Source organism: Anaeromyxobacter sp. K, from assembly GCF_000020805.1.
Lineage (GTDB): Bacteria > Myxococcota > Myxococcia > Myxococcales > Anaeromyxobacteraceae > Anaeromyxobacter > Anaeromyxobacter dehalogenans.
The window spans coordinates 4,416,467-4,474,137 of record NC_011145.1 but is presented as its reverse complement, the minus strand read 5'-3'; the positions used below and the strand labels follow the sequence as shown (position 1 = coordinate 4,474,137).

46 protein-coding genes, 3 tRNA genes and 1 pseudogene (2 of these 50 running past the window's edge) are annotated in these 57,671 nt (G+C 68.2%); 32 read left to right on the top strand and 18 right to left on the bottom strand.

All coding sequences use genetic code 11. The features are described from left to right. Positions 1-382, bottom strand: the 5' portion of a protein-coding gene (locus ANAEK_RS19940) for a hypothetical protein (RefSeq protein ID WP_012527927.1). It extends 35 nt beyond the left edge of the window; 382 of the gene's 417 nt are visible here — the first part of the coding sequence; it begins with the start codon at positions 380-382; its stop codon lies beyond the left edge, outside the window. Between the two features lie 165 nt (positions 383-547). Between ANAEK_RS19940 and ANAEK_RS19935 the strand changes: the two genes are divergently transcribed. From ANAEK_RS19935 to ANAEK_RS19925, 3 genes are read left to right on the top strand one after another with little or no spacing between them, the layout of a single operon-like run. Next, positions 548-922 carry a hypothetical protein gene (locus ANAEK_RS19935; RefSeq protein ID WP_012527323.1) on the top strand — a complete coding sequence of 125 codons (375 nt, stop codon included), beginning with the start codon at positions 548-550 and terminating at the stop codon, positions 920-922. A 2-nt stretch (positions 923-924) separates the two neighbouring features. Further along, positions 925-1,326, top strand: coding sequence for an IS66 family insertion sequence element accessory protein TnpB (gene tnpB / locus ANAEK_RS19930; protein WP_012527322.1), 402 nt, complete (start codon positions 925-927; stop codon positions 1,324-1,326). A 15-nt stretch (positions 1,327-1,341) separates the two neighbouring features. After that, a complete protein-coding gene (locus ANAEK_RS19925) occupies positions 1,342-2,886 on the top strand; it encodes an IS66-like element ISAnsp3 family transposase (RefSeq protein ID WP_012527321.1) in 1,545 nt (514 codons plus the stop codon). Between the two features lie 70 nt (positions 2,887-2,956). Here the strand turns inward: ANAEK_RS19925 and ANAEK_RS19920 are convergent, their stop codons facing one another. Next, on the bottom strand, positions 2,957-3,220 hold the full coding sequence (locus ANAEK_RS19920; protein ID WP_012527926.1) for a hypothetical protein: 264 nt from the start codon (positions 3,218-3,220) through the stop codon (positions 2,957-2,959). Positions 3,221-3,679: 459 nt separating this feature from the next. Between ANAEK_RS19920 and ANAEK_RS23705 the strand changes: the two genes are divergently transcribed. Beyond that, positions 3,680-4,111, top strand: a complete 432-nt coding sequence (locus tag ANAEK_RS23705; protein WP_083779856.1) for a methionine adenosyltransferase domain-containing protein — start codon at positions 3,680-3,682, stop codon at positions 4,109-4,111. A gap of 203 nt (positions 4,112-4,314) precedes the next feature. Here ANAEK_RS23705 and ANAEK_RS19915 read toward each other — a convergent pair whose 3' ends face one another. The 4 genes from ANAEK_RS19915 to ANAEK_RS19900 form a co-directional block, all read right to left on the bottom strand. Next, complete coding sequence (locus ANAEK_RS19915) at positions 4,315-4,908, bottom strand: cyclin-dependent kinase inhibitor 3 family protein (RefSeq protein WP_012527922.1); 594 nt, start codon at positions 4,906-4,908, stop codon at positions 4,315-4,317. Positions 4,909-5,030: 122 nt separating this feature from the next. Beyond that, on the bottom strand, positions 5,031-5,687 hold the full coding sequence (locus tag ANAEK_RS19910) for a hypothetical protein (protein ID WP_012527921.1): 657 nt from the start codon (positions 5,685-5,687) through the stop codon (positions 5,031-5,033). A 5-nt stretch (positions 5,688-5,692) separates the two neighbouring features. Next, positions 5,693-5,941 (bottom strand): hypothetical protein, encoded by a 249-nt coding sequence (locus tag ANAEK_RS19905; protein ID WP_157376723.1) that lies wholly within the window; start codon positions 5,939-5,941, stop codon positions 5,693-5,695. 308 nt (positions 5,942-6,249) lie between these two features. Then, complete coding sequence (locus ANAEK_RS19900) at positions 6,250-7,077, bottom strand: hypothetical protein (RefSeq protein ID WP_012527918.1); 828 nt, start codon at positions 7,075-7,077, stop codon at positions 6,250-6,252. Positions 7,078-7,365: 288 nt separating this feature from the next. Here ANAEK_RS19900 and ANAEK_RS19895 point away from each other — a divergent pair, with 288 nt between their 5' ends. From ANAEK_RS19895 to ANAEK_RS19885, 3 genes are all read left to right on the top strand, one after another. Then, entirely contained in the window at positions 7,366-7,929 is a 564-nt protein-coding gene (locus ANAEK_RS19895) for an RNA polymerase sigma factor (RefSeq protein ID WP_157376722.1), read from the top strand. 144 nt (positions 7,930-8,073) lie between these two features. After that, positions 8,074-8,703: a hypothetical protein gene (locus ANAEK_RS19890; RefSeq protein WP_012527916.1), complete on the top strand. Its 630-nt coding sequence runs from the start codon at positions 8,074-8,076 to the stop codon at positions 8,701-8,703. A 291-nt stretch (positions 8,704-8,994) separates the two neighbouring features. Next, the gene (locus tag ANAEK_RS19885; RefSeq protein WP_012527915.1) at positions 8,995-9,735 is read left to right on the top strand and encodes a hypothetical protein; all 741 of its coding nucleotides are present in this window, start codon (positions 8,995-8,997) and stop codon (positions 9,733-9,735) included. Between the two features lie 682 nt (positions 9,736-10,417). Here ANAEK_RS19885 and ANAEK_RS19880 read toward each other — a convergent pair. The 4 genes from ANAEK_RS19880 to ANAEK_RS19865 form a co-directional block, all read right to left on the bottom strand. Further along, positions 10,418-11,944, bottom strand: coding sequence for a DNA cytosine methyltransferase (locus ANAEK_RS19880; protein ID WP_012527914.1), 1,527 nt, complete (start codon positions 11,942-11,944; stop codon positions 10,418-10,420). Positions 11,945-11,950: 6 nt separating this feature from the next. Beyond that, on the bottom strand, positions 11,951-13,990 hold the full coding sequence (locus ANAEK_RS19875) for an ATP-binding protein (RefSeq protein ID WP_012527913.1): 2,040 nt from the start codon (positions 13,988-13,990) through the stop codon (positions 11,951-11,953). Further along, complete coding sequence (gene dcm / locus ANAEK_RS19870; RefSeq protein WP_012527912.1) at positions 13,987-15,960, bottom strand: DNA (cytosine-5-)-methyltransferase; 1,974 nt, start codon at positions 15,958-15,960, stop codon at positions 13,987-13,989. The genes ANAEK_RS19875 and dcm overlap by 4 nt, the downstream gene beginning before the upstream one ends. A 146-nt stretch (positions 15,961-16,106) precedes the next feature. Beyond that, the gene (locus tag ANAEK_RS19865) at positions 16,107-16,364 is read right to left on the bottom strand and encodes a DNA-binding transcriptional regulator (protein WP_012527911.1); all 258 of its coding nucleotides are present in this window, start codon (positions 16,362-16,364) and stop codon (positions 16,107-16,109) included. Positions 16,365-16,636: 272 nt separating this feature from the next. Between ANAEK_RS19865 and ANAEK_RS19860 the strand changes: the two genes are divergently transcribed. The 18 genes and pseudogenes from ANAEK_RS19860 (at position 16,637) to ANAEK_RS23700 (ending at position 41,703) form a co-directional block, all read left to right on the top strand. Beyond that, positions 16,637-17,764, top strand: a complete 1,128-nt coding sequence (locus ANAEK_RS19860; RefSeq protein WP_049778420.1) for a sigma 54-interacting transcriptional regulator — start codon at positions 16,637-16,639, stop codon at positions 17,762-17,764. Between the two features lie 95 nt (positions 17,765-17,859). Continuing rightward, positions 17,860-18,327, top strand: coding sequence for a phospholipase D family protein (locus ANAEK_RS19855; protein WP_198137449.1), 468 nt, complete (start codon positions 17,860-17,862; stop codon positions 18,325-18,327). Between the two features lie 17 nt (positions 18,328-18,344). After that, entirely contained in the window at positions 18,345-19,502 is a 1,158-nt protein-coding gene (locus ANAEK_RS19850; RefSeq protein ID WP_157376720.1) for a hypothetical protein, read from the top strand. Positions 19,503-19,512: 10 nt separating this feature from the next. Then, complete coding sequence (locus ANAEK_RS19845; RefSeq protein ID WP_012527907.1) at positions 19,513-20,913, top strand: ATP-binding protein; 1,401 nt, start codon at positions 19,513-19,515, stop codon at positions 20,911-20,913. Next, positions 20,910-22,292, top strand: a complete 1,383-nt coding sequence (locus ANAEK_RS19840) for a hypothetical protein (RefSeq protein WP_012527906.1) — start codon at positions 20,910-20,912, stop codon at positions 22,290-22,292. The genes ANAEK_RS19845 and ANAEK_RS19840 overlap by 4 nt, the downstream gene beginning before the upstream one ends. Next, positions 22,289-23,113, top strand: coding sequence for a hypothetical protein (locus ANAEK_RS19835; protein WP_012527905.1), 825 nt, complete (start codon positions 22,289-22,291; stop codon positions 23,111-23,113). Before ANAEK_RS19840 ends, ANAEK_RS19835 begins: the two co-directional genes overlap by 4 nt. Before the next feature lie 12 nt (positions 23,114-23,125). Continuing rightward, positions 23,126-24,367: a BREX system ATP-binding domain-containing protein gene (locus ANAEK_RS19830; RefSeq protein ID WP_012527904.1), complete on the top strand. Its 1,242-nt coding sequence runs from the start codon at positions 23,126-23,128 to the stop codon at positions 24,365-24,367. 16 nt (positions 24,368-24,383) lie between these two features. Next, the gene (locus ANAEK_RS19825) at positions 24,384-25,730 is read left to right on the top strand and encodes a BREX system ATP-binding domain-containing protein (protein WP_012527903.1); all 1,347 of its coding nucleotides are present in this window, start codon (positions 24,384-24,386) and stop codon (positions 25,728-25,730) included. Between the two features lie 147 nt (positions 25,731-25,877). Then, positions 25,878-26,252: a hypothetical protein gene (locus ANAEK_RS19820; protein ID WP_012527902.1), complete on the top strand. Its 375-nt coding sequence runs from the start codon at positions 25,878-25,880 to the stop codon at positions 26,250-26,252. 124 nt (positions 26,253-26,376) lie between these two features. Further along, the gene (locus ANAEK_RS19815; RefSeq protein ID WP_041454125.1) at positions 26,377-28,263 is read left to right on the top strand and encodes a hypothetical protein; all 1,887 of its coding nucleotides are present in this window, start codon (positions 26,377-26,379) and stop codon (positions 28,261-28,263) included. Beyond that, positions 28,260-29,015 (top strand): hypothetical protein, encoded by a 756-nt coding sequence (locus ANAEK_RS19810; protein ID WP_012527900.1) that lies wholly within the window; start codon positions 28,260-28,262, stop codon positions 29,013-29,015. The genes ANAEK_RS19815 and ANAEK_RS19810 overlap by 4 nt, the downstream gene beginning before the upstream one ends. After that, positions 29,012-29,761 carry a hypothetical protein gene (locus ANAEK_RS19805; RefSeq protein WP_012527899.1) on the top strand — a complete coding sequence of 250 codons (750 nt, stop codon included), beginning with the start codon at positions 29,012-29,014 and terminating at the stop codon, positions 29,759-29,761. The genes ANAEK_RS19810 and ANAEK_RS19805 overlap by 4 nt, the downstream gene beginning before the upstream one ends. Positions 29,762-29,784: 23 nt before the next feature. Next, positions 29,785-30,069: a hypothetical protein gene (locus ANAEK_RS19800; protein ID WP_012527898.1), complete on the top strand. Its 285-nt coding sequence runs from the start codon at positions 29,785-29,787 to the stop codon at positions 30,067-30,069. 109 nt (positions 30,070-30,178) lie between these two features. Continuing rightward, positions 30,179-31,105 (top strand): hypothetical protein, encoded by a 927-nt coding sequence (locus ANAEK_RS19795; protein WP_041454124.1) that lies wholly within the window; start codon positions 30,179-30,181, stop codon positions 31,103-31,105. Positions 31,106-31,737: 632 nt separating this feature from the next. Then, positions 31,738-33,936 (top strand): Z1 domain-containing protein, encoded by a 2,199-nt coding sequence (locus ANAEK_RS19790; protein WP_012527896.1) that lies wholly within the window; start codon positions 31,738-31,740, stop codon positions 33,934-33,936. Between the two features lie 5 nt (positions 33,937-33,941). After that, positions 33,942-34,913: a PD-(D/E)XK motif protein gene (locus tag ANAEK_RS19785; RefSeq protein ID WP_012527895.1), complete on the top strand. Its 972-nt coding sequence runs from the start codon at positions 33,942-33,944 to the stop codon at positions 34,911-34,913. A gap of 463 nt (positions 34,914-35,376) precedes the next feature. Beyond that, positions 35,377-35,565 (top strand): annotated as a pseudogene (locus ANAEK_RS23475) (cold-shock protein); the annotation flags it as partial. Positions 35,566-35,754: 189 nt separating this feature from the next. Beyond that, positions 35,755-41,703: a protein kinase gene (locus ANAEK_RS23700; RefSeq protein WP_369736035.1), complete on the top strand. Its 5,949-nt coding sequence runs from the start codon at positions 35,755-35,757 to the stop codon at positions 41,701-41,703. Positions 41,704-42,092: 389 nt separating this feature from the next. Here the strand turns inward: ANAEK_RS23700 and ANAEK_RS19775 are convergent, their stop codons facing one another. The 3 genes from ANAEK_RS19775 to ANAEK_RS19765 are packed head-to-tail and all read right to left on the bottom strand — an operon-like array spanning position 42,093 to position 44,431. Then, positions 42,093-43,637 (bottom strand): IS66-like element ISAnsp3 family transposase, encoded by a 1,545-nt coding sequence (locus ANAEK_RS19775; RefSeq protein ID WP_012527321.1) that lies wholly within the window; start codon positions 43,635-43,637, stop codon positions 42,093-42,095. 15 nt (positions 43,638-43,652) lie between these two features. Further along, positions 43,653-44,054 carry an IS66 family insertion sequence element accessory protein TnpB gene (gene tnpB / locus ANAEK_RS19770; protein WP_012527322.1) on the bottom strand — a complete coding sequence of 134 codons (402 nt, stop codon included), beginning with the start codon at positions 44,052-44,054 and terminating at the stop codon, positions 43,653-43,655. A gap of 2 nt (positions 44,055-44,056) precedes the next feature. Further along, positions 44,057-44,431, bottom strand: a complete 375-nt coding sequence (locus ANAEK_RS19765) for a hypothetical protein (RefSeq protein ID WP_012527323.1) — start codon at positions 44,429-44,431, stop codon at positions 44,057-44,059. A gap of 189 nt (positions 44,432-44,620) precedes the next feature. Here ANAEK_RS19765 and ANAEK_RS19760 point away from each other — a divergent pair, with 189 nt between their 5' ends. Then, positions 44,621-45,832 (top strand): tyrosine-type recombinase/integrase, encoded by a 1,212-nt coding sequence (locus ANAEK_RS19760; protein ID WP_012527892.1) that lies wholly within the window; start codon positions 44,621-44,623, stop codon positions 45,830-45,832. 231 nt (positions 45,833-46,063) lie between these two features. On the opposite strand, the gene ANAEK_RS19755 is transcribed toward ANAEK_RS19760, so the two are convergent. The 3 genes from ANAEK_RS19755 to ANAEK_RS19745 all read right to left on the bottom strand — a co-directional run bounded on the left by ANAEK_RS19755 (position 46,064) and on the right by ANAEK_RS19745 (position 46,419). Beyond that, positions 46,064-46,140: transfer RNA gene (locus ANAEK_RS19755), tRNA-Arg, on the bottom strand. A gap of 72 nt (positions 46,141-46,212) precedes the next feature. Next, positions 46,213-46,304 (bottom strand) — tRNA-Ser (locus ANAEK_RS19750). Positions 46,305-46,329: 25 nt separating this feature from the next. Further along, positions 46,330-46,419 (bottom strand) — tRNA-Ser (locus ANAEK_RS19745). 768 nt (positions 46,420-47,187) lie between these two features. Between ANAEK_RS19745 and ANAEK_RS19740 the strand changes: the two genes are divergently transcribed. From ANAEK_RS19740 to ANAEK_RS19720, 5 genes are read left to right on the top strand one after another with little or no spacing between them, the layout of a single operon-like run. Continuing rightward, on the top strand, positions 47,188-48,855 hold the full coding sequence (locus ANAEK_RS19740) for a TolC family protein (RefSeq protein WP_012527891.1): 1,668 nt from the start codon (positions 47,188-47,190) through the stop codon (positions 48,853-48,855). Next, a complete protein-coding gene (locus ANAEK_RS19735; RefSeq protein WP_012527890.1) occupies positions 48,852-50,000 on the top strand; it encodes an efflux RND transporter periplasmic adaptor subunit in 1,149 nt (382 codons plus the stop codon). The genes ANAEK_RS19740 and ANAEK_RS19735 overlap by 4 nt, the downstream gene beginning before the upstream one ends. Continuing rightward, positions 49,997-53,140 (top strand): efflux RND transporter permease subunit, encoded by a 3,144-nt coding sequence (locus ANAEK_RS19730; RefSeq protein WP_012527889.1) that lies wholly within the window; start codon positions 49,997-49,999, stop codon positions 53,138-53,140. Before ANAEK_RS19735 ends, ANAEK_RS19730 begins: the two co-directional genes overlap by 4 nt. Next, positions 53,115-53,798, top strand: a complete 684-nt coding sequence (locus tag ANAEK_RS19725) for a response regulator transcription factor (protein WP_012527888.1) — start codon at positions 53,115-53,117, stop codon at positions 53,796-53,798. Before ANAEK_RS19730 ends, ANAEK_RS19725 begins: the two co-directional genes overlap by 26 nt. Beyond that, complete coding sequence (locus ANAEK_RS19720) at positions 53,795-55,177, top strand: HAMP domain-containing sensor histidine kinase (RefSeq protein ID WP_012527887.1); 1,383 nt, start codon at positions 53,795-53,797, stop codon at positions 55,175-55,177. The genes ANAEK_RS19725 and ANAEK_RS19720 overlap by 4 nt, the downstream gene beginning before the upstream one ends. Before the next feature lie 3 nt (positions 55,178-55,180). On the opposite strand, the gene ANAEK_RS19715 is transcribed toward ANAEK_RS19720, so the two are convergent. Continuing rightward, complete coding sequence (locus ANAEK_RS19715; protein ID WP_012527886.1) at positions 55,181-55,744, bottom strand: PH domain-containing protein; 564 nt, start codon at positions 55,742-55,744, stop codon at positions 55,181-55,183. Between the two features lie 46 nt (positions 55,745-55,790). Continuing rightward, positions 55,791-57,098 carry a serine--tRNA ligase gene (gene serS / locus ANAEK_RS19710; RefSeq protein ID WP_012527885.1) on the bottom strand — a complete coding sequence of 436 codons (1,308 nt, stop codon included), beginning with the start codon at positions 57,096-57,098 and terminating at the stop codon, positions 55,791-55,793. A 100-nt stretch (positions 57,099-57,198) separates the two neighbouring features. Here serS and ANAEK_RS19705 point away from each other — a divergent pair, with 100 nt between their 5' ends. Next, a protein-coding gene (locus ANAEK_RS19705; RefSeq protein ID WP_012527884.1) for an RNA polymerase sigma factor crosses the window boundary here: on the top strand, positions 57,199-57,671 show its 5' portion. The gene runs 199 nt beyond the window's last position; 473 of the gene's 672 nt are visible here — the first part of the coding sequence; it begins with the start codon at positions 57,199-57,201; its stop codon lies beyond the right edge, outside the window.

Below are 57,671 nucleotides of genomic sequence, written 5' to 3'. Positions count from 1 at the left end.
CGCGCAGCTCTTCCCCGTGCTCGTGCTCCATCGCCAGGAGCGCCGCGCAGCAGCCGGTGAAGTGCTCGACGCAGAACGGGTCCGCCAGGAAGTGCGCCATGGCGAACACGTTCGTTCCTGAGATCACCAGCCGCGCGAGGAACCACTGCGTGTTGATCTCGTTGAGGCGCCGCAGGAGCGCCTCGGTGACCTCCACGTCCTCCGCGATGAGGAAGTGCAGGTTCACGAGGAGCGGCTTCTCGATGAAGCGTGCCCAGCCCGGCGAGGTACCGAAGCGCATCGGGATGTCGCCGTCGTCGTCATACTCGAGCGCGCTGTTCGCCGAGAACACGCGGACCGCGTCGAGCAGCTTCTTCTTCGCCTCACGAGCCTTCGGAGGCACCTTCCCCGCCTTGGGAGCGGGCTTCGGCGCTTCCGTCCGCGTCGCGGAGGCCGCCGGCGACTTGCGCTTCCTTCGCGCCGGCCGGGGGGTAACCGCCCGCCGAAGCCCGGCTGGCAGCCATAGCTCGAGGGCGAGATCCTCCGCGTTCTTTCGCCGGAGGAGCCGATGGCCGACCAGGACCGGGAGCGCTGGACAAAGCTCGTCGCGGACTTCGAGACAAGCGACCTGACGCAGCGCGAGTTCGCTTCAGAGCGCGGGATCTCGTTCAGCAACCTGCGCAACTGGATCTACCGGCTGCGCAAGGAGTCGCGCCCGCTCGTCGAGGCGGCGCCGGCGTCATCGGGTCAAGTCCCAGGGCGGGCTCCGGCCAAGGAGCGCTCGCGTCTCGTGCCGGTCCGCGTGGTAGCGTCCGCGCCGAAGGCGCGGTTGGTCGAGCCGAGCTCGTCGCTGCTCGAGCTGGCGCTCCCGACCGGCGTCGTCGTGCGATTTCCGCCCGGCACCGAGCCTGCGTACCTCCGCGCCCTCGTCACGGCGCTGTAGCCGTGATCACGATTCCGCGGTCGGTCCGCATCTTCATCGGCTCGACCCCGATCGACATGCGGAAGTCGATCGATGGGCTGATGGCGATCGTGCAGGGCGAACTCCGCCAGGACGCGTACTCCGGTCACCTCTTCGTCTTCGTGTCGCGTCGCTGCGACCGGGTGAAGATCCTCACCTGGGACAAGGGCGGGTTCGTCCTCGTGTACAAGCGGCTGGAGCGCGGCCAGTTCAAGCTGCCTCACATGGACTCGTCCACGATGGCCGTCGAGATCGACGCGACGCAGCTCGCGATGCTGCTCGACGGGATCGACTTCGGCCGCGTTCGGCGGCCCGAGCACTGGCAGCCCCCGTCCCACTCGGATCGTCCCGGTGGTCGTCCCATGGACAAGCCCGCTCCGGCGTGATCTTTACGCTTGTGAATGGGCGGCGAGCATCGCTGCGAGTGGCGTGACGAGGCCGAGAGCCTCTCGTCTCAGCTCGCGGCCGCGCACGACACGATCTCCGCTCAGGCCCAAACCATCCGGCAGCAGAGCGAGTCGATCGCGAAGCTGAGCGACCAGCTCACCTCCGTGCAGGCGACCGTCGAGAAGCTGCAGCGCCATGTCTTCGGCGCCCGGTCCGAGAAGATGCCCTCGGTCGCGAAGGAGATTCGCGATCCAGCTCGCGCCGAGGCGGACCGGATCGCCGCGCTCCGAACCCGCCGCGAGAACGCCGAGAAGAAGCGCCAGCTCGTGACGCGGAAGATCGAGCACACGGTCCGCGAGGATCAGAAGGTCTGCCCGAAATGCGGCGGTCACGACTTCAGCCGACTCGGCGGCGGCGAGACGACCGAGATGTACGAGCTCGTCCCGTCGCGCGTCGAACGCCAGATCCATGTCCAGGAGAAGCTCCGCTGCCGCTGCGGCGAAGCGATCATCACGGCCAACCCGCCGGCGAAAGTGTACGACAAAGCTCGCTTCGGCCCGGCCTTCATGGCGCAGGTCGTCGTCTCGAAGTGCGCCGACTCGTTGCCGCTGTACCGCCAGGCGAAGGCGTACCGCCGCGCGGGCGTGCAGGTCGACGACTCGACATTGGGCGAGCTCTTCCACCGAGTCGCGGTCGCCACGAAGCCGCTGTCGCAGCGCCTGCTTCAGCTCGTCGCCAAGAAGGAGATCGTGCTCGCGGACGAGACCACGCAGCGCGTGCAGGCCAAGGGCAAGACGCGCACCGCCTGGCTGTGGAGCTTCATCGCGCGCGACGAAGCCGACAAGGAGATGATCTCGTACGTCTACTCGCGGAGCCGCTCGGGCGAGACGCCGCTCCGCGTGCTCGGCGACACACTCGGCAAGCTCGTGGCAGACGCGTACTCCGGCTACAACAAGGTGACGCTGCCCGGCGGCCGCGAGCGCGCCGGCTGTCTCGCGCACCTTCGCCGCAAGTTCTTCGAGGCGCTGTCGACCGCGCCGGACGCCGCGAAGCTGGCGATGGACTTCATCCTCGAGGTCTACAAGGTGGAGCGCGCCGCGCTCGACGCGGACCTGCTCGGCACCGACGAGCACTTCGAGATGCGGCAGACCGCGAGCCGAGCCCTGATGAACGACTTCCGGGCGTGGCTGGACGCCGAGCAGTCGCGTCATCCGCCGAAGAGCCCGATTGGCGAGGCGATCGGCTACGCGCTCGGCCAGTGGAACGCGCTCACGCTCTTCCTCACCGACCCGCGCCTGCCGATCGACAACAACGCCTCCGAGCGCGCGCTGCGCGTGGCAGCGCTGGGGCGCAAGAACTTCCTCTTCGTCGGGCACGACGAAGCCGGCGACAACCTCGCCGGCCTCTACTCGCTCATCGCGACGTGCGAGGCGAGCCAGGTGAACCCGGTCGACTATCTCGCCGACGTCCTGCTGCGCGTCCAGAGCCACCCGGCTTCGCGCATCGACGAGCTGCTGCCACACAACTGGACGCCGCCCAGAGCCGAGCCGTCGACCTGACGGCGGTCGGCGGCGAACACGAACACGGACCAGGAGGTGAACGAGGCCGCGGAGCGGTGGCGCGCGACAGCTACGTCAAGACGCGGTTGCCCGGGCGGTTACGCCGGGGGTGCGACGCGAGCCGCAGCGCCGGCAGCGACAGCGGCCGATCCTCGGCGTCCCAGGCCGTGTACTCGAGCGCGCCCGCGTCGGCCACGCCGATGGTCTGCAGCGTCTTCACGGCCAGGTGCGCGATCCCCTCCCAGCCCGCCACCGGCGCCTCCCAGTCGCGGTAGTAGTTCGGCGACCCGTGCTCCCGGTGCTCCTCCTCCGGCGCGTGCGTCGGCGCCTTCACACCCCAGCTCGAGCAGCGCCGCCACCTGCGCGTCGGTGTACCCGTCCGCTGCCAGCAGGTACGCCGCTGACCGCCTCCGCGCGCAGGCCCTCCTCCGGCTTCGCCGCGAACTGGACGAAGCGCGGGTGCGGGTTGCCTTACCTCGTCGAGAGGATGAGGAACCCGTCTCCGAGCGCCGGCAACGTTGCCGCCAGTCCCCGCTCCAGGTCCGTCCAGGTCGGCACCGTGCGCGCCCGTGCCCGCTTCCTGCTCGACGTCTCGCCCGTGGTCGCCATCGCTCACCTCCAGGACCACGGTAGCCGGCGGGCGGACATGGGCTGACGTACCACGAGTGCGGATCTCGTATCTTGTCCGTACGTCTGCTATACAGGATCCAACCATCCAGACGGGCGGTAGGCACGCAGGCCTGTGACCCCCGGCCAACTCCGGCGACAGCCGGCTCGTGGCAATGCTGCGTCGATGGAGGTCCCGTGGCCGCACCGCCCCGCTCCGCCGCCTCGCGTCCCGCGCGGCCGCGCCGCAGCACCCCTTCCGCCCCGTTCGGCCCGCCGGAGGAGGGCGCCGGGAAGGCCTCCCGGCTGGCCGCGCTCGGCGTCCACGGGTTCGCCGACTCGCGCTGGCGCGCGCGCTGGGAGGAGGCGGAGACCGATGGTGAACCCCAACGGACGGCTCCTGAACGGCGGGAACGACGGCGACAACGGCCAGACCGGCCGGAAGCTCGTGATGGACTACTACGGCCCCCACGTGACCATCGGCGGCGGGGCCCTCTGCGGCAAGCACCTCACCCACATCGACCGGTCGGCGCCTGCGCCGCGCGTGAGTCGGCCGTGCGGGCCGTCCAGAACGGCGCCACCGAGTGCCTCGTCGGCCTCGCGTACACGCCCAACGTGAGCATGCCGTGAGGGCACGTCTTCGACGGGCGGCTGTCGTGGAATCGAGGCGGGCGAGCCTGATGGCCGCCTCCGCTCTTGAGGATCAGTCGAGCAGCCCGAAGAGCTTCATGACGGCGATGCCGAGGAGGAAGCAGGCGATGCACGCGCCCACTGCGGCCAGGTAGATGAAGAGAACCAAGGATTCCTCCCGACACGAGGGCCTCAGCGCCCCGCCAAAGCTCCGCGCCTCCGCTCTTCGCCCGCCTCGACCCACGCCGCCTGGAAGTGCGGCACGAACGCAACCTGAGACGCTGTTTCCAGTGCTCCCGGTCGCGCCGCCCTCACCATCTCGACCGCGCGCTCCGGCGCCATTCCGCGTGCTGCGAGCACGCAGGCTGCGATCGTCCCCGACCTGCCCAGCCCGCCCATGCAGTGGACCACGACCGTGTCGCCGCTCGTGAGGTGCTCGAGGATCTCGCCGACGACCGGGACCGCGTCCTCCGGATCGTGCGGTACCGAGACATCCGCGATCGGAAACCACACCGACTTCATCCCCGCCCTGCGCGTCGCCGCACGCAGCCCCGAGATGCTCGCGCGCTTCATCTCGAACTCCTCGAGGAGCGTGACGAGCACCTTCGTGCCGTACGCGTCCCGAAGTCGCGCCAGGTCCTTGCGCAGGTTCCGGTCCCAGTTCGCGTAGGCGCCGCGCCCGCTCTTCCCCGGCGCGAACGTGAGCCCGAGGCGGCCGGGTAGGCCGTGTGCGGCGGAATCGACGAAGTCGACGCGGATGGGGTCCGTTTCGGAAGTGTGGAGCATGGCGCGTATCGTATCGTGGGAACGGACATGCCGCGGATCCACGGGCGTGGGCTCGGCACCAGCCGCCGACTTCAGTCGTGCCCGGCGGACTCCGTGCGTAGCCACGGGCGCGCGTCGCGTGTCTAAACCGGGGCGACGACACGGGAGCCCGCTCGCGCCTGCCGCGTCACCTCGTCCGCGAACGGTGCGAGTGCTTCCGGCCAGGACGCGATCCGCTCGATGAGCGCGATCGCCTCCGCGGGCTCGCCCATCTGCCGCCGGATCTCCGCGCAGACGAGCAGGTCCTTAGGATCTCCGTTCGCCGCGAACCGAGTGGTGAAGAGCGCGAGCAGGGCGGTCATGTTGCGCCGATCCGCGGGAGTCTTCTGACGGTCCTTCTTGCGACGCCGGTTCCGGTTGCGGTGACTCGAGGCCCAGAACGCCTGGAGCCGGAGCAAACGCTCCCGGTCTGGCGTATTCGCCGCGCCTCGCTCGATCGCACCGAGGAGGCCGTCCAGGTCAAGGCCGGTCACACGCGGCGCGTTCTTCCACTCCTCCGGAACCACAGGGGGTGGAGACCCCTCCTGGATCGATCCCAGCACGACCGCATCCGCAAGCCAGAAGAACCGGCGGCACCGGTGGCACCGGCAGAGCGCCGGCGGTTCCCAGTGATGCGGTCGAGCGACGTAGCCGTCCGTCCAGGCCGTATCGAAGAAGTTGTTGCTGGTCAGGAGCGTGAAAACCCGCGCGGGCGCGCCGCACGCAGGGCAGGCGACGACACGATCTGGCCCGAACAGCACGGGCTTCAGTCCTCGTTCCAGGGGAACGGTGAGACGCCGATCAGGTCCTCGAGCGCCACGAGGTCGTCGTTCTTGGAGATGTACCCCCAGGCGTCCTCGCCTCCGGCAGCGAACACGGCAAGCGCCTCGGCGAGGTCCGGTCGGCCGATCCTGTGCAGGATGTCGCGGACACACTCGTCCACTGCTGCCGGCTCGAGCTTCGCGAGCTCCGTCGCGTTGTACTTGCGAAGCATGTCGACGATCAGCTCCCGCACGCCGCTCATGCGAGTTGAGAATCCGCCCATGCGCTTCCCTCCTACGCAGGCTCGCGCCGCATCAGTCCACCGCACAGCGGGCAACGCCGGGTGGCGCTCGGCGCGTAGGTCACATACTCTACGTGGCCGCAGGTGGTACTCACGCAGACGTAGATCCACTGGGTCATGATTCCTCCTGGAACCGAAAACGCAGGTTCCGGCCGGGCGAATGAATCGTCCGTACCGGACGGACACGAGCCCGCAACGGGCGGCCACGTGGGCGACAGCCGTCACAGTCCGCCCGAGACGCGCGGTGCCGCGGACGCTGCTCAGTCAACCCAGTTCACCCCGTCGACCCGCGCCACGCCACCAACCACGGGCTCGGCATTCCGGATCGCCTGACGCCACGACGCGAGATGAACCGTCTCGTGATCCCGATGGCGCACGGCTCCGCGCACGAATGCAGTCCGCTCTTTCGTCCGGCCATCCGCACGCACGACCAGCTCCGCCGCGACGTGCGGGTTGCCCGCCGTCCAGGTGAGTCCAGCGAGCGCGCTGCCAATGTCGGCGCGGACCCGAAGGAAGCACCGGCCGGCGGCCAGGGCCGTCTCCAGTTCGCCCACCACGCCCCGCGCCGGTTCGACGAAGAACCACTCGCCCTGGCGGACCACCGGTCCGCGGTCAGCGGCGGCGTCCACCGTGGGCGGCCGGAGCGCAGACCGGGCCGCAGCGACCGTCGAGCATGCGGTGGGGACCAGCGCGACGAAGAGGTCGCGCTCGTCACGACCAGCGAGGAAGCGCCTCTTCGCGCTGGCGGGACGCCGCCAAATGGTCCAGCCCCAGCCGTTCGCCTCGATCCGCAGGTCGCCATTCTCGGCTGGGAGCCGCGCGCGAGGCCCCACGTGGACAGCAGCCCACCGGCGAGGTTCGTCCACGAAGAGGAGCAGCTGGCGGAGGCAGGGATTCGTGTCGAGGACCTCTACCCGCGTCGGCGAGCGACCGGGCCAGACGCGGAAACGCGGCGCGCTCCGGCGCGAGCGGTCGATGGCGAGGTGGAAGGCGTCGCCGCCGCGCGACAGGAAGGCCGGCGGAGCCACCACCGCCTCGATCCCGGCGCTGGCGAATCGCGTGACGAGCGGGTGCACGACGGGTCGCATGCGAGGTCCTCCGGGCCAGCATCAGCTCGGCCCATGTGACTCTTCACGCGGTGCCGCCGGATCTTTCGCCGCGGGTGCGAAGTTCCCCTTGCGCCGCCTACGGCCGCTGGAGAGGATGGTCCCATGCTGCATTCCCACTCACTGTCAGCGCCCGCCGGTGCGCCTTACATCCGGCGCCGGTGGCGATACCTCGGACCGCTCCTACGAGCCGTCTGATCAGGCGGCCCTCGGCGCGCATTCCCGCACGCCGCTCCGCGGAGCCTTCGGGCGCCGCGAGAGGGGCCTTTCGTGTCGAAGTCGAACCGTGGGAACCCGGCGAACGCAACAGCGATTCGGGTGCGCATTCCGCTGCCGTCGCGCGACGACCATGAGGGTTGGCGCGCGTTGGAGGCGGCCGCTCGCCGAGTGGCGCTCCAGGTAGTGCGGGGTGGATGCGCCGACGACGTACGGGAGCGGACCCAGGCCGCCTTGCTGGCGCTGCTCGAAGCCGAAGCGGCCGGCCGCCTCGACCCGGTCCGACCCGCGCCGGCGTACCTCGCGCAGATCGTTCGCAATCAGGCAATGAACGCGCGCCGCGACGACGGCGTGCGTGCACGACTGCGCGACGCCCATCCGGAGGCGATCGTCGCCGGCACGCGGGCACTCCCCGCCGACGCGGAACGGGCATGGGCCGCAAGTGCCGCACTGGCGAGCCTCGGCGAGGCCGAGCGTGACTGGCTTGAGGCGTACTACCTTGACCGGATCGGGCAGAGAGAGCTGGGGGTGCGGATGGGCAAAACGCCCGCGGCAGCGAACATGTGGCTGTTCCGAGTGCGCAATCGCGTGAGGAAGGAACTCGCGAACGCAGGCTAGGGCAGACCCATGTCCGGCTCGGCTTGAAAGGCGTGGCCGTGCCACGTGAAGAGCACAGGCGAAGGCTTTGATTCGGTCAGTGAAGCTGTGACCGTTCGTGGCAACGAAGCCGGCGGGCATCGCCGGCCATGGTGGAGGAATGCGATGATCGACGAGAATGCGTGTGCCGTGGTCCGGACGGCGCTCCGGACGCTCCTTGCCGGATTCGCCGAAGAGCCGTTGTTCGACCTGCGGGAGCACGATCCGCAGTCGCGCCTGCTCCACGAGATTCGTGCGAGGCTGGAGCCTGCTCGCGTCCCGGTACGGCTGCGGGCGCACGGCGGCGAGCGGCACCGGTACTCCGCGCCGTTCTCGACGAGCCGTGTGCACACCGAGCTGAAGCTCGGCATCGATAAGCTCGACCTCGTAGTCTTTCGCGGGAGCCAGGAGGTCGAGCTGGTCGTCTATCCCGCCGGCGCACTCGATGTCGTCGCATCTGTGCGCGGAGAGGACTTGGTTGTAGTGCTCGAGCTGAAGGCCGCGCCCTCGTCGACGCAGGGCCCGACGTTCGTCGAGGATCTCCTCCGGCTGCAGAGGATCACCGAGCGGCACCCAGACTGCTTTGGGTTCTTCGCCCTGTTCGACAAGTCGCAGCACCTCGGCGGCGCGGAGTCGCGGGGCGCGCCGCGATGGGACTGGCTCGAGCGCCTCGTCGACCGTCCCGACGGCCGGGTCGAGGCGCACTTCCTGGACAATGCTGAGCGGCCCGCAGCGCGGCGCGGCGTCGTACCGTGACCCCCCGTATCGAGGCTCCGAGTTGACGCCGGATACGAGGTGACTGGGAGAGGGGAGCGCTTGCCGCCAGCTCTGCTCGATTGTCGACGCGCAAGAAGGCTACGTGAGTGACGCAGAGCAAGAGCGGCGCTGTAGGCCAGTCGCCGTGAGTGCTTTCGCAAATGGTTCTGAATGCGAACAAGCCTTGGCCACCGCGCCGGTGACTCGCTGCGTCCTGCCCCTCGCTCCAACGACGAGTGCATGTCCGTTTACGTGTTAGGCTCCTCTCACCGCTAGACGCTTGGAGAGGCCGTGCCATTCGCCGTCGGGCAGCAGGTCCGTATCCGCAATCGGCCGGCCGAGGCCGGGGAAGTGCTCGAGATCGTCGACATGGGAGATCCAGGCGACCCCTGGTATCGCATCCGCTTCGCGAAAGGCATGCGATCCGTCGCCGAAACGAGCCTCATGGAGGCGGGGATCAACCTGCCGCCGCTTGGTGCCACGAATTCCCTGCAGTGGGGCCGGGCCGTCCCAGCCGTGATGAGGTGCGTGGCCCTGGAATGGCACTCGGTCCCGATTCACACAGTCGACGGTGCCGTCAGCCATGCCGAAATGCTTGAGAGCGTCGGCGAGCACTGTGGCGTCTACGCCTTCGAAGGGAAGCATGACGCATTCCCCGGCGGCGCGATCCTGTACGTCGGACTCGCTCGCGGGAAGGGTACGAGCGACAGTAACGCGCCGCTCCGGAAGCGCATTCCGGACACCTTCAAGCGCTTCGCGTACCGGGATACGCCGCGTGGCCAGCAGCGTGCGTTCGCGGACTGCTGGGACCTTGTGTTCCATTGGGCGAAGGCGGACCCCGGGCTCGTCGACGATGTCGAGTCGGTGCTCATCCGTGCGCACGCGCCTCCGTTTAACGCGCAGGAGGTGAGAGGCGAGCTCGACTTCACCGACCTTGTCATCCTGAACGCGGGAGCCAAGGGCCGGCTGATCCCGATCGTGAGTAGCTTGTGGCACGCGAGCGAAGCGTGGCCGGAGTCCGCAGGCGATTGACGGTTCTACCCCCGGCGGGAGACGTTCGAACGGCCCCCGGCCTTCCGCTCGGCGGCGACGGACGGGCGGTGTGGCCCGGCCCTTGAGCCCGCGCGGCGGCGTCGAGCTCGGGGGAGGTCGAGGATGGTCGCACGGGCCGCGTCCGCGCCGGTTGGGAGCGCTGGGGAGCCGGATCCGGTTGCCCTGCCTGCACTTCTGCACCAGCGCGAGCAGCTGCTTCCGAAGCGCCTGCGCTGCACCGGTACGTCGCTGCCGCTCGCGCGGCGTTGAGGCGGCGCACAGACTTGCTAGCGCGGCGTGAGGATCACGAACATCCTCCGGTGCAGCAAGTCGCGGCGTCGTACTACCGGTGTGACTTCGTCTCTGTCACGCACCCGAATGGCAAGCCGCGCAACTCAGCATCGAGTCGCCGGCTACCGAATGTAAGATTCGCTCTCGCGGTAGCGCGTCCGCGTGACGCAAGCGCTTCGTACGTCGAACGCCGTAGCGGGTAGACAAGCGTGACCGTCATCTTCGCGGCGTCGAACAACGCTGCGGATGCAAGCACCTGGTGGAAGTCCGCCCGGTGGGCCTCCCGTGAATCTTCTGCCATTCGGAGCCAGAAGGGTCGGACGGGCCGAGGCAGAGAAGGTACGAGTAGCCGAGGCTCGCAATCGCCTTCCGAAGCCGTAGGTGCTGACACTCACGTTCGGGCGCGGAGCAGCGGCGGCTGGCGTACCTTCCGGAATCCGAGCAAGGTCAACAGGTGCGCCGCGACCGCCCACGCGAGGAGCGGCGGAACGGCGTTTCCGATCTGCCGAAAGCAGTCGCCCATGTTGCCTTCGAAGCGGAACCCATCCGGAAACGACTGAAGTCGCGCCGCCTCACGCACGGATATCGCCCGGGCCTGTTCGTCGTCGTAGTGGATGTGGGAGTAGGCGTCCTTGGCAAGGTGAGCTGGAACGGTCCAGGACGGTTGGTCCGGAACGAGCTTGCGCCACTTGTCCTTGAAGATGTCTTCTGGGTACTTCGGTACGAACCGTTCCTGCAGCGCTTGGTACTCCGACGTGTCGGGCGCCGGGATCTCCCCTCGCTCGGCGAGATCGCGCAAGCCCCGGTCAAGATGGTCCCGCGCGTACTTCCGCAATTCGAACGCTGGAGAGCCAGGTGCTGGCGCCGCGCCCGACCGCGCAATATCCAGGTACTCGCGGAAGATCGCGCGCGCGTGCTGACGGGCCTCCACGTACCTGTCCCCCGGCCGCATTCTCCTGAAGATCTCGTAATCGCGCGGCGTCCTGCGAACCGAATGGTCGTCGATCGTTCGCGGAGCGCGCAGCCGCGGCCAAGCCCGCATCAGCTGCGCGAATTCTGATGCTGCAGGCCCCGCGTAGGAACGCTTGGTCCTGAACGCCGGCCGTGATGAGCTACCGGGCGTCAGGTGCTCCTCGATCGGGGGAAGGTCCCCGATCGCGTCGCGAACAGTCGTAGCGCGCGAGCTCGCTTTTGACGTGTCGACGCTCAGGTCGTGGTGGATGTCGTCGAACGGCAGGAACAGCTCGGCGGATGGAACGGTGTACCCGCTCGGCGTTCCAATCAGGTGGGTTGACGGAGGCACGCTCGGACGAACTGCGAGGTCCTTCCGGATTCCGATGAAGAAGATGCGCTCCCTGAGCTGCGGGACTCCGTACATGGCAGCATTGAGGACAGCAAAGCCCGCTCTGTATCCGCGAGCGACGAGATCCGACGCCGCCTTCTCTGCGAAGCTGAGGTCCTCTTCCGGGTGACTGCTGCTGTTGACGTCGACCGAGAGCATGCCCGGGACGTTCTCGATCACGATTGCCTTCGGCTGCCACCGGTCGGCCGCCTCCATGAACGCGAAGTACAGCGTGTTTCTCGGGTCGTGCGCCGTTCGAGATCCCGCCAGGCTGGCGAGCTTGCCGCGTCCGATCCTGGAGAACCCCTGGCACGGAGGGCCTCCGATCAGGATGTCCAGGGTGCGCTCGTGGACGATCGAACCGAGGTCAATCTCTTCGAGATTACCGAGGTCGCCCGAGAGCACGTGTGGAGCCATTCCGGGCTGAAGTTTCCCGAAGTTCCTGCGGTACGTACGTGCCGCGACCTCGTCGATGTCGACCGCTGCCAGCGAGAGCGCTCCCGCGGCGCGGAAGCCGAGGGAGAAGCCGCCCGCCCCGCAGAACAGGTCGATGAAGGTCGGCGAATGATCCCGCATCGAGCTTCACGCGTGGAGCGTTGCGCGCGACCTCTTGCGCGGCAGGAGCAACCGGACGTGAGCACCGCGCCTACGCCCATCCAAGACCACGTCCATCCTTCCGCCGCTTTGCTGCACGAGCGCTCTTGCGAGGGTCAGACCCATGCCGCGGCCTCCCTCCTTCGTCGTGAACATCGGCTCGAATGCCCGCGTGGCGGCGTCGCGAGAGATCCCGGGCCCATTGTCCGAGAACGTGACCTCGCAGCGATCCGCGGCCGTGCGCGCATGAACGGAAATGCGCGCGTCTGGCGTCCTGATGAGCCAGTCGAGAGAGTTCGACAGTAGGATGTGAAGCACGCGCCGGAATGCGTGCGGATTCATGTCAACGCGCAGGAGCTGATCCGGTTCCGAGGTGACGGTCATCGTCACCCCGCGCTCCGCAAGCAGGGGAAGCATCAGGGAGCGGAAGCTCTCCATCTCGGCGACGACGTCCATCGTGCGGCGCTTGTGACTGCCAGCCGCCCCGATGCTCGTGAGGAGCGACAGGTGTCCAGCGATGCTGGTGAGGATGGCCTCAGTGCGCGTCGAAGACACACCGTCGTTCCGGGCTTGAGGCGTAGAACCGAGCTCGGAGCGCAACTGGTCGACGAGGGAGCCGAGCACGCCGCCGATCCCGATGGCAGCCTCACCGGCGGCCGCGAGGTCAGTGTACGCGTCCAGAAGCCGTGCATGCTCTGCCTGTTGCTGCTCGGCGGTCACGCGGGCCTCGGCGATGACGCGTCGGAGCTCACGCTGCGTGGTGCGGTCGGCGCCGGGCACGAGTCGCTCGATCGCATCCGCCACGGGAACCTTCACGGCTGTGCGGCGCCGGCGATCGGCGGCGCTGGCTGCCGGGTGGCGAAGCCGCTGCCGCTCCGTCTCGAGCATCTGGAACGAGTGCTCGACGATTCGACGGAGATCCTCGAACGCCTTGTTGTGGATCAGCCCCTCGCGGTTCGTCTGATCCAGGAGCTCGGGGTTCCTGTCCCGGCTGATATCGATGAAACCGACCACCTGGTTGTTGCTCAGACAGACGACAGGGTTGTTGACGCGGCGCTGATCCAGCCGGAGCCAGTCATCATGGGGCTCGCCGTACGGCCAGATCCGGAACCCGTCGCGATACACGCTGACCCCGGACCACTCACGTAGCCACGCGCGAACATCGTGGCGGGGGCCGACGCGAGCGACTGCCTCGGTCTCGAGGTCGAAGGCATAGAGCCGGATCCGTACCGGGCCGCAAGAGAGATTGCTGCTGGACGCCGGAGCCGGGACGCTTCGGTGTTTCCTGCAGCACTCGACCCGCAGCGTGTCCCGTCCATCGAAGGCAACCTCAACGGAGTACGGCGCCCGGTCCAGGAACGTGCTCCGTAGCTCCCCCGCGTATTCGGGGAACTCGTCCGTCTCGATCGAGATGCTGAATCCGTGACTCGAGCCGAATGGCGACTGCAAGCGCGCGAGCCGCGTCGAGAGGCGCTTGAACATGCGCTCGGTCCATCGCTCGCGCAGCCCATGGATCCGGAGCGTCGTGCCCTGCTTCGTTATCTCCGAGACCGGGCGGACCTCCCATCGATTCTTGATGCTCGAGAGCATCTCGCCGTCATCGTCGAACTGGTCCCAGTCGAACTCCGCCCGGACCTCCGGCTGTCCCTTGCGCCTGGAGACGAGCTCCAGGTAGCGGCCGAGCTTGTCCGCAGCGAACCGGCCGACACCCTTCTCGCCAAGAACGCGGCGGCCGCTGCGCGTCTGCTTGGAAGCGCTGCTGGCCTTCGTGGACCCGGCGGGCTCCATCCACCCGCTCAAGAAAGTGTCGAGGTCCATCCCGCAGCCGTCGTCGCTGATGGTGATCTCGCCTCCGGGCGTGCTCACGGAGCGGAACGAGATCGTTACCGTCGCTGCGTCAGCATCATGCGCGTTCTTGACGAGCTCCGTGATGGCGACGACCTCGTCGCTGATCAGCTCCTCTCCGATGAGCTTCAGGAGCCTCGCACGAGGGCGGAAAGCGGCAAATCCGGACTTCACTTCGCTCATCGTTCGTCATCCTCGAGAACGCGGAGGAACGTCTTAGCAATAGCCTCCGACATCAGCGGCGGGACGGCATTCCCCACCTGGATCCACTGATCGGTGGGGGACCCACAGAAGACGTAGTCGTCGCGGAACGACTGGACGCGCGCTGCTTCGCGGACCGTGATGTTCCTCGTCTCTCGTGGGTGAATGTAACCGTTTCCGTCCTTCGCCAAGTGCGAGACGATCGTCTTGCATGGCCGGTCGCCACGAAGGCGGGCGTACTTGTCGTCGAAGACGTCGCGGCGGTACCGCATCAGGTCAGAGCGACCGTGTCGCTCGAGCGCATGAACGCTGTCCTCCCCCGGCCGGAGCAACGCGTACAGCTCGAGATCGCGCTCGTTGTTGTACCGTGCGAAGTGGTTGTAGATGAGCGGCGATCGCGAAAGGAGCCCGAATTTGGCCATGTACCGCCGATGGCGCTTGTCGGCGGAAATTCGCGTTGCCTCGTCCCACCTCTCGACAGCGGTACCGGTCCCGGCGCGCATGCGCGGGATCCCAAGGAGCGCCTCGTCCAGCGTGATAGGTGGCAGCGCATCCACATCGAAGTTTGGCCGGCGAAGATCCTGGTACTCGCCCGCCGGTGCGATGGGGAGGGTCCCGTCGGACGCCACCAAGAAGCAACGGGTGCGGTCCTGAGGTACACCGAACGTGGTCGCGTTCAGCTGCCACGTGACCGTCCGGTAGTGGCCAGCCCGCTCCAGCATGCGGGCCGCGGCATCCAGGAACGACAGGTCGTCACGGCGTGCCGTCTGCATCCCCGGGACGTTCTCCATGAGGAACAGCCGCGGCCGCAGGTAGAGCGCAATCTTGACGAGGTACTCGAACAAGAAGTTGCGGTCGTCCTCAAGCAACCTGTATCCGGTTCGAGCCATCTTCGACCGGAACCCGACCGTGGAGAAGCCCTGACACGGCGGCGCTCCCACGAGAACATCGAGCCGGCGGCGCCCGAGCAGCTTCTTCAGCCGCGCAGGGGCAAGCTCCCGCACGTCCGTGCTGATCGTCCGCTCGCGTCCGAGGGAAGGGTGGTTCAGCCAGAGCGTCTTGAGGGCGACCGGATCCCGGTCGACAGCGGCAACGAGGCGGAAGCCAGCTCGGGTGAAGCCCTCGGACAGCCCGCCGGCTCCACAGAACAAGTCGACGACCGTGGGTGCATCACTCGCCTCGACCCTGCTTGCCTCGTGATCGCGGTAATGCGAGCAGAGCTGGCGTAGCTCGCACGCGTCGCACGCGGGCGCGACGGCCTTGCACACCTCGCGCCCGTGCAAGACAAGGTTGATGTGAAGGGAGCGGCGGAGATTCGGGGGGACGACGTCGGCGAGCGTGCGCTGAAGCTGCTTGTGGTCCAGTCCCTCCAGCGAGAAGCCGGTGCCCTTGTAGATCCCCAGTCGCTGCAGAACGCGGCCGACGTGAGTATCGACGGGGAAGACCGATCGCCCCATCGAGTACATCATTATGCAGTACGCGCTCTTCCGGCTGATCTCGGGCAGCGAGCAGAGGAACTCCTCGAGCGCCTCGTCCTTCCACTGGAGAGCCGGGCGGAGCGTGCACGATCCGAAGCGGTCCACGAGAGCTTGGAGCGCGCCGACAAGGCTCGCGGTCTTCCTTTTGCCGAGGCCTCCGCGGTGGACAATCGCCTCCACCTCCCGCTCGGGCGCACGGAGAAGCTCCTCCCACGACGCGAACCGTCTCTTGAGCGCGTCGTACGTGGCCTGGTAGGCATCCTCGCGCGTCTTCCGCGACAGGACGATGTACACCAGCTCGTCGACGGGGTCCGGCTTGTTTCCGAGATCGGGCGTCCCGTACAAGAGCTCCAGCGCGCGCGCGATCTCGCGCACCTCAGCGATGCCTTCGTCCAGGATCTCGCGAACGGACTCGCGCGTTGCGTCGCAGGGAATGCCGGGACACGGCAGCTTCGCGTCGAGAACGCGGCCCACGAGCTGCTCGCGCCACTCGCGAACCTCGACGGGAAACGACCGCGGCGGGTGAAGGTAGTCGCCCCGCTCCCGCGGCTCGGGGGCCCATCCCGGGCCTGGCGTTCGCGGTGCCCTCGCCGACCGCGTGCGGCTACGAGCAGGGGAGGTCATTTCTCGCCCCCGTCTTCACCGTCGGTCCGTTCAACGGACGCACGCTGCGCCCGACTTCTAGGCCCCGCGGCGATGTCGGGGTCCAGACCGATATCGCGTCCGAGCTTGATGAGGGCATTCAACAGAAGCGGCATCGGCTTGTGCTTTCCGTTCTCCCACCCGTTCACGGTGCTGAAGGTCACGCCGAGCTCCCTGGCAAGGGCCTCCTGCGTCAGACCCCGTAACTCGCGGATCTTCTTGATGAGCTCCGGCACGGACCTGAGTGCTCGAGTGGTCAAGATCGAACGTCATATAGCACGTTCGATCTCGGTAAACCACGGATGTCCCCGTGGAGAGCGGAACCGACTGCTACGCTGGCGTCGACGCAGATCCGCGCGCGCGTGAGCGGCTTCCGCTCATTGTTCGCGGAAACCGTTGAAGTCGCAGGGCGTCGGCGGTCGGCACGTCGCGTGCTCTCCGAAGGGCATCATCGGTCATCGACCGCCACGACCGGAGGGTCCCGGGGACCGTGATGAGCGCCTCAGCCATGCCAGCGCAATTCGACAACGACGAGTTCCTCGAAACCCATCTTCCCGGGCGATCTGCTGCGAACGCGGCGCTGCGGAGGAGGATCCGCGAGCTGAACAGCCCGCGTGTCGACTCGTTGGTGCGGGTCGTTCTGATCCGGGGGGAGAGCGGAGCGGGCAAGACATACCTCGCCGACATCTTGGCTGCGCACCGCGAGTGGATGGTCACGAGGAATACCGGCGCGTCGCTAGCTGCGGAATCCCCCCTCAGTACCTTTCACGAGAGTAAGTACCAGAAGATCCTGATCCCTTCGTTCCCCGACACCCTCATCGAGAGCGAGCTGTTCGGGTACGAGGCCGGGGCCTTCACCGACGCGAAGACTGCCAAGCCGGGGTTGCTCGGCGGCAAGAACGCGCCGGAGTACAGGGACATCCTTCTCGACGAGATCGCGGATGCGTCTCGCCCGATGCAGGCGAAGCTCCTGACGCTTCTTGACACGGGCGAGTTCCGGCCAGTGGGGGGACGCGAGTTCCGCCGGACCGAGGCGCGACTGCTCCTCGCCACTAACCGGGATCTCGAGTCGATGATCCGCGCCGGCGACTTTCGCGAGGACCTCTTCTGGCGCATGAGCCAGCTGACGATCGACGTGCCGCCGCTCAGGAACCAGAGAGAGGACATTCCGGACATCGCCCGGCACATCGAGGCGTCACTTCGCAGGGACATCGAGGAGGCGCCCGGCGTCCTCGAGCGGACCCTCTCCGAGGCCGAGATCGAATGGGCTCAGCATCACCACTGGCCGGGGAACGTCCGGGAGCTGCGTGATGCGATCCGGATTCACGTCTTCGAAAACGGGGCGAGAACGCTGGCGGAGATTGTCACGCAGATGGAGGCCAGGATGCACGCCGGTACGAGGCGGGCGGTTATTTCACGCCAAGTGAGCGTGCGCCTCGGTGCGGTGCTGAAGGGGGAGCAGGATGCACCCGCGTCGCTCGACGACCTGCTGAAGGAATTCGCCGCGGATGTGAGGCAAGCGCTCGTCGACTGGTACGACGCCACCGAACCCACGCCTGAGGTGCTGCAACGCCTTTTCCCGGGCGTGAAACCGAGTTCCGTCCGAAGCAAGATCTCGGAGTGGAGGGGCGCATGAGTGGCCTCCATGTCGTGGAGTGGTTCAGGGACGGCCCGCTACCTCATATCGCCCCCGATCCTGCGCTCGTCCTCGCGGGTACGCGGGGGCTGTCCATGTTCGTCGAGCACATCGCCGCGACGGGACAGGGCGGCCATCTGGCCATCGCCTGCGCGTTCGCGGACGCACGCGTCGAGGGCGAGCTCGCGGCGCTCAAGGAGCTTCCGCACTCGCGGATCGAGGTCTCAGTGGTTACCTCGAGCGTGGATGATGCCGCAGCGACCGCGCGCCTCTTCCGCGTTCACGCGTGGCGTGGTCTCGACGTGAGGGCGCTTCGTGGGATGCACGCCAAGATCTACGCGTTCGTCGGGGATTGTGGCGCGGGCGCGTGCCTCATCGGCTCGCACAATCTCACGCCGGGCGGGGCTCGCCACAACAGCGAGGCCGGGGTGCTGTTCATCGGTTCGCGCTCCGCACCGGCGCGCGAGATCGCGCATGCCTGCTGCGAGTATGTTTTCGAGCTCGGTGCCCGCGCGACGCTCGTCCACGACAACCTGACTTGCACGGAGGACGTCACATCGTGAACTCCGGAGAGAGCAACATGTCGAAGCCCTCGTTTCAGGATTGGTTCTGCCTTCGCGAAGGACGGAAGAATTTCCAGATCGATCCGGTGCGCGATCAGAAGTTCCTGTTCGGCCAGCCGGAGTGGGAGGCACAGATCGACTCGCGTCTGAAGCGTGCGCAGCTCCTAAGCACCCCGGTTCGTCTCTTGTGGTGGGGCCAGTATGGCATCGGCAAGACGCATCGCCTGCGCCACACGGAGTATCTCGTTCGCGCAAAGTTGTACCGGTACACGACGTGCTATGTCGTTGCGACCGATCTTCAGGAGAAGACCGGCTTCGAGACGCTTCACTTCGAGCTCGTGAACAGCCTCGGCCGCGAGCGGATGCAGGCGCTCGTGTCCGCCTACCTGCTGAAGCTGCGGACGGGGGCCGCGGGTGTCCCGAGCCTCGACGAGATCTGCGGGAGCGCGTCGGACGTCCGAGACGCGCTGATGAGCTTCGGCGGCGACAACAAGAACCTCGTACTGCCGGCGTGGCGGTTCCTGTGCGGTCTGGAACTCAAGTCCGAGGAACAGAAGCTCGCAGGGGTGACGAAGGAGCGCCTCGAGACGAGTCACGACTTCGCTGCGGTGCTTTCTGCGCTCGCAAGGATCATCCAGCTCGAGACGCAGACGGAGCTCCTGTACCTGGTCGATGAGGCGGAGAACCTCATCAAGATCACGAACAAGACCGCGGAGGCACGCTGGCAGGAGACGTTGCGCGCCGTCCTCGACATCCAGCACCTCAGCATCGTGATCACGGTCGGGTCAGAGCGCTTCCAGGATATGCCGAAGCTGCTCGTCCTTCCGGACATCGTCCGGCGCGTTCAGAAGGACAACTACGTTCACATGGAAGCGTTCAAGCAGCCGGATGTCGAGAAGTTCATGCGGATGCTTCTCGAGCAGCTGATCGATCCGACGAAGAGAGAGGCGCTCGAGGCTTCGGGAGCGCTCACGAACACGCCCGGGTACAAGCGAGAGTACTTCCCGTTTAACCAGGGCGCATTCGAGAAGTACTGCGAGAACGCGGTGGTCGATCCGCGCACGGCGAAGCCAAGTGAGATCCTTGCGCGTCTCGACAAGGTCGCCGCCGATGCGTACTTCAACGACCGCCGCATCATCGACCGCGACCACCTGACCGAGCTAGGGATTGCGTGAGGACACGTCAATGGCGCGGCAATACATCGTCGAGCCGCAGATCGAGGGGAACGTCACGGTAGGCGCCGAGGGGGACGATACGCGTCTTCTCCTGGGCCAGCTGGCTGAGACCGGTCCACTTCGGTGGGTTCACTTCGCGGCTTCCAAGGAGTTCGTCACTCTCATCATCGGTAAGCGCGGCAGCGGCAAGAGCCACACCCTCGGCGTGCTGCTGGAGGGTCTCGCAACGAGAACGGACGCGAACTCGATCGCGGTTCACCGAAGGAGAAGATCTGCACTGCTGCTGGATCCGATGGGGAACTTCTGGACGACCAGTCATCTCGTCAGGGGCGACGGGCCGCCGAAGGTAAGGCAGCAGTTCGAGAGCCTGGATGGATGGGGTTGTAGGCCCGAGGATCTGGATGTTGACGTCTGGATGCCGGCTGGGTTCAGGACGGCGAACGATCCACCCGGCGTGAAGGACTTCCGGATCAAGGTATCGGACCTCGATGCAGCGGATATCGCGGATCTGATCGGCGTGAACCTGCTGCGCGATCCGCAGGGAGCCGCCCTGTCGGAGGCGTTCGAGGCCGTGACGGGAGCTGGATGGACGTCGCGGGCCGGCCGCCTCGAACCGCGGCGGGACTTCGGATTCGGCGACCTGGCCGCATATCTCGAGTACCTGCGCGACGAGCAGGATGGCGAAGACCATCAGGCCGCGACCATCCGTGCGCTCGTGCGGAGGCTCCGCGCGCTCGAGCGGCAGCCGGTCTTCACGGGAGAGGGCACGAGGCTGGTCGATCTCCTGCGCTCCGGCCACCTCAGCATCTTGATGCTGCCGCTGCGGGTAGGAGGCGATCTCCGGCGCGTGATCACGAGATTGCTGATCCGGCGCATACTCAAGGAGCGCGAGGAGGCGAGCCAGATCCGCCAGCGGCTCGATGTCGAGGTCATGTCGGAGCCGGAGCGCTCGCGGCTGGAGCTCGAGCTCCGCGGTCGTGTGCCCCGGACCATCCTCGCGCTGGACGAGGCCCAGGAGCTGCTCGGCGATGAGGGAGCCGAGGCTCGCGAGGCTCTCGAGAACTACTGCCTGCAGGGACGGAACTATGGGCTTTCCCTCGTGATGGCGACGCAGAGGCCCTCCGCAAGCGCGATCAGCGCGAAGGTCCGGAGCCAGGTCGACCTGTACGTCATCCACCGGCTGCTCACTCAGGACGACATCGATGTTGCTTGGAAGAATCTGCTCGGAACGTTCCCCACCGATGTGCGGGATCGCGATCGATCCCTGGACTTTCCGGACCTCGTGCGATCACTCGACCGAGGGTGCGCGATCATTGCAGGGTCGGACATCAGGGCCGTGGAACCATTGAGCCGCATCGTCCTCGCAAGGATCCGTCCGCGCATCAGCGTTCACGGCGGTGAGGTCGGATGAGTGACCGCTTCCCCATCCTGCGAAGCCTTGATCCGTACCACGCTCGCATCGGGTACCTCGGCGCACTCGCATCCGTAGGGATCCGCGGACTCGACCGGCAGGATGCGCTCGCTGCCCGCTTCCACGATCTGCTCTTCGGGCGGGTGTTCGCGGATGACCAGCGGTACTCCGGGCTGCTCGCGAGGGTGCCGCCGGACCGGCGTCCGGAACTCGAGAAGCGGTATCTGCGACCGGAAGAGGAGGATCCCACCGCGGTGTTCACGGAGCCGGCTCCCGCCGCGATCGACGAGCCTCCCCCGGACTGGCTCCTCTCGCGGGTGTCGAAGCGTCCACGCCCCAAGCTCGTCAGAACTGAGTGGCTGTACGTGAGCGAGTTGTGGCTCTACGACGAGCGGATGCCATCGCCGGTGGGCTTCGTTCCGCGAGAGAAGCTCGATCGGACGATCGATCTCGCACGGTGGACCGGAGTACTCCTTCCGACCCTCGAGCTATCGGAGACCGGGTACCTGCTGCAGCACCTGCTCGCGGCCGCGCGCCGGTCGGAGCACGACGAGGAGCTGTTCAATCCGCTATGTCCGATGGCGCACCCCTCGCTGCCGCTCCTCTATTTCAGGATTCTTCTGGCGAGCGAACTTTTGTACCCGTTCCTGGTTGTCGAGCTCGTCGATCGCCATCGCTCTGGCAAGATCCTCGCGACGCGCGGGAAGGACGGCCTCCTGCTCGCGGCCACCGACCGGCTCCTGGAGACCATCGGGGATATCTCGGACCCCGAAGACGCCCTCGGTGTGAGGGACGTGAGCTTCTTCAGGGACTCCATCGCAGCGAAGGACAGCACGCAGGAGAACTACCTCAGGCCGAGGCTCGAGATGCTCGTCGATCTCGGATTCCTCGGGCGCCGCGCCGCGACCTCGAAGTTCATGTGGGATCCGTCGCCCGCCACGGTGGCCCTCGCGCGTGTCCTGTCGCCGTTCACGGCGGCCACGAGGAACGTGTCGGAGGTTCTTTCGAGTTTCCTCGACCGCCACTACTTCCAGGCCGCCTCGACGATCCTCTCTCCTGGTCTCCGAAGAATCGTGGACGACCGAGAGCGAATGAGGTGGCTCGCCTTGGCATTCGAGGAGATCGGACGCGAATTCGGCTTCACGCCGGGGCGCACCCTTGCCCTCAAGGCCTGCCTGCTGGCGTGGGAGGGTGGGGCGTTGATGGAGGTCGGAGAGGTGTTCGACGCGGTCTATCGCGTGGCTGCAGACCCGGAGATGGCGCCGTTCCTGCACTTCTCCGGCGGCAGCCGGTTCGACCGGGAGTTTCTCATCCGCATTGACGAAGGGCTCCTGAAGGCGGTGCCTGGAGCCGTGGCAAGAGGGGGGCCGGCAAAATGAACTCCAAGGCACGTTCGGGCGGGGGTTCGTCGTGGGCGCGCCTCAAAGCGCACTCGAAGACGGTGAGAAGACGGCTCGAGGAGCTGGTTGGCGAGAGCAGCGAGGCCGCCCACGCTGATAGCATCGACCCGATAGGCGGGGCGCGCGCGTTGGAGGAGGAGCTCCGGAAATGGAGAGAGCTCTGCATCTCGGCCGTGGACCGGCTGCAGCCCTGCGTTGACAAGCTTCGCGCCGACAGAACCGATTTCCTGGAGCATCTCGAGGATCGACTTCGCAGGGAACTGATCAGGCAAGGTCACGAGGTGTTCGGCGACACGAGCCCCCTCGTGGTGGATGGCATCGTGCACATCGAGATCGACAAGGCTGCTATGGCGGTGTCGATCAATTCCGAACCGCTCGAGGATCTGTCGATCCTGGGCATCTCTCGCGCCGTTCATGATCGAGCATCGACGCTCCAGAAGGACGGAACCAAACCTATCGTGTTCCTGGACCAGCTCGCGGACGCGTACGACCGGGAACTCAGGCTTGGCGGAAAGGCGCCCGGGACCCAGGTCCCGGCGCTGTCGTTGCTCGGGCACATCCTGATGGCACGTCAGTCAGCTGGCTTCAGGGCCAACCCGTCCGCCCGATCGTTCCGGGAGTACACGCGCGAGCACTTCCGAGCCGACCTCTACAACCTGTTGAGATCCGGAAAGCTCGATCACCATGCGGCAAGGTTCCGTTATGCGTCGGGCTCGGATACCCTAGGTGCGGTGTTCATGTTCGTGCCTGCGCTGGAGCGCACGGCGCACGTGGGCCGGGTCTGGTTCGAGCCGACGTGAACGGGGGATCGCATGCCGAATCGTGCGCAGGCGCTGCGGATCATCCAGGCGCTGAGGGACGGCAAGAACTGCCTCGAGAGCGTCAGCAGCTTCTCTGCGGGCCGCGAGCCACTCATCGAGGCTGCCTCCGGATACTTCGAGGATCTCGAGATCGCCGGGAACGCCGTCGTTCGATGGGTTCGAGGGAGAACCGGCCTTGGGAAGACGCACTTCTTCGCGCGGCTCATCGAACTCGCGCATGCCCGCAACTGGGTGACGAGCTACGTCCAGATCTCCGATCCTGGGTACGGCACCGAGCTGCACCGGTTCCATGAGATCTACTCCGCGATCGTAGGGAACTGCCTCACGAAGAAGCTGGTCGGGGAACGGGAGGGCAAGGTCGATCCGGGCTGCGTGCCGGGGTGGGACTGGATACTCGATGAATGGTGGGGACGGGTTCGTCGGCTCGTCGCGGGCTCGGATTCCGGTGACCTGCCGTCCTACGGTGCTCGCGACGAGATCACGCGGCAGATGGCCCAGCTCAGCAGGCGTTGGAGTCTCAACAGTGGTTTCCAGGCTGCGCTGAGACAGTATGCGCTCGCCCGGGCCGACGGTGACGAGGACTGGGCGGATCTCATCCGGTTCTGGTTCAAGGGGGAGGATGTCCACGCTCGAGACGCTGAGACGAAGTCCAGGTTTCGCGCCGCGGGTGTCCCGGAGCCGGTCAATCAGAGAAACTCGAAGGAGATGCTCAGGAGCCTCTCGGCATTCATCACCCACCTCGGATACGGAGGAACGCTCATCCTCCTGGACGAACTCGAGAACGTGCTGCACCAGCCGCCAAAGGGGCGAAAGACCTCGTACACGCTGCTCCGGGAACTCATCGACAACGTGGACGATCGCCAAGGAATGGTACGGACGGCGTTCTACATCTCTGCCACGCCCGACGTGTTCGACTCGGAGAAGGGGATCAGCGAGTACGAGGCGCTGGCGGAACGCGTCATCCTCGCTGGCGGCAGTACCGCGAATCCCGCCGGCGCCGTCATCGACCTCGCGTCGTGGCCGCTGACGGAGAGCGATTTCGCCGAGATGGCGGTGCGCATCGCGGGACTCCACGCGCTCGCGAAGAACCGCGAGCTGTATCCGGGCGCCGAGAAGCGCCTCAAGGAACTTCTCGGAAAGACCCTGAAGAAGAACCCGGATCTGACCGCACGCAGCTGGGTCAAGACAGTCATCAAGGAACTCGACGAGATTGTTCTGGCGAAGACTGCCTGACTGCTGGTGACCTGCGATGGAACGGAAGCGCCGCATCGCGGGAGCGATCCTGAATGTGCTGGGCGCACAGGGGCCGCTGAAGGCGCGCGATATCGCAGCACTGTTGGACGGCCCGGACGGCGTTGGCCGGGTGGAGCGGAGCGAGGTGAACTCGCTGCTCTACGGCGAACTCGCCGGCGCAGTCTTTTGCGATCCGTGGTTCCGGTGGACGCTCGCACCCAGCCCAGCAGCAGGAGCCCCGGACCCACCCAGAGGCGAGCGCGGCGCCCTTCTCCGGGCGATCATGCGCCTCCGGTCCGGCCTGCCGCCCGGCGAGCTGATCAGGGATGTGACCGTCGGGTTCGAACAGTTCGGGGAGCCACTCCTCGAGGTCGTCTCGGCTGAAGCGAGGCGGCGCTGGCTGTGGGTTCGCGGGAACTACGGTGAAGGGAAGAGTCACGCGCTGGCTCTGGCGCGAGATCTGGCGCTCGCCGAAGGTACCGCGGTCTGTCATCTGACCGCGGATTCCACGTCGGCGGCACTGAACTACCCGCAGCGGTTCCTGCCGGTGCTCCTTTCCACGCTCGAGATCCCAGGACAGGCCCGCCGGGGTCTTCACGAGATCCTCGACTCCGAGCTGCGCGATCCGGAGGCGCTTCAGCTCGTGAAGTCGACCGTCGAGGATCACCTCCGACGCGAGCGCGTGCTTGACGTGGAGACTCGCCGGGCCCTCGCGCGCCTCGCAGTCCTCATCGAAGCTGGAGACGCGGCGCATCCGGACTTCGACACCGCCGTTCAGATCGTCATCGCGAACCTCTGCGGCCGTACGATCGGTCACAAGGCCGGGCCGGGGGCACGCGAGCTCGTGTACACCCTGCTCCGACTGGTGCGGACGTTCGTGTCGCGCCTCGGTTGTCCCGGACCGGTGCTGCTGCTCGACGAGGTGGAAAGCGTCTACACGAAGCTGCCGAATCCGCAGGCGAGAATGTCGGCACGCAGGGTTCTGTCTGCCCTGTGCGCTGCCCCGGCCCTCGACGGCTTCAGGGTCGTGATGTCGATCACCCCCGACGCGCTTGGCGCGCTCAGGGGGGACGTGCCCGCGATGGGCGCCGAGACGAGCTCGCTCGACGAGGAGCCGGTGGCTGAGTGGGCATCGACTATCGAGGACGCTCCGGTGGTAGCGTGCAGGCCACTCCGTGGCGGTGAGAGGCGCGAGCTTCTCGTCAAGGTACGAACGCTTTACGGGCGTGGGTACGGGGAAGGGCACCTCTCCATCCCGCACGACACCATGTCGGCGATCGCTCGAAGTGACGTGCCGGTCCGGATCATGGTGCGTAGAGCCATCGACGTTCTCGATACCCACCGCCTGAACCACGCACCGTGACACGGCCAAGGTCCGTGATCGTCGTGATCGACGACGGCGTGGGGCGCGATCGACGTGGCCGTGTATGACGCGTCGAGTGCGAGCGGTGAACCTGCGGTTTTCGTTGAGGCCCATACTTGGCGCGCGCCGTGCTCTTGGAAGCGGAGCATGGGGCGCACCGGCAGATCACCGGAGACGGGCAACGAGCGGATCGTCCACGTGACGCGCCACGCGGCGGAGCGGCTTCGCGAGCGGGTGCCACTCACGATGTCGACGAGGCGAGCGGCGCGGGTCCTCGAGGACGCCGTCCTCCGCGCAATCGCGGGCGACGAGCTGATCGACGCAGGTAACGAAGCGTGGTTCGCTCCTGTGCGCCTCGCCGGGGCGGCACCCGCGTTCGCCGTCGTGGCGATCGTCGGGCCGAAGGAGAAGCCGTACCTCGTGCACGTCCGCACGCTGCTGACGTCGAGCATGGCGGCTCGTACCCACGGCCATCTTGTCGCCGTCGGCTGCGAGACGTCATGTGAGCACGTGACATCGTGATCGGTGTCAAGTGACTGGAGTTCTTCTGGGTAGTACGCTCTGCGTGCAGCTCGGCATGCGGCGAGACTCCCTGGCGAGTTGCGAAAGCCAAAGAGGACCACGGATGAACTGGCTATGCAGGCAAATGCAGCGAGGCGAGATCAACCAGGATCCCGTCCAGGAGGAATTCTTCACGTCTCGTGATAACCGTGCCGAGGGTCTGGTCCGCGAGGCGGTGCAGAACACGCTCGACGCGGCCGTGAGCGGGCCGGTTCGCATCCGCTTCGCATTCTCCGCGAACGCGATGCCCGCGAAGACGGCTGCGAAGTACCTGCAGACCCTTGCCCCTCACGTATCCGCTGCGCTCGGTCCGGAGGCCGTCATGACCGGCGCGATGGACTTCCTCACGATCGAGGACTTCGGCACCCGCGGTCTCGGCGGCGATCCTGAACAGGATCGCGACGTTCCGGGGCAAACCACCAAGAACGACTTCTACTATTTCTGGAGGAACGTCGGCCGGTCATCGAAGTCGGACACGGACCGCGGTCGATGGGGTGTTGGCAAGATCGTCTACCCGGCGGCATCCCGCACGTACGCATTCTTCGGGCTGACGGTGCGCGCCGAGGACGGGTGCTCTCTGCTGATGGGTCAGGCAGTCCTCAAGGTTCACGACCTCGATGGACACCGGTTCTGTCCGTATCCGTATTTCGGCGTGGCAGACGATAACTTCTGCCTTCCCGTCCAGGACGATCCTGCGATCGAGAAGTTCAGGAACGACTTCGAGCTGCAGCGTGTGAACGAGCCCGGTCTGTCCATCGTCATCCCGTACGCCCGGACCGACGAGATCACTCCTGACGACATTCTCCGGGCCGCCATCCGGAACTACTTCTTTCCCGTCCTCGCGGGCACGCTTGTCGTCGAGGTGAAGGGCGCCGCGGGAGAGATCCTGCTGAACGCCACGACGATCCGCGAGGTGGCGGCGAAGCTGGACTGGTCGGGATCGGGCACGAACCGCGAACAGCTCGAGCGCCTGTTCGATCTCGCCGCCTGGGCCATCGGGCTCGAGCCCGACAAGTACATCGAGCTCGCGCAGCAAGGCGTGGCTGCGCCGGAGTGGTCGGAGGACCTGCTCGCGGCGCACAACATCGCAAAGCTCAGGGAGCGATACGAGGGAGGGGAACGCCTCGCGTTCAGGGTGCCCGTGAAGGTCCACCGGAAGGGCGCGCCTCCGGTCACGGCGACGTTCCGCGCGTACGTCGGCAAGGACGACTCGATCCCCCGCGGCGAGGAGCACTACATCAGGCAGGGGATCACGATCGCGGACATTCGGATGGTTCGCGAGGCGCAGGCGCGCGGACTCGTCGTCGTGGAAGACGCCGCCCTGTCGGCGCTCCTCGGCGACTCGGAAGGTCCCGCCCACACCGACTGGTCTGAGCGCGAGGGCAAGCTGAAGCAGCGGTATCAGCACGGGCCGTCCTGCGTCAGGTTCGTCAAGAACACCCTGCGACGGCTGGTCGCGTACCTGTCACGGCCGCCCGAGGGCCTCGACGAGAAGCTGCTGTCGGACGTTTTCTACGTGGAGCGCTCCCTCATCAATCCAGGGTCGACGCCGGTTCCGCGGGGTCCGGGCCCGGCGAAGCCGGATGACCCGGTCGTGACTCCGCCTCCGCCGCCTCCCCCTCCACCACCGCCCACCAGCGCGGCGCTGAAGCTCGTCCGGATCGACGGGGGTTTCCGCATCACGGGGCGCGAGGGTCTAAGGGGCGCCGTGAGCGTCGAAGCGGCATACGAGGTGCGTCGGGGCAACGCATTCAAGCGCTATGACCGGAATGACTTCGACCTCGGCAAGAAGCCGATTGCTGTCGCGGTCGCGGGCGCGAAGATCGCACGGGCGAAGGACAACCGGCTGGAGCTCGTGGTTGACGATGACACGTTCGAGGTCAAGGTCACGGGCTTTGACCGGAACCGCGACCTTGCCGTGAGAGCGAGGCATCTCGAGGACATGAGCGAGACCGAGGAGGATGCGGCGTGATCAGGCACTTCAACTACACAAAGCGCCGGCGCATTCCGCAGGACCGCGTCGAGATCGAGCTGAAGCCAGGGAAGGATGCGCCATCCTTCGACGCGCGGATCAATCTGTCCGAGCTCGAGCTGCCGAGCACGGCCAAGGTGTTCGTCGAGGCGCACTACAAGTCCTCTTACCAGCGCTTCGACTTCGGCACCGTCGGAGGTCTCGTCGAGCCGGTGAGGAGGGCACTCGACGAGGTCGATCGCGGAAACACCGTGCTGTTCCGGGTCAAGGTCGTCGACACGGACGATCTCCTGGGTCGGATCGTCGCGGAGATCGACGACATCACCGCCGAGGATGGAGGCGGTGGCCCGGGCCGCTACTGCATACTTCCGGTGAACTTCGTGGATCTCGGAGAGGAGATGTGGCGGCTGGCGCTCGGCGGCGATCGGCCGGTGCTCGAGGTCAACAAGTTCCCGGGTGCCGAGGCGTTCGTGAGGTCCGATGCGGTCTTCGCGGCGCTCGTGTATCCGGAGGCAGTCCGGCAGGTCCTCTGGAACATCGTGCTCGATGACGACTGGGAGGGAGTCGATGGGCTCTCCGGGTGGCGCGAGATGTGGATCAGCTTCGCGCGAACGCTCACGGCGGACGAGCCTCCCGGCAAGGTCGATGATGAGGAGCGGGAGGAGTGGATCCGCGACGTCGTCCGCGCGTTCTGCGAGCGGCTGAAGCTGAAGACCCGGATGCTCGAGACCCGGCAACAGGAGCACGCATGAGCATCGCCATCCGCAAGCTGAACGAGAAGGGAACAGCGCAGTTCGCTGCGTACGTGCAGGAGATCAGGAACGGAGCAACGGCTCCTCCGCCGCTCGGCCTCCTCGAAGACCCGAACACCTCGCTGCCAGTTCCTGGTGGTGCCGCCATCGAGCCAAAGACTTTTCCGACGCGCGGTGACGCCGCCAAGTATCTCGTCGGCGCGCTCGCCAAGGTTCCGCAGGCGGAGGTGGATCACAGCCCTGCCCTGTGGAACTGGCTGTCGCTCTACTTTTTCGACCAGGTGTGTCCGCCGCTGGCGAGCGGCAAGCGCAAGGTGCTGAAGCAGTACCACTACGTTCTGCCGCCGGTGTCCGATCCGGAGCACTTCCGGCACTACTACAGGCACATGCTCGCGGGCGCGTTCCGCATCCGCCGCCAGCACCCGTCCTCGGGCAAGGTCTTCCTGGCGGGCGCCCCTCACAAGTTCGACGATTTCAACGAGCAGGTCGCGTCACGGCAGGAACTCATCTCGAACCCGGCCATCGTTGGCGCGCTCGATGTTCTCTACTACGACCCAGCGATGAAGCGACCGAAGCGCGGCGCGGGATCCAACAAGCGGAAACCCGGCACGCTCCGGCGGTTCGTTAACGTCATCCAGCAGCTCGATCTGACGTACGACCTGTACTCGCTTTCCACGGATCAGCTCCTCGACCTGCTCCCGAGGGAGTTCGACCGGTGGCGCGGCTCGGAGGCCGAGGCCGCGTAGAGACAGCACGAGGGAGGGGCCCCATGGCGAGAGACGCCGCGCTGTTCGAGCTCGCCGGAGGTAGCCCGCTGAAGGGCTACATGATCCTGAAGAAGAATGGAGGCGGGAACATCCCGCCGCAGTGGGTGGAGCGCGCCGCGGAATCCAGACGCAGGCGCCACGGCGATGTGTGCAAAACTCTGCGCGGTGGCTCGGTGGCCGAGTACCACGTCCTCGAGGACTGGGATCTCGCCTACAGGAAGGAATGCTTCTACCGCGGGATCCGGGTGCTCATGGAACTGGAGCGCCAAGGCAAGACGAAGCTGTGATCAGTTGACTGCTCAGTCCGCAGGCACGGCCCTCCTGATCGTCGGCCGAGTCAAGGCGGCACGAAGTCCTGTGCACTCACTGTCCTCGACGTGAAACACGGGGGAGGACATGGCCGGCAACCTCGAGATGCCCTGGAAGCTCGGCGCGCTCGTCGAGCACCCAGCGTTCGGAATCGGTCGCGTCGTGGGCACGCAGGCGACGACGGTGCATGTCTACTTCCATTCTCGTGGCGGAAAGTGTGCAACACGTCTCGCTCTCGACGCCGCGACGAAGTTCCTGCGTGCATCCAGTTCCGTGGCCCACGAGTGGCTCGATCATCTGCCTGCCTTCGAGTTCGACCCGAGGAAGGGCACGTACTGCATGGAGCACGATCGGCTCACGCACGAGCAGGCGGTGGCGACGTTCCTGCAGACGTTTCCGAAGGGATTCGACGACCCTGCGTACATCGGGGACCTCAGGCGAGGTGAGCGCGCATACAAGCTCGCGGTCGTCGCCGAGTGGGACCGGAGCTTCGGGCACGGGGAGGGGGAGCGGCTGCTGGACAATGGCAACATCGACGAGCTGCGCCGGCGGCTGATGCACATCGCCCAGATCAACCTTCTGCATCCGAAGTGGGAGAAGGCACCGCTGAAGGACGCCTTGGCGGACGATGCGGCAGCGGTGGCGTACGTCCGCGCAATCTTGGCGTCGGCGCGCGAGGCCCCGTCTCAGCAGCGGTTCGAGGACATCCTGCGCTCGCTTCAAGCCATGCCGACGCCCGGCTCGGAGGTCGCGAAGTGGCCACTCGCCACCATCTTCCCGTACCTCGCTGCGTCGGATAGGCACATGTTCCTCAGACCAGCACCTACCGTGGAAGCTGCAAAGCGCCTCGGATTCGAGCTCAACTACAAGAGCGAGCCAAACTGGCGAACGTACTCCTCGCTTCTCGCCCTAGCGCGCAACCTTCTCGACGAGCTACGCCGTTACGGTGCAAAGGACTTCCTCGATGTGCAGTCCTTCATCTTCGTGACGTGGCTGCCGGGATACACCACCTAGCGTCCCGTCGAGCATAGCCGTACCCGTGACATGCTGAGCCGCTGTGCACGGCGGTTGCCCGCATCACCGTTGCGCAGTTTCTCATCCGACCATCCAGACGCACGGATCCGTGCGTAAAGACGTTGAGAAACCCCCCATCCCGGGTAGAGTTCGTTGGCAGCGGGGGGCAGAGCCGTGAACCATGGTGACCAAGTGCTGCTTCAAGGCGCGGCCCTGTACCAGCTCGTGGAAGGCTCCGAGCAGGTCACGATTGCGAGGCGTCGGGACATTCACGAGTGCGCGTACATTGTCGACGCAGGTCGACGAACCGCGGTGCTGTTGAAGCACTCGACGCGTCCGAGAAGCTGGCCCTTCACGTTTACCGGTACGGAGCTGCGTGCGCTCGAATCGTTGGCGCGCGAGGTGACAGAGGAGCTGACGTTCGTAGGCCTCGTGTGCAGCAGGGACGGGGTCTGCTGCCTGAGGGCGCGGGAGGTGTTCTCCCTGCTTGCGCAGCGAGACGGCGGCAATCAGCAGGTACGGGTGAGGCGACTTCGTGCCGGCCGCTACCGGGTGACGGGCCCATCGGGGGCCGAACTACACCACCGAATACCGGTCAACGCGTGGCCGCGTCGACTGCTTGGAGCTGATGAATGACTACGACTGCCACGATCAAGCCCGTCGCTTCATCCGTACCGCTTCGTATCGACGGGGTCTGCATCCGAACGTTTCTCGAGCTGGTGGAGGAAAAATACGGAGCGCCGGCGAGAGCGGACGTCCTTGCCTGCGCCAAGCGGACAGTGTCCCGCTGCGTCTCGGCATATGCTTTGAAGTTTGGTGAAGGTGACGTTGGAGATCGTGGGACCGGAACGGTCGCGAAGCCCTTCAGGTCGACCGCGGAAGAACGGATACCGAACGGCACGACGGGTCTGCTCTACGGAAAAGTGCAGGCGGGAAAGACAAACGCGGCGCTCGCAGCCGTTGCCCTAGCGAGAGACAATGGCTTTCGATGCTTCGTTGTACTCACGTCGGACAACACGCTGCTCGGGGACCAAACGTTCAAGCGCTTCAGGGATAACCTGATCGCCAGGGCTCCGTACATCGCGAGCTGGGAGACGTTCAAGAGCGACCCCCGAGGTTACGGCAAGAACCAGCTCGCAGGGCCGAACAGGTTCGAGGACACCGGCGTCGTCCTCGTGAGCACGAAGAACGTTTCCAACCTGCAATCGCTACTCGATGTGCTCAAGTCGGCCGACGCTAGGCGGTATCCGGCAATCATAATTGATGACGAGGCCGACAACGCCAGCCTGAACACCAACGCGAGCCGGACGAAGAAGAAGGAAGATGACCCGAGCGAAGTGTTCCGCGTCATCGGCGAGATCCGGAAAACGATCCCCAACCATGTATATTTGCAGGTGACTGCCACCCCGCAGAGCCTGTTGCTTCAGGGATTGAACCACCCTTCCCGGCCGGTCTTCTGCGAGCTCGTCCCGGAGGGCGAGGGATACGTCGGAGGCAACGTCTTCTTCGCGGACGTCGATAGCCCGACATCGCTTTGCGTGAAGCTCGACGACAAGGAGCTCGATCAGTTCAAGCCGGGCAGGATCGTGCCCGGGGGCGCGAGTGAACCGCCTGATGGCCTCAGGAACGCCCTGTGCTGCTTCTTCTTGGGGGCCGCCCAGAAGCAGCTCAGAGGCGGAAAACATGTCGGTCTCCCGTACACGATCCTCATACACGTCTCGCGGAACCGTGCCGATCACGAGTACCTGGCGCAAGTTGTCCAGGCGTTCGTGACGGACCTCGACAAGGCGGTCAGGGGCGCCGCCCCGAAGACGAAGCAGGAAAAGGCAGACAGATGGCTGCAGGAGGCATATGCGGAGCTCGCACGAACTGCGAAGCTCCGTCCGCTTCCCGAGCTGAAGAAGCACCTTGCTGACACGCTCACCAATGCAATTCCTGCCGTCGTCAACGCTGATAGCAAGTTGAGGGGTCTCGAGTATCGACCCGGCGTAAACATCATGATCGGCGGAAACCGGCTAGGGCGTGGGCTCACGATCGACGGACTCATGATCACCTATTACGGGCGCGATCCGAAGACGAAGATGAGCGATACGGTTCATCAGCACGCTCGGATGTTCGGATATCGCACGGACCTTCTCGACGTGACCCGCCTGTTCAGCGCACCACACCTGATCGATGCATTTCAGCGAATCCATGAAGCCGACGAGGGGATGCGCAATGCGATCGGGAATGATCCAGCGAACCTGAAGGTGAAGCCCGTCTGGGTTGGCGCTGGTCTGAAGCCGACACGGTCGAACGTCCTGAACCCGGCCGATATCGAAGGTGTCGAGCCGGGGCGCGTGATCTACCCGCCAGATCCACTGTGGAGGAAGGCGGACATCTCGGCGCACACGAGCGAGCTCGACCGGCTGCTCTCGAAGTACGATGACGATGATGCGTACGTGGAAGTCGGTCTTGACGAGATCATCGCGGTTCTGAAGCACATGCCCAGCAAGCCATTCGGCGGCTACACGTGGGAAGATGAAAGGGTGCAGGAGCTCCTGAAGGCGATGAAGGCGCCTGAGATCGGCTTGACATCGGCGCGCCTGAATGTTCGCCGAAATCAAGGGCGTGGTTACGACCTCCGGCGACAGGATCCGCCCTGGTCGGGGTTCGCCAGCTCCGGATGGTACAAGCATGCGAAGGCGAACTACGAGCAAGTGCCGACGCTCATCGTGATGATGCAAAAGGGCGAGCGAGCGAAGCGATGGGACGACTGCCGGGTTTACGTCCCGACACTCGTGATTCCAAAATCGAAGTTCGTGTTCATGTTCAACTACGCTGCCGATTAGACGGTATGCCCGCCGCGCGCACGCCGGATCAGATCGGGAAGGCATTCGGGACTGTCAAGCTGTCCCCGTCGCCGGATACATACTTGCTCGAGCGCATAGCCGAGAATCTGCACCTCGCGCGTTCACCGAGCGGCGAGCACTGCCTCGTAGCTGTCCTGTCGGACGCGCCGGTAGCACAGTCCGTCATCTTCAAGGGCCTCGCGTTCTACCTTCATCCCGCTGCTGACATCCAGGTGGGAGCGAAGCGATCACAGAAGGCGATCGGCGTGGTCCGGTGCACCGAGTCGTCGCTCGAGCGAAACTTTCACGCCTTGGTCGCTGACGCCGTGAACACCGTCAGTGTCCACCCCGGTCGGCTGGCGACGGGGCGTGCCTTCGATGACTTCGTCACGGAATGGGCCGATCTGTTCGGTTCGATTCGTGCGCTGACGCGAGATCAGGTCGTGGGGCTCTGGGGCGAGCTCGAGCTGATCCTGCTACTCCGTGACGTCGACAGGGCCGTCGAGGTGTGGCACGGGCCCGAAGCGGGCATCTTCGACTTTGCCGCCAACGGCCTGTGTATCGAGGTCAAGACTTCCGTTGCCGGGCACCGGCACGAGTTCTCGCTACTGCAGGTCGTGCCGCCAAGCGAAGGCACGGACGTCATCATCGCGTCCATCTGGCTGAGGTCAGATCCAGCCGGTGGCCGCACGATTGACGAGCAGGTGGCAGGTGTCCGGTCGGCATTGACGAGCGGAGGGCTCCTGGACAGGAAACTATCGCGTCTCGGGTACGCCCCCGGGACGGATTCAGAGCGCTACACTTGCTCCGAGCTCCGCTTCGTCAAGGCGGGTTTCGTCCCGCAGCCGCGCAAGATCGATCCAGGTGTCACCGGCGTCCGATTCTCAGCTGATATCTCCGGGGTTTCGTCGCTCAGCCGCGCGGACGCGAGGGCAGCCTCGCTGCGTCTCTTGAAGGCGGGTGGACGCGCAAGGTGACGTCGTTGGCTCCTTGACACCGCCGTCGCGTGCTGCTGCCTGTGCCGCGGCTCGCCGGACTCGCGCGAGCGCGTACAAGGTTGGCCGCCGACATCCAGCGGGGCTGCCTCGTGGTGCGCTCGAGCCCTTCCGGGTGCCCGGACATACACGTACAAACGGCGTGGTCGCGTCCTTCCGCTGCCGTGGTGTGACGATTCGACAACGTGACGGCATGGGAGCCAGCGTTCAGCGCGCTGCGTGAGCGGGAGTGCCAGCCGGGCTGTCACTTCGGAGCTTGCCGTCAGGGCCGTCAGGGCAGCTTGGATGGCCACAAGAAAGCGCGCACAGTGGCCAGCCTGGCGTCGCGGGCAAGCGGTCTCCGCCTGGGGCGCGGCAACTCGCCGATCAACCCGGACTCGGATCCGGGATGAATCCCAAGACTGCGGGGCTTGCCAAGAAGAACGCTCTGTGAAAATCGAGTGCGATGGCACTCGGAACCGTCAAGTGGTTCAACGACGCCAAAGGATTCGGCTTTATCTCCCGCGAAGACGGTGAGGACGTCTTCTGTCACTACAAGGATATCCAGAAACAGGGGTTCAAGTCGCTGAGCGAAGGCGACCGAGTCTCGTTCGACGTTGTGAAGACTGCGAAGGGGTCAGCGGCGCGGAACGTGGTCGTGGTGTCCACGGATCCCGCACAAGCCACCGCGGGGCCCGCGTCCAAGGTCGCGCCACCGGCGCCTCACCCCAAGGTCCCGGCGGCTCCCGAAGAGCTCGCTGCGGACGCGTCGACCTCGACGCGGCGGGGCGCGGTGCGGCCTTCGAAGTCACCGCCTACCTCACCGCCACGCGCGCCAGTCGTGATGGTGAAGCCCAAGACGAAGGCGGTGCTCTCCGACGAGGAGGTGCTTTCCGCGTATCTATCGAACGCGCTGCATCTGGAGCCACCCTCGGCGCACAACCCGACCTGGACGCTCGGCAATCAGTTGCTGTCGACGATCCTGTTCCGTCAAGGCGCGGCGGCGCTCGTACCCGCCGAAGGCGCACGCTCGGTCGAATCGCCCACCCGCCTCGCGCAATTGCTGGCCTCGTTCCTTCGTAGCCATCGGACCAGCGCGACCCCGCGATACGTGGAAGGTGTCGTGTCTTCGTGGTTCAGGCCGTTGCTGAGCCTGCGCCGCAGGGACGCGACGCCCATGGCGGTGGCGGCCGGATGTGCAACGCTCGCTCGGCAGGTCAATGCACTCCTCGGCTATGCCGTGGAGCCGCCTGCTCGGAGTCCCGGCGGAAGGTCGCTGCACGAAGTGCAGGTCGTCGGGTCGGTCGACGCTCCCGCCACGACCACGGAAACGGCCCGGATGCCATTGGCGGATAGCGGAAGGCTGAGGATCTCGAGGCTCGTCGATGCGGCTGTCGCGGAGATCGGGATCTTGCGTGCGCGAGCAATCGCAGTTGAGCTCGGGCTCGTCATCGGGCCACCCGCCTCGACGCAAGATGCCGCTGCTGAGTTGCGGGCGATCATCCCGGACGCCGCCGCGCTCGCGGCAACGATCGTGGGCGCGCTCGAGGTCGCGTCGTCTGCCGCTTGCGCCGTCAAGTCGCTGTTCCGCCTTGCGACGGAGGCCGTGCAGACCGCATCGTTGCCTGCCTCAGCAAAGTCACTGCTCGCCTCGGCGTCGCGCAGCAGCGCCGAGGGGGCGTGGGACGCGGTGCAGCGGGCGACCGAGTCGCTCCTCGGGATGCGGGCGACATGCGAGCACCCGCTGCTCGTCGACGCGCCCCTGCTGATTAGCGTTGCCGGGCAGAGCCACGAACGGATCCTGTCCGCGCTCGGGGGACCGATCCCGGCGCCTCCGCCGAGGCCCAAGTCCGCGGAGCTGCCCTCGACCTCGCCGCCGACAGCAGCTCCGTCCCGCCCGGCGGACGGTGGCACGTCGAGCAAGCTCGAAGCGCTCCGGGACGAGATCGCCCGGCGCCATGCCGTCATCCGCGCCTCCCTCGCAGAGGAGGCTCCCTCTGCGGCAGGCGCTCGACTCGACGAGATCAACAAACGCTGGGGCGACCTCGTCCCGTCCTCGCTAGGCGAAACGCCGAACGGCGCGCTCCAGCGTCTCGAGTCGATCCGGGCGGATCTGGCGAGCGTTGCAGAAGGACTCACGCGCGCCATCGCGGTGGATTCGGAGGCGGCACGCGTCAGGGCTTCGGCGGTAGCGAGCGAACTCGGTGAGCCCGACCTCGAGGTGGGCTGGGATGACTGCGATCGTTGGCGAAGGCGCGTCCTCGAGACGCTCTCCACGGCCGAGGAGGAGACTGGGGCAGCATTGAATGGTCTCGAGGCGGCGGGCGTCGCTTCCGTCCCGGAAGAGCTCGTCAGGACGTTGCCGCTGCTAGAGGTCGGCCCGCGCTTGGCGAAGATCTTGGAGGAGGCTCGCAGATCCACAAGCGGGGCGATGGCGGCTGCGGCGACAATCGGCATGCCCCGCGCGTCTTTGCCCCCTCCGTTCACCGACGAGCCTGTTCGCTTCGCGTTCACTCGAGCGCACCCGCTAGCACAGCGGCCGCTTTCGTCGGGGTACTGGGCGCTGAAGCTTCGTGATGCTCCCCGATCGACGGCGCCGAAGGACGCAGGGTTCCTGCCGGGGGACCTTCCGCGGGAACGCGGACGGTACGAGCTGCTCGACGCAGCGCCAAGGTCCGGTGATACAGGCGCGGCGAACGCGGGCGCGCACAACGTCCTGCACGTAATCGCGCAAGCTGCGCGCGAGGAGCCGTTGTCCCGGCTCGCTGCCCTGCTCCTCGACGCGGAGCGGATCGCGGTCGCTGCGTCAGATGACGACCGGATTTCGTGCTATCGACTCGCAGTCGTGGGCGCGGCGCTGGCGGGCTGCGCGGCAGATCGCGAGCTCGCGGCTGCGCGCCGACGTACAGGTGGGCTCTTCTCCTCAGGGACGCCGCAGAGTCTGCTCGCCGCGACGTTGGAGATCGCTGCGGCCTCCTCGGGCCAACCGGAGGCGGTGCGGATCGCGGCTGAACTGATCGCGCACGGTTTTGGAGGCGTCTTGCTTCACGTCGCGGCCCGTCTAGCCGATGCGCACCCGGCGGACGGACGCGGGCTGCTGGAAGCGATTGCCATCGCCATCGCGTCGACCGGCGGAGGCGACGGGCGACTGCTGGGGCTCGCGCTCCTGCATGAGCTCGGCCTTGCACCTTCCGACCGTGCGGTGGTCGAGGACTACCTAGAAGATTGTGAGCCTGATCGGCGCCGTGGAGCCTCGGCGCCAGAGGTCCCTCGCGTCGCACTCGGTTACGCTGGCTACTCCTTCCTGCGGACACTCGGGGCGCGGCTCCTGGAGCGCGGACGTGGTCCGGACGCGAGCAAGGTCGGACTTTCCATACCTGCGATGGTGGACGAGCTCTACGTGCCGCCCGGCGCGCAGCACCTCGACTTTCCGGTGCTTGTCAGGAACGGGGGCCAGACCGCTGCAGCCGGGATCGTCCTGTCGTTCTTCAAGCCACACAAGGGAGACTCGCCCATCGTCGAAACGCCACTCGAGTTTCACCTGCCTTGGCTTACGGACGCGCGGCTTCAGGACTCGGCATCGACCGTGTTGCCATGTCGCCTGACCTTGAATCCGGAACGGATCGACACCTGCGAGGTGCTCAGGCTCACTGCTCAGGTGAGCTGGCTCGGCGGGGAGGTGAAGCATCCACTCGAGATCAAACTTCGGCACGCTCCGCCGGAGATCGCGTTTAAGCCGATGGAGGGCTTCAGCGGCGAGCCCGTCAACCTGAACGACGACGAGGTGCTCGGGGCGTCCTCCGCGAGCGTCCAGCGATGCTTCGAGCAACTACGGCGTGCTGCTCGCGCAGGCGCCGCCGTCCGCGCGGTCGTCTATGGACGAAAGAGGAGAGGGAAAAGCTCGATCTGTCAGTCGCTCGAGCTCGATCCGGCGGTTCAGTCGCAGTACCTGGTCCACCGTCACACCTGGAATGGCCCCAGGATGACGACGCTCGCCACAGCGCTACGCGAGCTCGCAGAGGTGCTGCGGCGAGCGCTCTCGTCAGCTGCGGTGGATGCGGCTCCGCTCGACGTATCCGACCTCACCATTGCGGAGGACTTGGCGGCACGCTACCTGACGTGGGTCGAGGAGGTCTCGCGCACCGTCAAGAAGCGGCTGCACGTGCTGCTGCTGCTCGACGAGTTCCAGAAGTGGCTCGCGGGGCTCGGTTCGCGGCAGGAGCGGAACGCGCTGCTCGTTGCTCTCAGGCACTTCAACGAGCGCGCGCTCGGGAACCTGAGCGTCTCGTTCGTCCTGAGCGGGCTGCTCAACCTCCGCGACCTGCTGAAGGACAGCAACGACTTTCTGAACTCGGTGGACCGCTACGAGGTCCGCGAGCTCACGGCCACCGAGGCCGACAAGTACCTGCGAGCACGCATTCCCATCGAGCTCGACGAGCGATCGAGAAGGCGGATGGTGCAGCTCTCGGGCGGAAATCCGTACATCCTGAATCGCCTCGGGGGACGGCTTCTCGCGATGCTCCAGGAGCGCGGGAGGCGCTGGTGTACGCTCGCCGACATCGATGCCCTCCTCACGGACGAGGAGCATCGTGACCAGCGGCTTGACAGCTTCGTCGGGTACCTCATTCGCGAGGACGAAGACGACAACGCTGCGTCGCTCCGCCAGCTCACCGTGCTCCGGGCCGTCGCGTCGATTCTCGCAGCCCGGGGAGACTTCGATGGGCACGTCCGAGCGGAGGACGTCGAGACGTGGCTCCGCAGGAACGAGGTCCCGTACGAGCAGGGGCAGCCCGAGGCGCAGCTGCGCGAGCTCGCGGCGCTCGGCATCCTCGACAGTCGCAACGGCTTCGACTTCGAGCTGCACGGTGAGTGGCTGTGCCGCCATCTCGCCTCGCTGAAGCCGCAAACCCATCCGCTGCTCCCCGTGAAGGCTTCCATCCCGCTGGATCTGGTGCTCCAGCGATTCCGGAAGACGGAGTGCATCTCGCGGGAGGGTGCGCAGGCCGAGATCTGGCTGGCCGACAACATCGAGGGCGGTCACAAGGTCGTCCTCAAGCTGTATCGAGAAGGCACCGTCGACGTGGCCCGCCTCGTAGGCCGAGAGCGCGATCTCCTCACGTCGATCAAGAGTCCCTACGTCGTGAGGTGTCTCGGCGGGAGCGTCGACGAGCGCCACGGCGGTGTCGTCGTCCTCGAGTGGGTAGAGGGGAAGACCCTCGATGCGCTCGTTGACGAGCGGCCAGCGGAGGCGCGGTCCATCTTGCCTGGAGGGCACGCACCTGATCAGGTCGCCCTCTTAGCGAAGCTGGCGGACGGCCTGGCGGCCTGTCACGAGGCCGGGGTTGTACACAAGGACCTCTCCGGGCGGAACGTCATGCTCGTATTGGCCGGAGGCGCGTGGCAGCCGAAGATCATCGACTTCGGAATCGCGGGCTCAGAAGGCTCGCCCGTGGACTGGACGACGAACGTTGCGACCCATGGCTACGTCGCGCCGGAGAAGCTGCACGGCGGCAGGAGGACCCGCCCGGCCGACATCTTCTCGCTCGGTGCCGTCTACGTCCGGATCCTGACCGGCGCCGATCCGACGCACGAAGCGCCGCTCGATGAGGGCAAGGTGTCGGCCTTGCTGGAGAACGCTCACGTCGGTCGCCGTCTCGGTGACCTCGTCGTGCAGATGCTTTCCGGCGATCCTGGCGTACGCCCGACCGCGGTCGAGGTCCGCAGCGCTCTTAGCGGCATCCTCCAGCCCGAGACCTGGCGCGAGCTCCGCGACGAGGCCGTGGAGGCGATCCTGGCGCAGCATCTCGGCGACGCCGCTGTCCTCGTGGAGAAGGCGCTGTCGAAGGTTCCTCCCGGCGAGAGGCGCGGCGAGGAGTACGGGCGACTGCTGGGCGATGCGGCCAACGAGGTTCTCGCCTGCGCAGACGAGCGGATCGCGTGGCTGGAGTTGCTCCTTGATCGATGGATGAAGTACCGACGCGATGGCGATGGCGGCCCGGAGACCTCATGGGACCGGCTCCTCGCCTCGCTGCGGGAGTACTGCACCCGCGTCAGCGGCCAAGAGCCCGTCGTCTTCGGAGCGTTGACGGCTAGGCTGGTGGCCGGGCCCTCGCCGAACCTGGCACAGCTCGTCATCGCTCTGGCGGGCAGCGATGAGATGGTACGCTTCTCAAGCCAGGAGTTCTATTGCGTGCTCGGTGCGTATCGAGCCACCGACGCCATCTCGTCCGAGGTCGTCGCCCGGTACTGCGTGGCGTCGGCTCGAGATGCGCGCATTCGGCTCACGAACCACCTCACTGCCGAGCTCTGGCTGCAGCGCGCGCGGAGCCTCGGGTGCACGCTCAGCGATGAGTACGTCGCCGAGGACAAAGCCCTCGCGGCCTGGCGAAGAAAGACCAAGCGGGTTCAGACGCTGCCCTCAACGCGAGAAGGAGAGGGGGAGTTCAAGGTCGGAGGCAAGGAGGAGGGCCATCTCAAGGTCGATCGCATAAAGGAGTTCGCGGCCAGGGTGTTCGCCGCGTTTCCCTTCGTGCACCGGATCGAGCGTGTGGAGAAATCAAGGAACCTCCAAGTGAACCGACCCACGCTGCTCGGTCTCGACAACGTGGGCCGGCACCTCCCGGCCGGGAAGAGCGATCCCGGCACCATCATCCCGATCGCGCTGGACCCGTCGTACACGGGCGATGTCGTGCTCCGGATGAATATGGTGTTGCACCCGGAAACGACGGGTTCGCAGCGAGAAGCCGCGTGGGAAGTGATCAGGGCCGAGGGCACGATCCTCGACGTGGCTTAAGGGTGTGCCGCTTCGACCAGCGGCTCGCCGGTTCCGTCGGAGGCGCCCGTCGCGCTTGCCTTTTCGTGATTCGCATATACGCCGCGGCTCGGCGGGAACGCCAGATCGCCGCGACCTCCTCCCGTCGCTGCTCAGGAGGCGCAAGCGATCGACCAGCAACAGCGACATGACGGTTCGGACCGCGCGAGCGCTCGGGGATCTCCGGGCCGAGCGATGTTCGTCGGTCGCGCGGTCTCTAATTGTTCATTACGATGCCGCGCGCTACCGCGGGCCGACACCGGCTCAGAGTAACCGCCCGGGCAACCGCGTCTTGACGTAGCTGTCGCGCGCCACCGCTCCGCGGCCTCGTTCACCTCCTGGTCCGTGTTCGTGTTCGCCGCCGACCGCCGTCAGGTCGACGGCTCGGCTCTGGGCGGCGTCCAGTTGTGTGGCAGCAGCTCGTCGATGCGCGAAGCCGGGTGGCTCTGGACGCGCAGCAGGACGTCGGCGAGATAGTCGACCGGGTTCACCTGGCTCGCCTCGCACGTCGCGATGAGCGAGTAGAGGCCGGCGAGGTTGTCGCCGGCTTCGTCGTGCCCGACGAAGAGGAAGTTCTTGCGCCCCAGCGCTGCCACGCGCAGCGCGCGCTCGGAGGCGTTGTTGTCGATCGGCAGGCGCGGGTCGGTGAGGAAGAGCGTGAGCGCGTTCCACTGGCCGAGCGCGTAGCCGATCGCCTCGCCAATCGGGCTCTTCGGCGGATGACGCGACTGCTCGGCGTCCAGCCACGCCCGGAAGTCGTTCATCAGGGCTCGGCTCGCGGTCTGCCGCATCTCGAAGTGCTCGTCGGTGCCGAGCAGGTCCGCGTCGAGCGCGGCGCGCTCCACCTTGTAGACCTCGAGGATGAAGTCCATCGCCAGCTTCGCGGCGTCCGGCGCGGTCGACAGCGCCTCGAAGAACTTGCGGCGAAGGTGCGCGAGACAGCCGGCGCGCTCGCGGCCGCCGGGCAGCGTCACCTTGTTGTAGCCGGAGTACGCGTCTGCCACGAGCTTGCCGAGTGTGTCGCCGAGCACGCGGAGCGGCGTCTCGCCCGAGCGGCTCCGCGAGTAGACGTACGAGATCATCTCCTTGTCGGCTTCGTCGCGCGCGATGAAGCTCCACAGCCAGGCGGTGCGCGTCTTGCCCTTGGCCTGCACGCGCTGCGTGGTCTCGTCCGCGAGCACGATCTCCTTCTTGGCGACGAGCTGAAGCAGGCGCTGCGACAGCGGCTTCGTGGCGACCGCGACTCGGTGGAAGAGCTCGCCCAATGTCGAGTCGTCGACCTGCACGCCCGCGCGGCGGTACGCCTTCGCCTGGCGGTACAGCGGCAACGAGTCGGCGCACTTCGAGACGACGACCTGCGCCATGAAGGCCGGGCCGAAGCGAGCTTTGTCGTACACTTTCGCCGGCGGGTTGGCCGTGATGATCGCTTCGCCGCAGCGGCAGCGGAGCTTCTCCTGGACATGGATCTGGCGTTCGACGCGCGACGGGACGAGCTCGTACATCTCGGTCGTCTCGCCGCCGCCGAGTCGGCTGAAGTCGTGACCGCCGCATTTCGGGCAGACCTTCTGATCCTCGCGGACCGTGTGCTCGATCTTCCGCGTCACGAGCTGGCGCTTCTTCTCGGCGTTCTCGCGGCGGGTTCGGAGCGCGGCGATCCGGTCCGCCTCGGCGCGAGCTGGATCGCGAATCTCCTTCGCGACCGAGGGCATCTTCTCGGACCGGGCGCCGAAGACATGGCGCTGCAGCTTCTCGACGGTCGCCTGCACGGAGGTGAGCTGGTCGCTCAGCTTCGCGATCGACTCGCTCTGCTGCCGGATGGTTTGGGCCTGAGCGGAGATCGTGTCGTGCGCGGCCGCGAGCTGAGACGAGAGGCTCTCGGCCTCGTCACGCCACTCGCAGCGATGCTCGCCGCCCATTCACAAGCGTAAAGATCACGCCGGAGCGGGCTTGTCCATGGGACGACCACCGGGACGATCCGAGTGGGACGGGGGCTGCCAGTGCTCGGGCCGCCGAACGCGGCCGAAGTCGATCCCGTCGAGCAGCATCGCGAGCTGCGTCGCGTCGATCTCGACGGCCATCGTGGACGAGTCCATGTGAGGCAGCTTGAACTGGCCGCGCTCCAGCCGCTTGTACACGAGGACGAACCCGCCCTTGTCCCAGGTGAGGATCTTCACCCGGTCGCAGCGACGCGACACGAAGACGAAGAGGTGACCGGAGTACGCGTCCTGGCGGAGTTCGCCCTGCACGATCGCCATCAGCCCATCGATCGACTTCCGCATGTCGATCGGGGTCGAGCCGATGAAGATGCGGACCGACCGCGGAATCGTGATCACGGCTACAGCGCCGTGACGAGGGCGCGGAGGTACGCAGGCTCGGTGCCGGGCGGAAATCGCACGACGACGCCGGTCGGGAGCGCCAGCTCGAGCAGCGACGAGCTCGGCTCGACCAACCGCGCCTTCGGCGCGGACGCTACCACGCGGACCGGCACGAGACGCGAGCGCTCCTTGGCCGGAGCCCGCCCTGGGACTTGACCCGATGACGCCGGCGCCGCCTCGACGAGCGGGCGCGACTCCTTGCGCAGCCGGTAGATCCAGTTGCGCAGGTTGCTGAACGAGATCCCGCGCTCTGAAGCGAACTCGCGCTGCGTCAGGTCGCTTGTCTCGAAGTCCGCGACGAGCTTTGTCCAGCGCTCCCGGTCCTGGTCGGCCATCGGCTCCTCCGGCGAAAGAACGCGGAGGATCTCGCCCTCGAGCTATGGCTGCCAGCCGGGCTTCGGCGGGCGGTTACGGCTCAGACGCTAAGACTTCCGCCTCTTTCGTCGAGAGCGGCCGGCGCGAGCCGGCGCGAGTGTTGCCTTCGGGGGCATGGCTCTGGCGTCCACGGAGCGTAGGACTCCTCCATGGCGAGCGCGTACAAGCGGGAGTTCCTCTTCCACATCACGCGGGGTAGGGCGGGGAAGCTGTCCAGGCGCCGCGTGACGAAGGCCGAGGCGGAGCGGCTCCGGGCCGCCGGCGAGCGCGTCGAAGCCCGGGAGGGCGAGCGCTGGTACGTGCGCTACCGCGACGCGGCCGGCGCCTGGCGTGACGAGCGCTCCACTGCCCGGACGAAGGCCGAGGCCCTCCGCCTGGCCAGAGACCTCGAGCGGCGCGCCGAGCGGCAGCGGCACGGTCTCGAGCCGCTCCCCGGCGACCCGGGGATGTCGCTCGGAGAGCTCTGCCGTTGGTGGCTCAAGGAGAAGTGCCCGCCGGCGAGCGTGAAGCGCGAGGAGAGCCGCCTCCGCAACCACGTGCTGGAGTATCCCATCGCGGAGCTCCCGCTCGGGCGCGTCACCGCGATCCGCTTCGAGGAGCGCCTCCGCGAGATGGAGCTGGCAGGCTACAGCGCCAACACCATCAACCACCTGCGCGTGGTCGTCTCGGGGATCTTCAAGCGCGCCGGGAAGGCGGGGCTCTGGTACGGCCCGAACCCGCTCGAAGCCGTCGAGCCCCGGCGCGAGGTCGAGCGCGTCTACGTGACGCTCCGCGCGCACGAGGTCGCAAAGTTCCTCGCGGCGACGCCGCCGCAGTGGCGCGACCTCTACGCGTGCACGCTCTACCTCGGACTCAGGAAGGGCGAGGTGTTCGCGCTCCGGAAGTCGGACGTGGACCTCACGACGATGACCGTCACGGTCCACCGGTCCTACGAGCGCTCGACGACGAAGGGCGGGCACGTCGACACGCTGCCGATCCACCCGCAGCTCGTCCCGTTCCTCGTCCACGCGATCGCTGCGTCCAGCTCCGAGTACATGTTCCCGCGCTCGGACGGGAAGGCGCACACGACGGCCATCAACATGGCCAGGCACACGCGCGCGATCTGCATCCGCGCCGGGCTGCCCGAGGGCTACGACCACCACTGCCGCCGCTGCAAGCGGAACGGGACGCCGCACGTCGAGCGGCACCCGGACCATAAGGAGCGGCGCTGCCCAACGTGCGGCGCGCGGCTCTGGGTGACCGCCATCCCACGGCCGATGCGGTTCCACGATCTGCGCCACACCTACGGCACGCTGCTCGCCCAAGCGGGTTCGACGGGGTGCGCCTGCAGCGGGCGATGCGGCACCGGGACTTCAAGATGACGGCCCGGTACGTCCACACGAACGGCGAGGACCTGCGGGCCGCCGCGGCCTACCTGCCGCCTTCCGGCGCGGCGCTCGTCGAGCTTCCACCCGAGTACGCCGCCAAGCCCGTGCAGCCGGATGCAGCTGCGACTCACGGTCTTGCTGTACGCTTGCTGCACAGCTCCGAGAGCCGCAAAAGGAAGGGGCCGGATTTCCCGGGAAACACCCAAGGAAAACCGGCCCCTGTGCTGGCGCGCCCTAGAGGATTTGAACCTCTGGCCTTCGGATTCGTAGTCCGACGCTCTATCCAACTGAGCTAAGGGCGCAAAGCCTATTCGGTTGTGCCGCCGGGGAGGGCGGGGTGCTGCGGTGCTGCGGGTCCTGCGGTGCTACGAGATTGGCGGAAAGGGAGGGATTCGAACCCTCGATACAGGTCACCCCGTATACTGGTTTAGCAAACCAGCGCCTTCGGCCTCTCGGCCACCTTTCCAGAACCTCTTCCGCTCCTTCTGTCCTGGCGGAGGAGGAAGGATTCGAACCTTCGGAGGGCGTGAACCCTCTGCGGTTTTCAAGACCGCCGCCTTAAACCGCTCGGCCACTCCTCCGAAAACCGCGAATCCGTCCTCGTTCCATCTGCTTCCGGGCCCCGGGACATCCTGTCCGGCGCTCGGAGTCCGCCCATATACGGCACCGCCGGCCGGGGATCAAGCGGAGAACGCACGGGCGGGCGGCCTGGGCGCGGCGCGCGTGAGAGCGGGCTCATCCGCCTCCCATGCAGTGGCCGCTCGCTCTCTCGTACGGTCCTCCCGATGCCTGCCGTCCCCCACCTCGTCGCACCCGCCGGCTGCGCGCCCCGCAAGGCCGGCGGGCACCTCCGTGTCGTCGGGTCGTAGGCCCAGCACGAACCCCCCTCCGCTGCTGGGACTGCGACCTGCCGGCGGCGCGGTGGGGGGCGGCGGCATCGCCACGCGCGCCCGGCTTCCCCTGCTCCGTGAACGGGGGGAGCTGGGTGGGCGGGGGTGCCTCGACTCCGGCTCGGGCCTGAGCGGGTGAGTCGGCGGGGAGGGGGCCTCGACTCCGGCCCGCACCCGCTCGTCTCCGGCTTGGGCCTGGCGGGTGAGCCAGCGGGGAGGGGACCTCGACTCCGGCCCGCGCCTACGGGCCCGTCCTGTTGCGCGGGCTTGCCCGGGATGAGCGGGTGGCGAGGGGCTGCGCAGATAGGCAGGCGGCTCGGCATGAGCGGGGTGGACGCTGCGTCCGCGCGCCCCGCCTCGGTTTGCGACAACATGCCGCTTCTAAAGGACCTTTTCTGAGAGCCTTCTCACGGGGAACCCATGCCGCGGCGCGCCGGCCGCGGCAGAACCCGGCCCGCGATGATGCCCTCCTCGGTCCTTCTCCTCTCGCTCCTGGTCGTCGCCGATCCGGTCGCCCCGTCGAGCCCGCCGGTCGCGCCGGCGCCGGCCCCTACCGTCCCGCAACTGCACGCCGCCCCGCCGCACCGCATGGCGCCGCTCGCGCCGGAGCGCGTCTACGCCATCACCTTCGACGAGGCGCTGGGGCTCGCGGCGGAGGCGCCCTCGGTCTCGGGCGCGGAGCGCGCGGTCACGGTCAAGTCCGAGGGCAATTCGAAGATTGGCCTGCTCACCTCCAACCCCTCACTCGTCCTCCAGCCCGGGTTCTCGACCAGGGACGCGAACCCGCGGCTGGAGGGCGAGGTAGCCCTCACGCAGTCCTTCAACCTGGCGGGCCTCTCGGGCAACCGCCGCAAGGCGGCCCGCACCGAGGAGCAGCAGCTCCGCGACGAGGCGCGCGCGGTGGCGCTCTCGCGCCGCCTGGACGCGGCGCAGGCGTGGCTGGACATGTGGGCGGCGGAGAACGCCTTCCAGCTCTCGCGCGAGGAGCTGGGGCTCGCCATGGAGCTGGCGGCCCGCACCCGCCGCGCGGCGGAGTCGGCGGCGCTGACCCGCGCGGACGCGGCGGACGCGGACGCCTACGAGGCGGAGGCGCGGCTGGCCTCGCTCTCAGTCGAGGGCGAGGTCACCGACCTGGGCTTCCGGCTCGCCGAGACGGTGGGCCGGGCGACGCCGCTGCCGATGACGACCTCGGGCGAGCTGCCGATGGCGACGGTCCCGGAACGCGCGGCCTGGCCGGCGCTGATCGCGCGTGCGGCGGCGCTGCCGGCGGCGCGTGCGGAGAAGCTCGCGGCCGAGGCGGACCGGGCCCGCGCCTCGGAGGCGCGCTCGGCGCGCGGCCTGGACCTGCAGCTGGGCGTGCGCGGGCAGCGCGACTCGGCGGGTGACGACGTTCTCTACGGCATCGTGGGCCTCACCTTCCCGGTCTTCGAGCGGGGCCACCGCGAGGCGGCCACCTTCGACGCGGCGGCGGCCCGCCGCGCGGGCGAGGCGGAGGACGCGTCGCGCCGCGCGGTGACGGAGCTGGCGCGCGCCTTCCACGAGGTGGAGCACACGGGCGAGGTCCTGGACGCCCTCGAGAAGACGCTGGTCCCGGCCGCGGCGGAGAGCGCCCGGCTGCGCGAGGCGGCGATGCGCGCGGGCGACGCGACGGTGGTCGAGGTCCTGGTGGCCCGCCGGAGCGCGGCGGCGGCGCGGGCGCGCGAGCTGCGCGCGCGGGCGGCGCACGCGTGGGCGCGGGCGAAGGTCGCGATGCTGGTAGCGCTGGTGCCGACGGATGGGGCGCCGGCGGCACCCGCTCGCCCTTCGACAGGCTCAGGGCGAGCGGGAGAGGACAGGGGCTCGCTCGCGGAAGCGACCGCTCGCCCCTCGACTTCGGCGGTGCCTTCGGCCCCGCCTACGCTCGGGGTGAGCGGAGCACCGGGGGAGCGGGACGGCCAGGGAAGTCCGCTCGCGGTGACCGGAACAACGGGTGAGCGGGGGCAGGGAAATCCGCTCGGATCACCGGGTGAGCGGGACACCCAGGGAACCCCGCTCGTGGTGAGCCCGTCGAACCACGAGCGTGATGCAGGGGCAGCCCAGCTCCCCACCGAATCTATGCAACCCCGCAGCACCGGAGCGACGCCGTGAACCGATCTCCTCGCAAGACCCTCCTCGCGGCCGTCGCCGCCCTGGCCGCGCTCGCCGCCTGCTCGAAGGAGCCGGCCCCGGCGCCGGCGCAGCCGCCGCAGGCTTCGCCGGTGGAACCGGCCTCGCTGAAGCTCGCGAAGGAGCAGGGCGCGACCGCGGACACGACGCCGGCCGCCGCCACGAGCGCCCGCACCCCCTGGGTCCGGGTTCGCGCAGCGGAGGGCGTCTCGCTGCTGGAGGCGCCGGCCACGGTGCTGCCGGCGCCGGAGGGCGTGGCCGCGGTGACGCCGCCGTTCCGCGCGCGCATCACCAGGATCGCGGTCCGCGCGGGCGAGAAGGTGGCGAAGGGCCAGGTCATCGCCGAGGTGGTGATGCCGGAGGTGGTCCAGGCGGCGGGCGCCTACGCGGCGGCGACGACGCGGCTCGAGGCCTACCAGCGCCGGAAGGACCAGCTCGACGGCCTGAAGAAGGACGGCCTGGTGAAGCTCTCCGACCTCCTCGAGGCGGAGACGAAGCTCGCCGAGGCGCGCGCGGACCAGCAGAGCGCGCTCGCGACGCTCCGTGCGGCGGACCTCGCGGCGGGAGACGCGCGGCGGATCCTGGACGGCTCGGGCCAGGTGGGCCTGCGCTCGCCGATCTCGGGGATGGTCCACGAGGTGAAGGCCTCGATCGGCGAGACGCGCGAGGCGGCGGGCGAGCCGATCGCGCGCGTCGCCGCGGACGGCGAGACGCGGGTGGAGGCGCGGCTGGCGTACGCGCCACCGCCGACGGCGAAGTTCGAGCTCATCCTGCCGGACGGCACCCGCCATCCGGTGGACCTGCTGGGCCGGGCGCCGGTGGTGGATCCGCGCGACGGCACCACGGCGGCCTGGTTCGCGGGCCACAACGGCGGCGCGCGCCTGCCGGCGGGCCTCTCGGCGCGCCTCGCGGTGAAGATGGGCGAGGCGGCGGCGGCGGTGCCGGCGCGCGCGGTGGCGCTCGACGGCAAGCAGGCCTACGTGGTCCGCAACGTCGCGGGGAAGCCGCAACGCCTCCCGGTCCAGGTGCTCGCCACCTCGGGCGCGGACGCGCTGGTGAAGGGCGTCGAGCCGGGCGTGGAGGTCGCGGCGGACGCGGCGCTGGCCGCGTCGGAGGAGCAGCCGTGATCGGACGCCTGGTGGCGTGGTGCGTGGACCACCGCAAGCTGGTGGTCGCGCTCACGGTCGCGCTCGCGGTCCTCGGCGCCATCTTCAGCGCGCGCCTCAAGTTCGACGCGATGCCGGACATCACCACCAACCAGGTGCTGGTGCTGACGCGCGCGCCGGGGCTGACGCCGGAGGAGGTGGAGCGGCTCGTCACCCGGCCCATCGAGGCGGCGCTGGGCGGCGTGCCGGGCATGGTGGAGCAGCGCAGCCTCTCGCGCTACGGCATCTCCTCGGTCACGGCGGTCTTCGACGACGGCGCCGACACCTACCGCGCCCGCCAGGTGGTGAAGGAGCGGCTCGACACGGTCGAGCTGCCGGGCGGCGTCTCGGCGCCGGAGCTGGGCCCGGTGACGGGCGGCCTGGGCGAGATCTTCCACTTCACCATCTCCTCCAACCGCCGCACGCCGGCGGAGCTGCTGGAGATGGCGACGCTCCGCGTCTCGCCCTTGCTCCGCAGCGTGCCGGGCGTGGTGGAGGTGAACACCTGGGGCGGCGAGCAGCGGACGCTCGAGGTGCGGGCGGATCCGGTGCGGATGGCGCAGCGCGGGCTCACGCTCGCCGACCTGCGCGGCGCGCTGGAGCAGGCGACGGGAACCGCGGCGGGCGCGAGCGTGCCGGCGGGCTCGGCGCAGTCGCTGCTCCGCGCGGTCGCGCTCCCGAAGGATCCGACCGATCTCGCCCACGCGCTCGTCCACCCGGAGAACGCGAGCCTCCCGCCGGTGCGCCTCGCCGAGGTGGCGGACATCCGCGTGGGGGCGATGCCGCGCATCGGCGCCGCCACCAAGAACGGCCACGGCGAGACGGTCTACCTGATGGCGCAGATGCTCCGGGGCGACAACGCGCTCGAGGTGATGGACCGCGTCCACGGGGCCATGGCGAAAGTCCGCGCGGCGCTGCCGGACGACGTCACCGTCGACATCGTCTACGACCGCTCCAAGCTGGTCGAGGGCACGCTCCACACGGTCTTCAAGAACCTGCTGGAGGGCGGCCTGCTGGTGGTGGCGGTGCTGTTCCTCATGCTGGGCTCGTTCCGCGCGGGCCTGCTGGTGGCCTCGGCCATCCCGCTCTCCATGCTGGGCGCGACCGGCGCCATGGTGCTGCTGGGCATCCCGGGCAACCTGATGAGCCTGGGCGCCATCGACTTCGGCCTGGTGGTGGACGGCGCGGTGGTGATGGTGGAGGCCATCTTCCACGGCGTCGCGGCCGCGAGCTTCGCGTCGGCGGACCGGCGCGGCGCGCGCGAGAAGATGGCGGCGCACGTGCGCGAGGTGACGCGCTCGATGGCGACGCCGGTCTTCTTCTCGGTGCTCATCATCCTGCTCGTCTACGTGCCGGTGCTGTCGCTCACCGGCGTGGACGGGAAGATGTTCCGGCCGATGGCGCTGACGGTGGTCTTCGCGCTCCTCACCTCGCTCGTCCTCTCGGTCACCTTCATCCCGGCCGCGGCGGCGCTGCTGCTCCGCCCGAAGGACATCCCGGCTCGCCCGCCGCCGCTGGTGCGCCTCCTCGACCGGCTCTACCTCCCGTTCCTGGAGCGGACGCTGGCGCGCCCGAAGGCGGTGGCGGCCGGCGCGGTGACGCTGCTCACGCTGGGCGTGGCGCTGTTCATGACGGCGGGCTCGGAGTTCGTGCCGCAGCTCGACGAGGGCGACCTCGTCATCCAGACCACCCGCGCGGCGGACATCTCGCTCGAGTCGGCGGTGCGCGAGGCGGGGCGGATGGAGGCGGCGGTGCTGTCGCAGGTGCCGGAGGCGACCCGCATCGTGTCGCGCGTGGGCAGCCCGGCGGTCGCGACCGACATCATGGGCCTCGAGCAGGCGGACGTGTTCGTGACGCTGAAGCCGCGCGCCGAGTGGCGGAAGGGCCTCACCCGCGACGAGCTCATCCGCGAGGTGGAGCTCGCCATCGGGCGCGAGGCGCCGGGCGGCGACCCGGCCTTCACGCAGCCGATCCAGATGCGCTTCAACGAGCTGCTGGGCGGCTCGGTGGCCGACGTGACCATCTCGGTCTACGGCGAGGATCTGGCCGAGCTCCGCGGGCTCGCCGAGCAGGTGACGGGCGTGGTGGAGCAGGTGAAGGGCGCCGAGGACGTGCGCATCTACGCGCCGCCGGCGGTGTCGCTGCTCGAGGTCCGGCCGCGGCCGCTCGACGTCTCGGCGGCGGGCTTCACGGTGCGCGACGTGCTCGACGCGGTGACCGCGGTCCGCACCGGCGTCGAGGTGGGCGCCACCTACGACGGCCCGCTCCGCATCCCCATCGTGCTGCGCCTGGGCGACGGCGCGAGCGCGTTCACGCTCCCGTCGCTGGGCCTGCCGGCGCCGGGGGGCGCGCTGGTGCCGCTCTCGCGCGTCGCCGACGTGTCGAGCGAGGTGGCGCCGAGCCTGGTGTCGCGCCAGGACGCCGAGCGCCGCCTGGTGGTCGGCTTCAACGTGCGCAGCTCCGACCTGGGCGGCGTGGTGGGCGCGGCGGAGCGCGCGGTGGCGGCGCAGGTTCGCCCGCCGGCTGGCTACCGCATCGAGTGGGGCGGCTCCTTCGAGACGCTCAACGAGGCGAAGCGCCGCCTCGCGGTGGTCATCCCGGTGGTGCTGGTGCTCATCGTGGGCGTGTTGCTCGCCGCGTTCCGGAAGCTGAAGCCGGCGCTGGTCATCTTCATGAACGTCCCGTTCGCCTCGGTGGGCGGGATGATTGCGCTGTGGGCCCGCGGCATGCCGGTGTCCATCTCCGCGGCGGTCGGGTTCATCGCGCTCTCCGGCGTGGCGGTGCTGAACGGCGTGGTCCTCATGAACCGGCTGGTGGCGCTGGAGGCGGAGGGGCTCTCGCCCGCGGAGGCGGCCGCCACCGCGGCCCGCGAGCGGGCCCGGCCGGTGCTGATGACGGCGCTCGTGGCCGCGCTGGGCTTCATCCCCATGGCGATCGCGACCGGGGTGGGCGCCGAGGTGCAGCGCCCGCTCGCCACGGTGGTCGCGTTCGGCCTGGTGACCTCCACCATCCTCACCCTGCTCGTGCTGCCGGCGCTCTATCCTTGGCTGTCGCGCCGGGCCGAGGGATCATCGGCGCCAGCCCCGGAGCCCGCGCATGAAGCTCTTGCTGGTCGAGGATGAGGACCGGGTCGCGCGCGTGCTGGCGCGCGGCCTGGCCGAGGAAGGCCACCAGGTGGACGTCTGCGGCACGGGCCTCGCGGCCCGCGAGCAGGCGACCACCATCGCCTACGACGTGGTGCTGCTCGACTGGTCGCTGCCCGACCTCGACGGCATCTCGGTGCTGCGCGAGTGGCGGTCGAGGGGCCTGCGCACGCCGGTGCTGCTGCTCACCGCCCGCGGCTCCACCGGCGAGAAGGTCACCGGGCTGCGCGCCGGCGCCGACGACTACCTCGTGAAGCCGTTCGACTTCGACGAGCTCATCGCCCGGATCGAGGCGCTGCACCGCCGGGGCGGCGCCACCGACGTCTCGGCGCTCGGGCCGGTGACGCTCGACGCCCGCCGCCGGGCGCTGATCGTGGGCGCGCAGTCCGAGACGCTCACCGCCCGCGAGTACGGCCTCGTCGCCGAGCTGGCCCGCCACGCCGGCGAGGTGCTCTCGCGGACCCGCCTCATCGAGACGGTGTGGGGCCAGGAGTTCGAGGGGAACTCGAACGTGGTGGACGTGTACGTCGGCTACCTGCGCACCAAGCTCGAGCGGCTCGGCGCGGTGGGCGTGCGCATCGAGTCGGTGCGCGGGGTGGGGTACCGGCTGGTGGTGCCGCCCGGGGGCGCCGCGTGAAGCTGGCGGCGCGGCTCTGGCTGCTCGGGGCGGTGGTGCCGTTCCTGGGCATGCTCGCCGCGGCGCTCGCGGCGGGCGAGTTCTTCCGCGTGAGCCTGGAGCGCTCGCTCGACGACGCGCTCATGGGCCAGGCCGCGGCCGAGGCGGTGTCGCTCTTCGACGCGCCGGGCGGCAAGCCCCACCTGCACATGGCCACGTCGCCGCTGCGGGGCTCGCTGGACCGGTTCGCGCCGGCGGCCGCGCTCTACGACTCGGCCGGGAAGCGCGTCCTGGTGTTCCCGGAGGACGCACCGTCGGGCCTGGTGGACGAGCGGCTCTCGCCGGCCGGCCTCGGCCCCACCCCGCGGCTCGCCACCCGGCCGCGCGCGCAGGGGCACGGCCGCGACCGCGTGCTCACGGTCGGCGTGACGAGCCAGGACGGCGCGCCCTGGGCGCTCGAGCTCTCCGCCTCGCTCGCGGGCGTGCACGACACCGTCCACGCGTTCCGCCGCGCCGGGTTCGCGATGGCGCTCCTGCTCGGCGCGGGGCTGTTCCTGCTCCAGACCTTCCACGCGCGCCGGCTGACACGCCGGGTGAACGCGCTCGCCGGCCACATGGCGGCGCTGCGCGAGGGGAACCTCGAGGCGGTGGCACCGCCGGCCGAGGGCGACGACGAGATCGCCGCGCTGGGCCGGGTGGTCGCCGACGCGACCGGGAAGCTCCGGCGCGCCCGCGAGGCGCAGGACCGCCTCGTCGCCGACGCCGCCCACGAGCTGCGCACGCCGCTCACGCTCATGCGCACCTCCATCGACCTCGCGCTGCGCCGTCGCCGCGAGGCGCCGGAGCTGGTGGAGACGCTGGACGAGACCCGGCGCGAGGTGGACCGGCTGGCGCGCCTCGCCACGCGCCTGCTCGACCTCGCCACCGCCGGGCGCGGCGCCTGGGACCGCACCGCGGGCGACCTGGTGCAGGCGGCGCACGAGGCCGCCGAGGCGGCCCGCGCCGCGGCCGAGGCGAAGGAGATCCTGGTGCACGTGGAGGGGCCGGAGGCCTTGCCGGCCACCTTCGACGCGGCCGGCGTCCGCCAGGCGCTCGACAACCTGCTCTCGAACGCCATCCGCCACGGGCCGCGCGGCCGGCCCGTGACCATCCGGCTCTCGCGCGCCGGCGACCTGGCCCGCATCGCGGTGCTCGACGAGGGGCCGGGGATCGCGCCCTCCGACCGCGAGCGGGTGTTCCAGGCGTTCGAGCGCGGCAACGGCGAGGCCGCCGGCCCGGACGGCGCGGGCCTGGGGCTCGCCATCGTGGCGGAGATCGCCCGCGGCCACGGCGGGCGGGCCTACGTGGCCGACGCAGGGTCCGGCGCCGAGGTGGTGATGGAGCTCGTCGCCGCCGCCTGAGCCTCACCGCGGCGGCGAGGCGAACCGGCTCCCGGGCTTCACCCGCCGGGCGCGCGCCGCGCGGGAGAGCACCTCCTCCACGAACGGCTCGGCCGGATCCGGCGACAGCACGAACGTGTCGCGGTCGGTGGTCACGCGCACGAGGCCGTCGCCGCGGGTGGCGTACATCCGGAACTTCCCCAGCGTGCGCGAGCGGAACCGGCCGTAGTGGCCGAACGCGCCGCTCGTGCCGAGCAGCCGGATGGCGCCGCCGAGCGCGCCCGGCGCGAGCAGCTCCACCTCGCGCACCTCGCGGAGCGGGATCTCGATGGGCAGGAGCGGCCGCTCCACCCGGATGAGCGCGGCCTCGATCTCGAACCCGCTCGGCGCGAGCGCCCAGGCGAGCACGGCCGTCGCGACGATGAACACCGGCAGCGCCGCGAAGAACAGCGCCGGCAGCCCGACGTCGGGCGTCTCCGGGCGCCGCGCCACGAACGCGGTGATCGCGGCGCCGCCCGCGGTGAGCCCGACGAACAGCGCCGTGCTCACCTTGAGCGAACGCTCCCAGCGCGCGGCGTAGAGGGCCATCGCCCGCGATTGTACGCCGGGTCACCGCCCGGCGCGCGGAGGCGGCCTACCGCTCCACGCCCCGCGGGAACGTCTCCGCGGCGATCCGCTCGAGGCCCCCCATGTACGGGCGGAGCGGCTCGGGGATGACCACCGTCCCGTCCGCCTCCTGGCACTGCTCCAGGATCGCCACGATGGTGCGGCCCACCGCCACGCCCGAGCCGTTGAGCGTGTGCGCGAGGCGCGGCTTGCCGTTCTCGCCGCGGTAGCGCACGCGGATGCGGCGGGCCTGGAAGTCCTCGCAGTTCGAGACCGAGCTGATCTCGCGGTAGGCGCCCTGGCCCGGGCACCACACCTCGATGTCGTAGGTCTTGGCCGAGGAGAAGCCCATGTCGCCCGCGCAGAGCAGCACCACGCGGAAGTGGAGGCCGAGCCGGCGCAGCACCTCGCAGGCGTCGTCGAGCATCTTCTCGTGCTCGGCCTCGCTCTCCTCCGCCTTCGAGAGCTTCACCAGCTCCACCTTGTGGAACTGGTGCTGGCGCATGATCCCGCGGGTGTCGCGGCCGGCCGAGCCGGCCTCGGCGCGGAAGCACGGGCTGAACGCGCAGTACGACACCGGCATCGCGCTCGCCTCGAAGATCTCGTCCCGGTGCATGTTCGTGACCGGGACCTCCGCCGTGGGGATGAGGTACATCGGCGGCTCGTTCGTGGTCTTGAACAGGTCCTCCTCGAACTTCGGGAGCTGCCCGGTGCCGGTCATGGTCTCGCCGGTCACGAGGTAGGGCGGGAGGATCTCGGTGTAGCCGCGCGAGGTGTGGACGTCGATGAAGAAGGAGACGATGGCGCGCTCCAGCCGCGCCGCCGCGCCCTTCAGGATGGTGAAGCGCGAGCCGGACAGCTTCGCGGCCTGCTGCCACTCCAGCACGCCCAGCGCCTCGCCCAGCTCCCAGTGCGGCTTCGGGGTGAACCCGTAGGCCTTCTGCTCGCCCCAGGTCCTCACCACGACGTTGTCGTGCTCGTCCTTGCCGTCCGGCACCGAGTCGCTGGGCGGGTTCGGCACCACCATGAGCAGGCGGGTGAGCTCCGCCTCGACGTCGCCGAGCGCGGCCTCGGTCTTCTTCACCTCGTCGCCGAGCGCGCGCAGCGAGGCGCGGGCGCCCTCCACCGCGTCCTTGTCGGTGCGGGCCAGTTGCCGAATGTTCGCGTTGGCCTCGGCCTGTTCCTTCTTCTGCTTCTCGAGGAGTACGTTCAGCTCACGGCGGCGGGCGGCGAGCGGCTTCACCGGCGCGAGCGCCTGCACCGCGCCCTCGCCCCGGCGGGCGAGGCGGCGCTCGAAGCTCTCGAAGTCGGCGGCGACGGCCTTGAGGTCCAGCATGCGGGAACCCCTTCGAATCGGTTGGAATCCGGGCCGCAGGATTAGTCTTTAACCTCTGGACGGGCAAGGGGTCTTGGCAGGCGTGACCCCGGGGATTCGCATGGCGGACGACGTCGAGAGAGAGCGGCCGACGCTCCGGGTGGTGCCGGGCGGTGCGCGCTCCGGCACGCCGGCGACCTCCGGCGCCGGGACGCCCCAGGCCACGCCCGCGCCGGTGTCCGACGAGGTGGCGGTCGCGGCGTTCCTGGCCGGCGACGACCGGGCGTTCGGCGAGGTCGTCCGCCACCACGAGCGGCTGGTCCTCGCGCTGGTGCGCCGCTACGCGCGGACCCCGGAGGACGCACGCGATCTGGCGCAGCGCACGTTCCTGCGCGCGTTCGAGGCGGCCCGCCGCACGCTGGCCCGCGGCGGCGCCGGGGCGGTGCCGTTCCGCCGCTGGCTGGTCCGCGTGGCGGTGAACCTCGGCAAGAACCACCTGCGCGACGAGACCCGCTGGACCCGCGCGCCGCTCGAGGCGCTCGACGCGGACGTCGCCACCCCGCCGGCCGCGCACGAGGCGGCGGTCCGCGCCGA

Bases quoted from the DNA above. Each gene is read 5' to 3' on its own strand.
- ANAEK_RS19935 (WP_012527323.1), top strand. From the start codon at position 548: ATGGCCGACCAGGACCGGGAGCGCTGGACAAAGCTCGTCGCGGACTTC.
- ANAEK_RS19925 (WP_012527321.1), top strand. From the start codon at position 1,342: ATGGGCGGCGAGCATCGCTGCGAGTGGCGTGACGAGGCCGAGAGCCTC.
- ANAEK_RS23705 (WP_083779856.1), top strand. From the start codon at position 3,680: ATGGAGGTCCCGTGGCCGCACCGCCCCGCTCCGCCGCCTCGCGTCCCG.
- ANAEK_RS19915 (WP_012527922.1), bottom strand. From the start codon at position 4,908: ATGCTCCACACTTCCGAAACGGACCCCATCCGCGTCGACTTCGTCGAT.
- ANAEK_RS19900 (WP_012527918.1), bottom strand. From the start codon at position 7,077: ATGCGACCCGTCGTGCACCCGCTCGTCACGCGATTCGCCAGCGCCGGG.
- ANAEK_RS19890 (WP_012527916.1), top strand. From the start codon at position 8,074: ATGATCGACGAGAATGCGTGTGCCGTGGTCCGGACGGCGCTCCGGACG.
- ANAEK_RS19880 (WP_012527914.1), bottom strand. From the start codon at position 11,944: ATGCGGGATCATTCGCCGACCTTCATCGACCTGTTCTGCGGGGCGGGC.
- ANAEK_RS19875 (WP_012527913.1), bottom strand. From the start codon at position 13,990: ATGAGCGAAGTGAAGTCCGGATTTGCCGCTTTCCGCCCTCGTGCGAGG.
- ANAEK_RS19860 (WP_049778420.1), top strand. From the start codon at position 16,637: ATGCCAGCGCAATTCGACAACGACGAGTTCCTCGAAACCCATCTTCCC.
- ANAEK_RS19855 (WP_198137449.1), top strand. From the start codon at position 17,860: ATGTTCGTCGAGCACATCGCCGCGACGGGACAGGGCGGCCATCTGGCC.
- ANAEK_RS19850 (WP_157376720.1), top strand. From the start codon at position 18,345: ATGTCGAAGCCCTCGTTTCAGGATTGGTTCTGCCTTCGCGAAGGACGG.
- ANAEK_RS19845 (WP_012527907.1), top strand. From the start codon at position 19,513: ATGGCGCGGCAATACATCGTCGAGCCGCAGATCGAGGGGAACGTCACG.
- ANAEK_RS19840 (WP_012527906.1), top strand. From the start codon at position 20,910: ATGAGTGACCGCTTCCCCATCCTGCGAAGCCTTGATCCGTACCACGCT.
- ANAEK_RS19835 (WP_012527905.1), top strand. From the start codon at position 22,289: ATGAACTCCAAGGCACGTTCGGGCGGGGGTTCGTCGTGGGCGCGCCTC.
- ANAEK_RS19830 (WP_012527904.1), top strand. From the start codon at position 23,126: ATGCCGAATCGTGCGCAGGCGCTGCGGATCATCCAGGCGCTGAGGGAC.
- ANAEK_RS19825 (WP_012527903.1), top strand. From the start codon at position 24,384: ATGGAACGGAAGCGCCGCATCGCGGGAGCGATCCTGAATGTGCTGGGC.
- ANAEK_RS19820 (WP_012527902.1), top strand. From the start codon at position 25,878: ATGGGGCGCACCGGCAGATCACCGGAGACGGGCAACGAGCGGATCGTC.
- ANAEK_RS19815 (WP_041454125.1), top strand. From the start codon at position 26,377: ATGCAGCGAGGCGAGATCAACCAGGATCCCGTCCAGGAGGAATTCTTC.
- ANAEK_RS19805 (WP_012527899.1), top strand. From the start codon at position 29,012: ATGAGCATCGCCATCCGCAAGCTGAACGAGAAGGGAACAGCGCAGTTC.
- ANAEK_RS19800 (WP_012527898.1), top strand. From the start codon at position 29,785: ATGGCGAGAGACGCCGCGCTGTTCGAGCTCGCCGGAGGTAGCCCGCTG.
- ANAEK_RS19795 (WP_041454124.1), top strand. From the start codon at position 30,179: ATGGCCGGCAACCTCGAGATGCCCTGGAAGCTCGGCGCGCTCGTCGAG.
- ANAEK_RS19790 (WP_012527896.1), top strand. From the start codon at position 31,738: ATGACTACGACTGCCACGATCAAGCCCGTCGCTTCATCCGTACCGCTT.
- ANAEK_RS19785 (WP_012527895.1), top strand. From the start codon at position 33,942: ATGCCCGCCGCGCGCACGCCGGATCAGATCGGGAAGGCATTCGGGACT.
- ANAEK_RS23700 (WP_369736035.1), top strand. From the start codon at position 35,755: ATGGTGAAGCCCAAGACGAAGGCGGTGCTCTCCGACGAGGAGGTGCTT.
- ANAEK_RS19775 (WP_012527321.1), bottom strand. From the start codon at position 43,637: ATGGGCGGCGAGCATCGCTGCGAGTGGCGTGACGAGGCCGAGAGCCTC.
- ANAEK_RS19765 (WP_012527323.1), bottom strand. From the start codon at position 44,431: ATGGCCGACCAGGACCGGGAGCGCTGGACAAAGCTCGTCGCGGACTTC.
- ANAEK_RS19760 (WP_012527892.1), top strand. From the start codon at position 44,621: ATGGCGAGCGCGTACAAGCGGGAGTTCCTCTTCCACATCACGCGGGGT.
- ANAEK_RS19740 (WP_012527891.1), top strand. From the start codon at position 47,188: ATGATGCCCTCCTCGGTCCTTCTCCTCTCGCTCCTGGTCGTCGCCGAT.
- ANAEK_RS19725 (WP_012527888.1), top strand. From the start codon at position 53,115: ATGAAGCTCTTGCTGGTCGAGGATGAGGACCGGGTCGCGCGCGTGCTG.
- ANAEK_RS19715 (WP_012527886.1), bottom strand. From the start codon at position 55,744: ATGGCCCTCTACGCCGCGCGCTGGGAGCGTTCGCTCAAGGTGAGCACG.
- serS (WP_012527885.1), bottom strand. From the start codon at position 57,098: ATGCTGGACCTCAAGGCCGTCGCCGCCGACTTCGAGAGCTTCGAGCGC.